Source organism: Arthrobacter sp. DNA4 (assembly GCF_024362385.1).
In the GTDB taxonomy this organism is placed as follows: Bacteria; Actinomycetota; Actinomycetes; order Actinomycetales; family Micrococcaceae; genus Arthrobacter.
Genome location: NZ_CP101466.1, coordinates 3,249,678 through 3,305,570 on the forward strand (window position 1 = coordinate 3,249,678; position 55,893 = coordinate 3,305,570).

Consider the following 55,893-nt stretch of genomic DNA (forward strand, 5'->3'; position numbering starts at 1 on the left):
CGGAAGCAGCCCGCTGATGAAGCTCGCCGGGATCTTCGTCCTGTTCCTGGGCTACTTCATCCCGGACCTGCTCCTCTACAGCAAGGGGCAGGAGCGGCAGAAGGCGATGCAGCTCGAACTGGCCAACACGCTGGACCAGATGTTGATCTCCGTGGAGGCCGGGCTTGGCTTCGAAGGCGCCATGGCCCGGGCCGGTGAGAACGGCAAGGGCCCGCTGGCCGAGGAACTGGTCCGCACCCTGCAGGACATGCAGGTGGGACGCAGCCGCCGCGAGTCCTACATCGCGCTGGCGGAACGGACCAGCATCCCTGAACTGCGCAGCTTCGTGCAGGCCGTGGTCCAGGCCGACACGTACGGCATCGCGATCAGCCGGGTCCTTCGCGTCCAGGCCAAGGTTATGCGGGTAAAGCGCCGCCAGCGGGCCGAGGAAAAGGCCATGAAGCTGCCGGTCATGATCCTTTTCCCACTGTTGTTCTTTATCTTCCCGGTCCTCTTCATCGCCATCCTGGGACCGGCCGTGATCAACACCGTGATGACGTTCAGCGCACAATAAACGATACGCAGGGCGACGGCAAGGTTGCCTCAAGGTTTACACAGAATGATAAGAAATTGGACGCCGAAGGATTTCCAGGAAGTAGCCTTGAACAATGCAGAGTCAGGATCCCGGTTCCAGCGGAAAGAGCCCCGCTGTGGACTCCCCGCCGGTCGGGGTCTCGTCGCCTGCAGCCCCCGGCCCGGCCGCAGGGGCGTTCCCTTCACTGGAAGCGGCTGCGCTCTTGCCGCTCATTGATGCAGCGGTGCTGGAGGAGCTTGAGGACGAACTGGCCGGATCAGGGCTGGCCCAACGCTTTGCCCGTGACTACGCCGCCATGTGGGACCTGCGCCTGGCCCGGCTGGGAACAGCCGTGGAGAGCCAGGACGAGGCCTCTGCACTGGATGCCGTCATCAGCCTGAAGATCAGCTCCGCCATGGTGGGCGGACTCCGGTTGGCCAGGCTGGCGGAACTCCTCGAAGGCCTGATCCGGAAGGGCGACTTTGTCCGAGGCCAGGCCATGATGGCCGGCGTGGCCCAGGACGGGGCGCGGACGGTGTCCGAGCTGCAGTCGACCTACATCCTGGGAAAGGGCTGACCCTTAGGCGTCATCGGGGCGGCGGGGAGCCAACCGGTACCCCACCCCTCGGACCGTCTGCAGCCAGCGCGGTGACAGCTGGTCCTCCTTGAGCTTGCGCCGCAGGTTTCCCACGTGGACCTCCACCGCCCGTTCGTCAGCCTCGCTGATGTACGTGTCCCGGTCATAGAAATCGCCCCGCACCGCCCTCACCAGGTCAGCCCTGGTGCACACGGCCCCGCCGCCTTTCAGCAGCACATGCAGCAGGTCGAATTCACTGCGGGTCAGTCCCAGCGGCTCGCCCTTGACCTCCACGGTGCGTGTCCGGTGGTTCAGCAGGAGGCCGTTGTGCCGCAATACGCTGGAGTCACCGTGCATGGCAGGAACGGGTGCCTGTCCCAAGCTGGCCGGCGCCTCCCCGGTTATCTCATGCCGGGGCCTGCGCATCATTGCCGCGACCCGCGCCCGGAGTTCCCTTGGCCTGAAGGGCTTGGCGATGTAATCGTCCGCGCCTGTGTTCAGTGCAGAGAGCAGGTCCGGTTCCTCCGTCCGTCCCGTCAGCATCACCACATAGGCATTACTGAAATTCCGGATTCGCCGTAAAACCTCGAAACCGTCAATATCCGGCAGGCCGATATCCAGCGTTACAACGTTGGCCTGCTTGCTACGGACCACCTCAACCCCGGCCCGCCCATCTACAGCTGTATGCACTTCGAAGCCCGCCTGGGTCAGTACGCCTTCAAGGAGGTTGCGTACATCCGCATCATCTTCGATTACTACAGCTACACCAAGATCGTCCATTGCTATCCCTGCGCCAGGCGGAGATGGCCCCCCATTGGCCCAGCGCCAATGCCATTCCCGCTCCAACCATTTATACGCTACTAGTAAGCCCTGCTGATCACACCCGTATTCGTCGCAAAAATTGAAAAGTCAATTATTATGACAAGACGTGTGCACTATGGATGGGAAAGGGTAAGTACCGGGGTAAGGAAAGCAATTCAAAGACCCGGGCGGGGCCTGAAATCCAGTTGCGAAAGGGTATGAGTCAGAAACATGGCTGAGCCATTGTTCCACCGGGGGCCCGGCCGGATCTTCCGCCGGCTGGGGCCCCGCGCCCAGGTGGCGTTGTGCCAGCTCCCCCTGACCCTCGTAGTGCTGGTCCTTGCGGGGATCACCCCGTTCGCGTGGCCCTCCCTCCTGCACAGTCCGTTATACGGCGCAGGCCTGGCCCTCCACGGCATCCTGTTCCTTGCCTGCTTCCTGTTGCCCTGGGAGCGGTTGCCGCACAGGCCGTACCTGCTGATCCCGGTGCTGGACTTTGTGGCGATCGCCTTCCTGCGCAATGGCGCGGCACCCCTCCTGCCGGGCCTGGCCGTCCTGGTGGTCTTTCCGGTCATCTGGCTCTCCGCGTCCGGAATGCTGGCACGGAGCAGCCTGGTGCTCAGCTTCCTGGGACCGTTCTTCATCATGGCCCCCTCAGCCGTAGGCCACCTGCCCTCCGTCAACGCATCGGATCTCACCACGGTGGTCCTCTTCCCCGTGATGATGCTTGCTGTTTCGCTGGCCATCCGCTTCGCGAGCGTCAACCTGCGGCTGCAGCAGCGTGAACTGGCGGAGAAGGACCGCGAACTCCGGGACCTGCTGGCGGCAAGCCGGGAACGGGAAAAGCTGCTCGAAACCGTCCTGGACGCCACCGACGTCGGTATTGCCGCCGTCGACCGTTCCGGCCACTTCCTGGTGTCCAACAGCCGCCAGCGCAACTTCCGCCGCGCCACAGGCGCTGACGAGGCCGTCCCCGGCCAGGGGCACCAGCTCATCTTCGGCCAGGACCGTCGCACCTTGCTTCCACAGGACCGCAGGCCCATCAACCGGGCCATGGCCGGGGAATCCTTCGCCGACTACCTGGTCTGGGCCGGTGAAGGGCCGGAGCAGCGCGCCGTCTCCACGGCAGCACGTCCGCTTGTCAGCGAGGATGGCCGGTTCACCGGGGCGGTGGTGGTCTACACCGATGTGACCGGCTGGGTGGAGTCCGTGGCCGCGAACCAGGAACTGATCTCCAACGTCTCGCACGAGTTCAAGAACCCGCTGAACTCGATCATTGGCAACGTGGACCTGGTCCTGGATGAAGCGGACCTGCTGCCGCCGCCCCTGGCACAGCGGCTCCTGGTGGTCCAGCGGAACGCGGAGCGGCTGATGGATCTGGTGGCCGACCTGACGGCCTCCGCCACCACCACTTTGAATGTCCACCCCAAACGGACCGACCTGGCCAGCCTGGTGGAGACCAGCCTGAGTTCGGCTCTCGCCTCGGCACAGCGGTCCCACGTGGAGATCGCCGCCGATGTCCCCTCGCCCCTCTGGGCCTACGCCGACCCGCTCAGGATCGGGCAGGTCCTGGACAACCTGGTGTCCAACGCCATCAAGTACTCCCCCGGCGGCGGCAGGATCAGCATCAGCGCCACCGCGGACAGGCAGTGGGTGCGGCTGAGCGTCACGGACACCGGGATGGGCATGTCGCACGAAGATGCGGCAAAGGTTTTCAACCGCTTCTTCCGGACGGAAGCCGCCCAACAGGCGGCCATCCCCGGGGCGGGGCTCGGCCTGTCCATCACGCGGATGATCGTGGAGCGGCACGGCGGCAGCATCATGTGCGAGAGCGGCGAGGGCCAGGGCAGCACTTTTACGGTGACGCTCCCCGCGGAGGGCCCGCCTCCGGCGTTCTAGTGGGCCCACGCCCGCAGGGTTCCCTGGCCGAGCTTGCGAGGTTAGGGGGCGGGTGGGGATCAGGGTGCGGCCGGGGTCAGTGCTCGCGGACGGCCCTGGTTTGTTCGGCGCGGGTCAGCAGCTCGCTGTCGGAAGGGTATGCCACTTCCTCCAGCACCAGGGGATGCGGGGCTGCGAGGACAGACTTGGCATCCCGCTTCTGCAGCAGCAGCCGTTCGTACAGCCAGCCGGGTTCCTCCACGCCCTCCCCCACGTACAGGGCGGATCCGATCAGCGCGCGCACCATGTTGTGGCAGAACGCGTCGGCCTGGACGGTTGCCACGATGACGCCGTCCTCGCCGCGCCGGAACTCAAAGCGCTGCAGCTCCCGGATGGTGGTGGCCCCTTCGCGCGGCTTGCAGAAGGACAGGAAGTTCTGCAGGCCCAGCAGCCGGGAGGCGCCCTCGTTGAGCAGGTCCACGTCCAGCGGGTTCTTGTGCCACAGGGTGAAGTACCGCTCCAGCGGATCCCAGAGGGCGGGCCCGTCCGCGATCCGGTAGCTGTACCGCCGCCACAGCGCCGAGAAGCGGGCGTCAAAGCCGGCGGGTGCCGGCGAGATGTCGTGGACTTCCACCGCCCCGTGCAGGTCGCCGAGGGCGCGGTTCAGGGCGCCGCGGAGGCGGCGCAACATGGCGACGGCGGGATCGAGTTCGTGCCCGCGCGGCAGCCCCAGCCACTCGGCTTCGGTGAGGTCAAGGTGGACCACCTGGCCGCGGGCGTGCACGCCGGCGTCGGTGCGCCCCGCGACGGTGACCCGTACCTGGCGCCGGACCAGGAGCTCGATCGCTTCCTCCAGGACGCCCTGGACGGTCCGCAGCCCCGGCTGCAGCGCCCACCCGCTGAACGGGCCGCCGTCGTACGAAAGATCAAGCCGGATACGCAAAAACCCGCCGCCCCCTGGAACGGGGGCCGCGGGTTTTTGGTGGTTCACAGACCTAAGTCTATGCGAAGAGAATCAGCGAATTACTTCGCGTCCTTCTCCTCGGCAGCCGGAGCTTCAGCAGCCTCAGCGGCCGGAGCCTCTTCGGTTGCAGCTTCTTCAGCGGCGGGTGCCTCTTCGGTTGCAGCAGCTTCCTCAGCGGCCGGAGCCTCTTCAGCGGGAGCTTCCTCGGCAGCCGGAGCAGCCTTGGCAGCAGCCTGGGTAGCCTCGGCTACGACGGCCTGCTTGGCGGAAACCGGCTCGAGGACCAGTTCGATGACAGCCATGGGAGCGTTGTCGCCCTTGCGGTTGCCGATCTTGGTGATGCGGGTGTAGCCGCCGTCGCGGTTCTCCACAGCCTGCGCAATGTCGGTGAACAGCTCGTGGACGACGCCCTTGTTGCTGATCAGGCCGAGGACGCGGCGGCGGGAAGCCAGGTCGCCACGCTTGGCGAAGGTCACCAGGCGCTCTGCGTACGGCTTCAGGCGCTTGGCCTTGGTGACCGTGGTGGTGATCCGCTTGTGCTCGAACAGGGATGAGGCCAGGTTCGCGAGCATCAGACGCTCGTGAGCCGGGCCGCCGCCGAGGCGCGGACCCTTAGTGGGGGTAGGCATAATTGTTTCTCCTCATGTGGAAGCCGTGGGCGGCACACCATGGTGCTGCCCGCCGGCCAAGGTCTGGTTTAGAGTTCGTCGTCGCCGAAGGCGGCGTCGTCCTCTTCGATTGCTGCGGCGCGTGCTGCGAGGTCAAAACCGGGAGGCGAGTCCTTGAGGGACAGGCCCAGTTCAACCAGCTTTGCCTTGACCTCGTCAATGGACTTGGCACCGAAGTTGCGGATGTCCATCAGGTCAGCCTCGGAGCGGGCAACGAGTTCACCCACGGTGTGGATGCCCTCACGCTTGAGGCAGTTGTAGGAACGGACGGTGAGGTCCAGATCCTCGATCGGCAGTGCCATGTCGGCTGCCAGGGCAGCGTCGGTGGGCGACGGGCCGATCTCGATACCTTCAGCTGCGGTGTTCAGCTCACGGGCCAGACCGAACAGTTCCACCAGGGTGGTGCCTGCGGAAGCAACGGCATCGCGCGGGGCGATGGCCTGCTTGGTCTCGACGTCGACAATCAGCTTGTCGAAGTCGGTGCGCTGCTCAACACGGGTTGCTTCCACGCGGAAAGTAACCTTAAGCACCGGCGAGTAGATGGAGTCAACCGGGATACGGCCGATCTCTGCATCGCCGGACTTGTTCTGAGCTGCCGAAACGTAGCCGCGGCCGCGCTCGATGGTCAGTTCGAGTTCGAACTTGCCCTTCGAGTTCAGCGTGGCAATGTGCAGATCCGGGTTGTGGAATTCGACGCCGGCCGGCGGAGCGATGTCCGCGGCGGTGACGACTCCGGGGCCCTGCTTGCGCAGGTAAGCCACGACGGGCTCGTCGTGCTCGGAGGAAACCGACAGGCTCTTGATGTTAAGGATGATCTCGGTGACATCTTCCTTGACACCCGGAACCGTGGTGAACTCGTGCAGCACACCATCGATCCGGATGCTGGTTACGGCAGCACCGGGGATGGAGGAGAGCAGGGTACGGCGGAGGGAGTTTCCGAGGGTGTAGCCGAAGCCCGGTTCCAGCGGTTCAATGATGAAACGCGAACGGTTTTCGGAGACTACCTCTTCGGAGAGGGTGGGGCGCTGTGCAATGAGCACTTAGGTTTCCTTTCGGCGAGCATCCGCTATATGACGCAACACAGGTGGTGGAAATTCGGTCTGAAGACTTAACGCGCTGGGCTTGCCCGGACCATCGCTGGTCCGGGCAAGCTCCTGCTGCGGAAAGAATTAGACGCGGCGGCGCTTCGGCGGGCGGCAGCCGTTGTGCGCTGCGGGGGTGACGTCCTGGATGGAGCCAACCTCGAGGCCTGCAGCCTGCAGCGAACGGATGGCGGTTTCGCGTCCGGAACCCGGTCCCTTGACGAAAACGTCTACCTTGCGCATGCCGTGCTCCTGCGCACGCTTGGCAGCGGCTTCGGCAGCCATCTGCGCAGCGAACGGGGTGGACTTGCGCGAGCCCTTGAAGCCAACCTCACCGGAGGAAGCCCAGGAAATAACAGCGCCGGTCGGATCCGTGATGGAAACGATGGTGTTGTTAAAGGTGCTCTTGATGTGCGCCTGGCCAAGCGCGATATTCTTCTTGTCCTTCTTACGCGGCTTGCGAACCGCGCCACGAGTCTTCGGGGGCATTTTTTCTCCTACAGAAAGTTATTGGGGAAAGTCCGTAAATCCCGAGCGGGGATTTTAACGGGCCTTCTTCTTGCTTACGACGGTACGCTTCGGGCCCTTGCGGGTACGTGCGTTGGTCTTCGTACGCTGACCGCGTACGGGCAGGCCCTTGCGGTGGCGCAGGCCTTCGTAGCTGCCGATTTCAACCTTGCGGCGGATATCTGCTGCTACTTCGCGGCGAAGGTCACCCTCAACCTTGTAGTTGCCTTCAATGTAGTCACGCAGCTCAACCAGCTGGGCGTCAGTCAGGTCCTTGACGCGGACGTCAGCGCTGATGCCAGTGGCGGCCAGGGTTTCGTGTGCACGGGTCTTGCCCACGCCGTAGATGTAAGTAAGCGCAATTTCCAGCCGCTTTTCGCGGGGAATGTCTACGCCAGCGAGACGAGCCATAGTGGCAGTACTCCTTGATAAACCGGAGGTCGTAGGCAGTACACCCGCACGTTCCGTGCGGCCCCAGCCTCCGACCGGGGGTTAGCTGTCCGGACTCTTTCGAGCTCAATGTTCCAGATCAGCTTGTGCTGCCTTTATTTACTTGCGTGGGTTAGCAACCCAGGATTTCCTTCAGGGAAGGAAATTAGCCCTGGCGCTGCTTGTGGCGCGGGTTCTCGCAGATCACCATGACCCGGCCATTACGGCGGATCACTTTGCACTTTTCGCAGATCTGCTTGACGCTCGGCTTGACCTTCATGGCGTTCCTTTGCGTGTAGCAGTTTGGTCAACTGGAGCAGCAGTCAGTTTGCACTGCCGCCGCCCAGCAATTTACTTGTAGCGGTAGACGATACGACCACGGGTGAGGTCGTACGGGCTCAGCTCCACCACTACGCGGTCCTCAGGGAGGATTCGGATGTAGTGCTGACGCATCTTTCCAGAGATGTGTGCCAGAACGATGTGCTTGTTGGTGAGCTCAACGCGAAACATCGCGTTAGGCAGCGCCTCGGTCACAACGCCTTCGATCTCAATGACCCCGTCCTTCTTGGCCATACCCTCCGCTAACTGTTGTTGCCGCAGCCCCGCCGGATAGCACCGGGCATGACCACGAACGTTTTTGTTGGATCGATTGCCGTCTCCAGGCCCAAAAGGGCGTGGCAGTCCAGACAACCAACAAGCAACACTACCCTGTTGGCCGGTAAAAGTTAAATCGGCCATAGTAGCCTACGCGGTGCGGTACGCACCATATTCGCCGGCCGGAGTGCTCACGGCACCAGCCGCGGCCACACCGTCCAGGATGGCCAAGCGGACGACGTCGGCTGCCGCGCTTTGGAGCGTGATGAGGCTGACCTGGCGGGCAGCGTCGTCGGAGCGGTCGAGTGCCACAGCACCGGTTGCCAGGCAGAAGACTGTGTCCCCGTCGGCCAGGGTATGGCTCGGGTTGAGCGCCCGGGCAATCCCGGCATGGGAAGCAGAGGCAGTTCTTTTACATTCGGCCACATCCAGAACGGCATTGGTGGCCACAACGACAAGGGTGGTGTTAAGAGGCGGCGCATCAGTGGTCTCCACGGAGAACTGCACCGCTGGTTCAAACGGGAGTCCGAGTGCGTTGACTATGGCCAGGGCTCCGACCACAACCCCGTTCCCGAGCGTGGCCGACGCTGTGCCAACTCCCCCTTTATATTGCCCCCGGCCGATCAGTGCCCCGGTGCCGGCACCCACGTTGCCCCGTCCGGTGTCGTGGCCCTCCTTTTGTGCTGCCGCGGCGGCCGTTGCCGCGTAGCCCATGTCCGGCGTCGGCCGTGCGGCGAAGTTCCCGCCCCTGCCGAGGTCAAAGATGGCCGCGGCGGGGACTATGGGCACCACTCCCCCGGGAACGGCAAAGCCGCGGCCGTTTTCCTCGCACCAGCGCTGCGCGCCCGCAGCGGACGCCAGCCCATAGGCGCTGCCGCCCGTGAGGACCAGGGCGTCCACGGTGCCGACCAGGGTGGTGGGGTCAAGGGCGTCCGTTTCGTGCGTCGCCGGGCCGCCGCCCTGGACATCCACCGAGCCGACCGTGCCCGGCGGCGGCAGCACAACCGTAACGCCCGTCAGCCAGCCGTCCGTGTCCTTCTGGACGTGGCCCACGCGGATGCCCGGGACATCGGTAATGGTTCCCATGCCCCTATTGTCCCCTCCGCTGGCGCGCCCCTGCCGCAACGGCGAACTTTATGCGAGACTGCAATCAACACAGCGTTAACGGGCGACGAAGCCTTGGATAACAGTTCCCTGACAAGGGCATATGCGGGTTTCAGCCCCCTGACGGTCTGGTGTAGTAGTCCCTAGATCAAGCCAGGGCTTACCACGAGCAGGCTCCCAACCCGGGAGAGACACGCATGACCCGTCAACTCGCCCAGCACCCCGCCACCCAACCCAAGAGGCCCCCGGGGCGTTCGGCAAAAGTTCCACGACGGCGGTGGACCGCAAGGACCCGCCGCGACTTCTTTGTTTTCCTTGCCATGGCGCTGCCCAACCTGGTGCTGATCGCCGTCTTCACCTACCGGCCGCTGTTCAGCAACATGTACTACTCCACGCTGGACTGGACCCTCGGTTCCCCCACCGCCAGCGTGGTGGGCTTCGCCAACTACGTCACCTTCTTCACCAGCAACGATGCCCCGAAAGTCCTGGGCACCACCGCAGTGTTCACGCTGGTGACGGTGGGCGGCTCCATGATCCTGGGCCTGCTGGTTGCGCTGGCCTTGAACGCGAAGGTCCGCGGCACCACGTTCGCGCGCTCCGCCGTCTTTGCCCCCTACGTCCTCTCCGGCGTCGGCGTGGGCCTGGTGTGGCTGTTCATTTTTGATCCGGGCTACGGCGTCCTGGCCTGGCTGCTCCGGGGCATCGGGCAGCAGAGCCCGCAGTGGATCAACGATCCCCAGCTGTCGCTGGTCATGGTGATCCTGGTTTATGTGTGGAAGAACCTGGGCTACTGCGCGGTGGTGTACCTCGCCGGGCTCCAGTCGCTTCCGCAGGAGGTCATGGAGGCGGCGTCCCTCGACGGTGCCAACGGGTTCCGCCGCTTCGTTAGCATCTCGCTGCCGCTGCTGTCCCCCACCACGTTCTTCCTCCTGATCACCACCATGCTCAGCTCGCTGCAGGCCTTCGACCTCATCCGGATCATGACACCCCTGGGCACCGGCACCAGCACCCTGATTTACGAGGCCTACCTCCAGGCCTTCGGGGCCTACAACAGGGCCGGCTACTCAGCGGCCATCTCGGTGGTCCTGTTTGCCATCCTCCTGGTGATCACCGTGCTCCAGCTGCGGTTCGTGGAACGAAAGGTTCATTACTCGTGACATCCCTATCACCGGTGAGCCCGGACCCCGCCGCCCCGGCCATCGCCGCACCGGATCCCGGCCTTCGCCGCGACCGGCCGTTTTCCCGCCGGAACCTTGTCCAGACCGTGGTGGGCGGCTACCTGCCGCTGCTGATCGCCACGCTGGTGGTGTTCCTTCCCCTGCTGTGGATGGTGCTCAGCTCCTTCAAGCAATCGGGCGAAATCGTCACCACCGACCTGAAGATCCTTCCGGAAAGCCTGAACCTGGAAAACTACCGGACCGCCATGACTACGGTCCCCTTCGGGCAGTTCTTCCTGAACAGCACCATCGTCACCCTGTCAGGGGCCACCATCAAGGTGCTCCTGGCCATCCTGACCGCGTACGCCCTGGTCTTTGTCCGCTTCCCGTTCCGGAACTTCATCTTCCTGCTGATCCTGGTGGCCCTCATGGTGCCGCCGCAGGTATCCATCCTGCCCAACTTCATCCTGATCGCGGGGATCGGCGGGAAGAACACCCTGTGGGGCATCATCCTGCCCGGCCTTGGCACCGCGTTCGGCACGTTCCTGCTGCGGCAGCACTTCCGTACCCTGCCCGCCTCCATTCTCGAGTCAGCCGAGATGGACGGCGCCGGCCACTGGCGCCGTCTGTGGCAGATCGTGGTCCCCGTCTCCGTTCCTTCCATTGCCACGGTGGCCCTGGTGACCATCGTGACCGAGTGGAACGACTACATCTGGCCGCTGATCATCACGGACCGGCCGGAAACCATGACCTTGCCGGTGGGCCTCACCCTCCTGCAGAACAACGAGAGCAACGCCGCCGGCTGGGGTGTCCTCATGGCCGGGGCAGTCCTGGTCATCGTTCCCATCCTGATCATCTTCGCGGCCCTGCAGCGCTACATCGTGGCGGGCCTCACCCAAGGCAGCGTGACCGGCTAAGCCGCCGGCCGCCGTCGTACTACCCAACCTCCAAGTACTCCCCCTTCCGCAGGCAACAACCGAAAGGAACTGTCATGACACTTCATCTGGACCGGAGGCACTTCCTGGGCCTGGCAGGGCTCACCGCCTCTGCCGCAGCCCTGGCCGCATGCGGCGGACCTTCTACAAGCGGCGGTGGACAGACCACGTCCCAGGCGGCCGATATCGACTTCAGCGGCGTGAAGCCTGCTGCCAAGATCGACTTCTGGTCCAGCCACCCCGGACAGTCGCAGGATGTGGAAAAGAGCCTGATCGAGAAATTCCAGGCCAAGAACCCGGGCATCGCCGTCAACCTGGTGACCGCCGGGGCCAACTACGAGGAGATCGCCCAGAAGTTCCAGACCGCACAGGCGGCCAAGTCCGGCCTCCCGGGTGTCGTTGTCCTCTCCGACGTGTGGTGGTTCCGGTACTACACCAACGGCAGCATCATTCCGGTTGACAGCCTGACCAAGCAGCTGAACATGAAAATGGACGACTTCCAGCAGTCACTGGTCAATGACTACAAGTACGACGGCAAGCAGTGGGCGCTGCCCTACGGCCGGTCAACGCCGCTGTTCTACTACAACAAAGACCACTTCGCGGCAGCCGGGATCCCCGACCGTGCTCCCAAGACCTGGCAGGAATTCGGCGAGTGGGCACCCAAGCTGAAGGCAAGCTCCGGTGCCCAGTACGCCTACATCTACCCCGCACTGGTAAGCTATGCGGGCTGGACACTGCAGAACATGCTGTGGGGCTGGGGCGGTGGCTGGTCCAAGGAATGGGACATCACCTGCGACTCCGCCGAATCCGTCGCGGCGCTGCAGTGGGCCCAGGACTCGATCTACAAGGACAAGTGGGCGGGTGTCTCGTCCAAGGAAGCGGCCGACGATTTCTCCGCAGGCCTGACCTCGGCCACCATCGCCTCCACGGGCTCGCTGCTGGGCATCCTGAAGTCGGCCAAGTTCAACGTTGGTGTTGGTTTCCTGCCCGGCGGCCCCAAGGCGACGTCCAACGTCTGCCCCACGGGCGGCGCAGGCCTGGGCATCCCCAGCGGCATTTCCAAGGAGGAACAGCTGGCCGCCGGAATGTTCCTGGACTTCGTCACCCAGCCGGAGAGCACCGCGGAGTTCTCTGCCGCCACCGGCTACATGCCCACCCGCAAGTCGGCCGATATGAAGGCGGTCCTGGCCAAGACGCCGCAGATCCAGACCGCAGTGGACCAGCTCGCGGTGACCAAGGTCCAGGACAACGCCCGCGTGTTCCTGCCGGGTGCTGACCAGGAGATGGCGAAGGCCGCCGCGAAGATCCTCACCCAGCAGGGCGACGTCAAGTCCACCATGACGGACCTGAAGACCACGCTGCAGGGTATTTACGAGCGGGACGTGAAGCCGAAGCTGAAGTCCTAACCGCTGTCGACGCGCAAAAGCCCTGGCGGGACCCGGATCCGGGTCGCGCCAGGGCTTTTGTGCGTCACGCAGGAAAATGCGCGTCGAAGAGGGGGAAGTGCGTCCCTTAGGGGATCGGCACCGGGGTGACGCCAAGGGGCACCAGGTGCTCCGCACCGCCGTCGGGCGCCGAAAGAACCCAAATGCCCTTCTCGTGCACTGCCACGGAGTGCTCCCACTGGCAGGAGCGCTTGCCGTCGGTGGTCACCACGGTCCAGTCATCCGCCAGGACTGCGGTCTCGATGCCGCCCCGGACCAGCATGGGTTCGATGGCGAGGCACAGGCCCGGCTTGATCTTGGGGCCGCGGTGGTTGGTGCGGTAGTTCAGGACGTCCGGGGCCATGTGCATCTCGGAGCCGATGCCGTGGCCCACGTAGTCCTCCAGGATGCCCAGCGGCTTGCCGGGGACGGAGGAGACGTAGTCGTCAATGGCGGCGCCAATGTCCCCCACATGCGAGCCGCCGGTCAGGGCAGCGATCCCCCGCCACATGGCAGCCTGGGTAACGTCCGAGAGGCGCTGGTCCTCGGGGTCCGCTGTTCCCACGATCACCGTGCGCGCGGAATCCGAGTGCCAGCCGTTGACGATCGCGCCGCCATCGATGGAGATGATGTCGCCGTCGTGCAGGACGCGGCTGCCCGGAATGCCGTGCACCACCTCTTCATTGACGGACGTGCAGATGGTCGCCGGGAAGCCGTGGTAGCCCAGGAAGTTGGACTTGGCGCCTGCCTCGTTGAGCACGTCGGCGAAGACATCGTCCAGGTGCTTGGTGGTGACCCCCGGCACCGCGGCGGCAACGGCGGCATCCAGTGCACGGCTAAGGACCAGGCCGGCCTCGTGCATGGTGCGCATCTGGGCGTTGTTCTTGTATTCGATGCGGGGCTGGCCGAAGGCCATGATGATTCCTTTCAAATGGCTGAGGCTCCTCCCGGATGCCGGGAGGAGCCTCGATAAAACCGGGCGCCTTGGGTCAGGCGGCCTGTGCGGCCTTGATGGCCTGCATCACGCGGTTGGTAACTTCGTCGATCGGACCGATCCCGTCAACCTTGGTGAGGATGCCGCGGTCGGCGTACTTCGCCACCACAGCTTCGGTCTGCTCGTGGTAGAGGTCCAGACGGTGGCGGATGACGGCTTCGTTGTCGTCGCTCCGGCCTGTTTCCTTGGCCCGGCCCAGGAGGCGGTGTACCAGCTCCTCGTCGTCGGCAGTCAGCTGCAGGACCACGTCGAGCTTCTCGTCGCCGTCGGCGAGGATCTCGTCCAGGTAGTCCACCTGCGCGGTGGTGCGCGGGTAGCCGTCCAGCAGGAAGCCGTTCTCGACATCGGACTCGTTAAGGCGGTCACGGACCATCTTGTTGGTCACACTGTCCGGGACGAAGTCACCGTTGTCCATGTACTTCTTGGCCTCAACGCCGAGCGGGGTTTCGCCCTTCACGTTGGCACGGAAGATGTCGCCGGTGGAGATGGCCACAACGCCGAGGCGTTCTGAAATCCGCTCCGCCTGCGTTCCTTTTCCGGAACCGGGAGGTCCAATAATCAGCATTCTCGTCATCGCAAAAGCCCTTCGTAGTGACGTTGTTGTAGCTGCGCATCAATCTGCTTTACGGTCTCCAACCCAACGCCCACCATGATCAGGATCGAGGTGCCACCGAACGGGAAGTTCTGGTTTGCGTTGATCAGCACGAGTGCCACCAGCGGGATCAGTGCCACGAAGCCCAGGTAGAGGGCGCCGGGCAGGGTGATCCGTGAGAGCACGTACTGCAGGTAATCAGCGGTCGGTGCGCGGATACCTGGGATGAAGCCGCCGTACTTCTTCATGTTGTCTGAGACTTCTTCAGGGTTGAAGGTAATCGCGACGTAGAAGTAGGTGAAGAACACGATCAGGACGAAATAAACCGCCATGTAGATCGGGTGGTCACCGCGGGTCAGGTTGTTGTTGATCCACTCAACCCACGGTTGCATTGGCTCGCCGTTCCGGGGCTGGTTGAACTGCGCGATCAGCCCGGGAATGTAGAGCATGGAGGAAGCGAAGATCACCGGAATGACACCGGCCATGTTCACCTTGATGGGAATGTAGGTACTGGTGCCGCCCACGGTGCGGCGGCCGATCATCCGCTTGGCGTACTGCACCGGGATGCGGCGCTGTGACTGCTCGACGAAGACCACCAGGGCCACGGTGAGGAGACCCACCACCAGGACGAGGAAGAAGGTTCCCGGCCCCTGCGAGGTCCAGATGGCACCGAGGGAGGTGGGGAACTGGGCGGCGATGGACGTGAAAATGAGCAGCGACATGCCGTTGCCCACGCCCTTTTCCGTGACGAGCTCGCCCATCCACATGATCAGGCCGGTGCTTACCGTGAGCGTGATGATGATCAGGATGGTGGTGATGATGCTGCTGTCAGGAATCACCGGTAACTGGCACCCGGGAAGCAGCTGCCCTGAGCGGGCCAGGGACACCAGGGTGGTGGCGTTGAGCAGGCCCAGCGCGATGGTGAGGTAACGGGTGTACTGGGTCAGCTTCGACTGCCCCGACGCGCCCTCTTCGTAAAGCTGCTGGAACCGGGGAATGACCACCCGAAGCAGCTGGACGATGATGCTGGCCGTGATGTAGGGCATGATGCCCAGGGCGAAGATGGACACCTGGAGCAACGCGCCGCCGCTGAAGAGGTTGACGAGCTGGTACAGCCCGCCGGCGGTCTGACCGTTATGCAAGCATTGCTGGACATTCTGGTAGTTCACACCGGGCGAGGGAATGAAAGCACCCAAGCGGAAGATGGTGATGATTCCCAGCGTGAACAACAACTTGCGTCGCAGATCAGGCGTGCGAAAGGCCCGGCCAAATGCGCTAAGCAAGCGTCCTCCTGTGGTGTCAATAAGGGGTGGGTGACGGAATTTGATAAATCCCGACATCCGAGTCTAACGGGTCTATGCGCCGAGCGAACAATCCGGGCCAGCCGTCATGCGCCGGATGGCGGGAATTGTTCGCCCGGCGGATACGAAAAACTCCCGGTATCCGGGGCCGAAGCCCGCGGATACCGGGAGTTTTACAGCTGGCGCCGTCCCTTACAGGGCGGTGGTGCTTCCGCCTGCTGCAGCAATCTTTTCAGCGGCGCTGGCCGAGAATGCGTGGGCGGTGACGTCAACCTTGACGGTGATGTCGCCGGTGCCCAGCACCTTGACGGGCTGGTTCTTGCGAACGGCACCCTTTTCGACCAGGTTCTCCACGGTGACTGCGCCACCTTCCGGGAACAGCTCGTTGAGCTTGTCCAGGTTTACAACCTGGAACTCAACCCGGAACGGGTTCTTGAAGCCACGCAGCTTCGGAAGGCGCATGTGCAGCGGCAGCTGGCCGCCGGCAAAGCCAGCCTTCACCTGGTAGCGGGCAGCCGTACCCTTGGTACCACGGTAAGCGGTCTTACCCTTGGATGCCTCACCACGACCAACACGGGTCTTGGCGGTCTTGGCACCCGGTGCGGGACGCAGGTGGTGAACCTTCAGGGCGTTCTGCTTCTCAGCAGCCTGCGCCTTATCAGCAGTGTTCTCTGCCATTTACTTCGCCTCCTCTACCTTTACCAGGTGCGGAACCGTGTTGAGCATTCCAACGGTCACGGCGTCGGCGGTGCGGACAACGGTGTGTCCAATCCGCTTCAGGCCGAGGGACCGCAGGGTGTCGCGCTGGTTCTGCTTGCCGCCAATGGCGGACTTGATCTGAGTGATTTCCAACTGAGCGTCGGAGGGGACCAGGTTCTTAGCCAAGACTAAACACCTGCCTTCGGAGCCAGGAGGGCCTTCACCAGCGCTGCCGGAGCGATCTCGTCCAGCGGCAGGCCGCGGCGTGCTGCCACAGCTGCCGGCTCTTCGAGGCGCTTCAGGGCATCAACGGTCGCGTGAACGATGTTGATGGCGTTGGAGGAACCGAGCGACTTGGAGAGGATGTCGTGGATGCCCACGCACTCCAGTACTGCACGGACCGGACCACCGGCGATAACACCGGTACCGGCGGAAGCCGGACGCAGCATTACGACGCCGGCAGCGGCTTCACCCTGAACGCGGTGCGGGATGGTGTTGCCAACGCGGGGAACGCGGAAGAAGGACTTCTTAGCCTCTTCAACGCCCTTGGCGATAGCAGCGGGAACTTCCTTGGCCTTGCCATAGCCCACGCCGACCATGCCGTTACCGTCACCAACGACGACCAGAGCGGTGAAGCTGAAGCGACGACCACCCTTGACCACCTTGGAAACGCGGTTGATGGTGACAACGCGCTCTACGAACTGGTTCTTTTCGGCTTCACGGCCACCGTCGCGGCCGCCACGGCCACCGCGGTCGCCGCGGCCCTGGCCACGGTCGCCACGCTCGCCGCGACGGGCGCCACCACGGCGGTCGTCGGCAGCGGGGGCAGTGGTCTCAGCAGCTGCCGCTTCGGGCGCCTTCTGATCTGCAGACACAGTGTCCTTTTCCTTGTTTGCTTCGGTCACAGTGACAGCCCACCTTCGCGTGCACCGTCAGCGACGGCGGCAATCCGGCCGTGGTACTTGTTACCACCACGGTCGAAGACAACAGCCTCGACGCCGGCAGCCTTGGCACGTTCGGCAACGAGCTCGCCGACGCGCTTGGCCTTGGCAGTCTTGTCACCGTCGAATGCACGAAGGTCGGCTTCCAGAGTGGACGCGCTTGCTACGGTCTGGCCAATGGTGTCATCGACAACCTGGACAAATACGTGGCGTGCGGAGCGGTTGACCACCAGGCGGGGGCGGACAGCCGTACCGGAAATGCGCTTGCGGATACGAAGCTGGCGGCGGCTGCGACCAGCAGCCTTGCTCTTGTTCGTACGCTTCTTGTTAATGGAGATGGCCATGGTTACTTACCAGCCTTTCCGACCTTGCGGCGGATGACTTCGCCGGCGTAACGGATGCCCTTGCCCTTGTACGGGTCAGGCTTCCGCAGCTTGCGAATGTTGGCAGCAACCTCGCCGACCTGCTGCTTGTTGATACCTGAGACAGAGAGCTTGGTCGGTCCCTCTACTGCAAAGGTGATGCCGGTCGGAGCCGAAACGTTGACCGGGTGGCTGTAGCCAAGAGCGAACTCAAGGTCAGATCCCTTGGCCTGAACGCGGTAACCGGTACCGACGATTTCAAGCTTCTTCTCGTAGCCTGCGGTGACGCCCTGGATCATGTTGGCGATCAGGGTGCGGGTCAGGCCGTGGAGTGAACGGGAGGCGCGCTCGTCGTTCGGGCGGCTGACGGTCAGGGTGTTCTCGTCCAGGGCAACCTCGATGGGGCTGGCCACAGTGTGGGTCAGCTCCCCCTTGGAACCCTTGACGCTGACGACAGAGCCGTCAACCTTGACCTCAACGCCGGCAGGAACGGTGATGGGGAGACGTCCAATACGTGACATTATTCTCTTCCTTTCCCGTTACCAGACGTACGCGAGGACTTCGCCGCCCACGCCCTTCTTGCCGGCCTGCTTGTCAGTCAGGAGGCCGGAAGAGGTGGACAGGATAGCGATACCCAGGCCACCGAGCACGTGCGGGAGGTTGGTGGACTTCGCGTAAACGCGGAGGCCCGGCTTGGAGATGCGGCGTACACCGGCGATGGAACGCTCGCGGTTCGGACCGAACTTGAGGTCCAGGGTCAGCTTCTTGCCGACCTCGGCGTCCTCTTCCTTCCAGCCGGCGATGAAACCTTCGGCCTTGAGGATGTCGGCAACGCGTGCCTTGAGCTTGCTGTAAGGCATAGACACGGAGTCGTGGTATGCCGAGTTTGCATTACGCAGGCGCGTAAGCATATCTGCGACAGGATCTGTCATTGTCATGTGGGCTCATGCCCTTCCTCGTAACGGTTTCCGCCGTTCCGTCCTTGACGGAGCGGAGCGGCCGGACCTTTTACGTAGTTAATTAAGCTTCGGTTTTGAACGGGAAACCAAGCGCCTTGAGCAGCGCGCGGCCTTCGTCATCGGTCTTGGCAGTGGTGACAACCGTGATGTCCATACCGCGGACGCGGTCGATCTTGTCCTGGTCGATTTCGTGGAACATAACCTGCTCGGTCAGACCGAAGGTGTAGTTGCCGTTGCCATCGAACTGCTTGCCGCTGAGGCCGCGGAAGTCGCGGATACGGGGCAGTGCCAGGGTGACCAGGCGGTCCACGAATTCCCACATGCGGTCGCCACGCAGGGTTGCGTGTGCACCGATGGGCATGCCTTCGCGCAGCTTGAACTGTGCGATCGACTTGCGGGCCTTGGTAACCTGCGGCTTCTGGCCGGTGATCTGGGTGAGGTCGCGGACAGCGCCGTCGATCAGCTTGGAGTCCTTGGCGGCATCTCCAACACCCATGTTCACAACAACCTTCACCAGACGGGGTACCTGGTTCACGTTCTCGTACTTGAATTCATCCTGGAGCGTTGCCTTGATGGATTCGGCGTACTTGGTCTTCAGACGAGGAACGATCTTCGTTGCCGGAGTCTCGAGAGTCTCAGTCATTAGATGTCCTTCCCGGAGCTCTTGGACACGCGGATACGGACAGTCTTCTGGACGCCGTTCTTCTCCACGGTGTCGAGGCGGAAGCCCACGCGGGTCGGCTTCTTGGTCGACGGGTCAACCAGCGCCACGTTGGAGATGTGGATCGGGGCCTCTACAACCTCGATGCCGCCGGTCTTGGTGCCGCGCTGCGACTGTCCAACCCGGGTGTGCTTGGTGACGCGGTTGATACCCTCGACCAGCACGCGGTTGGTGTCGGTGAATACGCGCAGAACCTTGCCCTGCTTGCCGCGGTCACCGCCGCGCTCAGCCTTGGCGCCAGTGATGACCTGAACCAGGTCACCCTTCTTGATCTTTGCAGCCATGGACTAGAGCACCTCCGGAGCCAGAGAAACGATCTTCATGAACTTCTTGTCACGCAGTTCACGACCAACCGGTCCGAAGATACGGGTACCGCGGGGGTCACCGTCGTTCTTCAGGATCACAGCTGCGTTCTCGTCAAACTTGATGTAGGAACCATCCGCACGGCGGCGTTCCTTCTTGGTACGGACGATGACGGCCTTGACCACATCGCCCTTCTTTACGTTGCCGCCCGGGATTGCATCCTTGACGGTGGCGACAATGACGTCACCGATGCCTGCGTAGCGACGGCCGGATCCACCGAGAACGCGAATGGTAAGGATTTCCTTAGCACCCGTGTTGTCGGCGACCTTGAGTCGCGACTCCTGCTGAATCACTATTTACTCCTTGCGTCGCGCCGGTTCTCAGGCCGTGATGTTGCTACGGAATGAGCCTTGCGGAACGGTTGATCGGGGTGTCTCTTGACCTGCCTGGATTTTGCCAGACCAGGCCTAAACGCCCGTGCCAGAAGCAGTTGCTCCCACCCGGTCCGGGACGGATCCCGGGCGCACAGGGGCACTATGCTGTGGCACGCTTGTTTACGAGGTTGATGATGGCACGCGAAAGGCGCCATACAAACTCAATATCCTAGCATGTTTTCCGCCGGTCCCCATATCACCACCGTCCCCTGCCCGGCAAGACGGACGACGGCGGCAGGCAGGACAGCCTTTCCGCCCGCCCAGGGCGCCGCTCCCCCGCCAGGCCACGCGCCGCCGTCGTCCGCTGCCGCCAATAGCTGTCCGTCGTGACGCCCCGGTTAGACGAGGAAGCCCCCGCTCCCGGAAGGGAGCAGGGGCTTCCAGCGAAGCAGCAGGTGCTACTTGGCCTTTTCGAGGATTTCCACGAGCCGCCAGTTCTTGGTGGCGGACAGCGGACGGGTCTCGGCGATGACAACGAGGTCGCCGATGCCGGCGGTGTTCTCTTCGTCGTGTGCCTTGACCTTGGAGGTACGGCGGATGACCTTGCCGTACAGTGCGTGCTTCACGCGGTCCTCAACCTCGACAACGATGGTCTTTTCCATCTTGTCGGAGACCACGTAACCGCGACGGGTCTTGCGGTAACCGCGCTGCCCAGCCTTGGCTTCGGTAGCAGTTTCGGTCACGTTCTGGTCCTTTTCACTCACTTGGCGTCCTCCTCGGTCTCAGCCTTTTCAGCCTTTTCGGCCTTCTTGGTTGAAGCCTTCTTGGACTTCTTCTCTTCCTTGGCTTCCACAACCGGTGCGGCAACCTCGGCACGAATGCCCAGCTCGCGTTCGCGGAGAACGGTGTAGATGCGTGCGATGTCCTTCTTTACCGCGCGCAGGCGACCGTGGTTCTCCAGCTGTCCGGTGGCGGACTGGAAACGCAGGTTGAACAGCTCTTCCTTGGCCTTGCGGAGTTCTTCAACGAGACGCTCGTTGTCGAAACCGTCCAGCTGTGCGGGAGCCAGATCCTTGGATCCTACTGCCATTTCTATTCACCACCCTCGCGACGCACAATGCGTGCCTTCAACGGCAGCTTGTGGATTGCCAGGCGCAGGGCCTCGCGAGCTACCTCTTCATTGACACCGGAGAGTTCGAACAGAACCCGGCCCGGCTTGACGTTGGCGACCCACCATTCCGGTGAACCCTTACCGGAACCCATGCGGGTTTCGGCAGGCTTCTTGGTCAGCGGACGGTCCGGGTAGATGTTGATCCAGACCTTACCGCCACGCTTGATGTGGCGGGTCATTGCGATACGAGCGGACTCGATCTGACGGTTGGTGACGTATGCCGGGCTCAGGGCCTGGATGCCGTACTCACCGAAGGAGACCTGGGTGCCGCCCGTAGCAGCGCCGGAACGACCCGGGTGGTGCTGCTTACGGTGCTTTACTCGACGTGGGATAAGCATTTAAGCCTGTCCTCCTTCTGCAGCAGCAGGTGCTGCTTCAACTGCCGGTGCTTCGGCAGCAGGAGCTGCTTCAGCGGCCGGACGGTCGTTGCGACGGCGGCGGTCACCGCGGTCAGCGCCACCCGGGCGGCCGGGACGCTCGCCACGGCCACCGCGGGACGGTGCGGCAGCAGCCTGTGCGGCCAGTTCCTTGGCGGTGACGTCACCCTTGTAGATCCAGACCTTCACACCGATGCGGCCGAAGGTGGTCTTGGCTTCGTAGAAGCCGTAGTCGATGTTCGCGCGGAGGGTGTGCAGGGGCACACGGCCTTCGCGGTAGAACTCCGAGCGGGACATTTCAGCGCCACCCAGGCGGCCCGAGCAGGCGATACGGATGCCCTTGGCACCTGCACGCTGTGCGGACTGCATGGCCTTCTTCATCGCACGGCGGAATGCCACGCGGGAAGTCAGCTGCTCTGCAACGCCCTGGGCCACAAGCTGTGCTTCCATCTCGGGGTTTTTGACCTCGAGGATGTTCAGCTGGACCTGCTTGCCGGTGAGCTTTTCGAGCTCGCCGCGGATGCGGTCTGCTTCTGCTCCACGGCGGCCGATGACGATGCCGGGACGTGCCGTGTGGATGTCCACGCGGACGCGGTCACGGGTGCGCTCGATCTCGACCTTGGCGATGCCTGCGCGCTCCATGCCCGTGGACATGAGCTGGCGGATGCGGATGTCTTCGCGAACGAAGTCCTTGTACCGCTGGCCGGCCTTGGTGCTGTCAGCGAACCAGTGCGATACGTGATCGGTGGTGATGCCGAGTCGGAACCCGTGCGGGTTTACTTTCTGTCCCACTTAGCGAGCCTCCTCTTTCTCCGGGGTAGCGACTACCACGGTGATGTGGCTGGTGCGCTTCTTGATCTGAAATGCACGACCCTGGGCACGCGGCTGGAACCGCTTCATGGTCGGGCCTTCATCAACAAACGCTTCGCTGATGATGAGGTCGCCTTCGTCAAACGCCACGCCGTCGCGGTCCGCGAGGACCCGGGCGTTGGAGATTGCTGACTGAACTACCTTGAATACCGGCTCCGAAGCTGCCTGCGGGGCAAACTTCAGAATTGCCAGAGCCTCATTCGCTTGCAATCCACGAACAAGGTTGACGACGCGCCGGGCCTTCATAGGCGTTACGCGGATGTGGCGCGCAATTGCCTTGGCTTCCATTGCTTTCCTTCTCTCGTCTTTGACGTAAACGCAGGCGCCTAGCGGCGCTTGCCCTTACGGTCGTCCTTGACATGGCCGCGGAATGTCCGCGTGGGAGCGAATTCGCCGAGCTTGTGCCCGACCATCGACTCAGTGACAAACACCGGGATGTGCTTGCGTCCGTCGTGTACGGCGATCGTGTGTCCGAGCATGTCGGGGATGATCATCGAACGGCGGGACCAGGTCTTGATGACGTTCTTGGTGCCCTTTTCGTTTTCCCTGGCTACCTTCACAAAGAGGTGCTGGTCAACGAAAGGACCTTTTTTCAGGCTGCGTGGCATGTGTCCAGGCTCCTATCGCTTGTTCTTGCCAGTACGACGGCGACGCACAATAAGCTTGTCGCTCTCTTTGTTGGGGCGGCGGGTGCGGCCTTCCCGCTTACCGTTCGGGTTGACGGGGTTACGTCCACCGGACGTCTTACCCTCACCACCACCGTGCGGGTGGTCAACCGGGTTCATGGCGACACCACGGACGGTCGGGCGGACGCCCTTCCACCGCATACGGCCGGCCTTGCCCCAGTTGATGTTCGACTGCTCGGCGTTGCCGACCTCGCCGACGGTTGCGCGGCAGCGCACGTCAACGTTGCGGATTTCGCCGGAAGGCAGGCGCAGCTGGGCGAAGCGGCCTTCCTTGGCAACAAGCTGGATCGATGCGCCGGCGGAGCGGCCCATCTTGGCGCCGCCACCGGGACGCAGTTCAACTGCGTGGATGACAGTACCCACCGGGATGTTGAGCAGCGGCAGGTTGTTACCGGGCTTGATGTCAGCACCGGCACCTGCTTCGACAACGTCACCCTGGGAGAGCTTGTTGGGAGCGATGATGTAACGCTTGGTGCCATCAACGTAGTGCAGGAGGGCGATGCGAGCCGTGCGGTTCGGATCGTACTCGATTTCGGCAACGCGGGCGTTGACGCCGTCCTTGTCGTGGCGACGGAAGTCGATCAGACGGTACTGGCGCTTGTGTCCGCCACCCTTGTGACGGGTGGTGATCTTACCGGAGTTGTTACGGCCGCCCTTTTTGGGCAGCGGACGTACCAACGACTTTTCCGGCGTCGACCGCGTAATTTCGGTGAAGTCCGCTACGCTCGAGCCACGACGGCCCGGGGTAGTCGGCTTGTACTTACGGATTCCCATAATTTATTTCCTCGTTAAAGTGGTCTCCGCTACGCGAGCGGACCGCCGAAGATGTCGATGGTGCCTTCTTTGAGGGTGACAATCGCACGCTTGGTGTTCTTGCGGGTACCCCATCCGAATTTGGTGCGCTTGCGCTTACCGGCACGGTTGATGGTGTTGATCGATTCGACCTTGACGGAGAAAATCTTCTCCACGGCCAGCTTGATCTCGGTCTTGTTCGAACGAGGGTCCACCAGGAAGGTGTACTTGCCCTCGTCGATCAGGCCGTAGCTCTTTTCCGACACGACGGGTGCAAGCACGACGTCGCGGGGATCCTTGATGGTGGCTGCACTCACTTGGCATCCTCCTCGTTCTTAGCTGCCTTAGCGGCAACGAATGCGTCGTAGGCAGCCTTGGTGAAGACAACGTCATCAGAGACGAGAACGTCGTAGGTGTTCAGCTGGTCTGCGTACAGAACGTGAACGCCGGCGAGGTTGCGCACGGACAGTGCAGCAACGTCGTTATCGCGCTCGATGACGACCAGCAGGTTCTTGCGGTCGGAAACACCGCGGAGCGTTGCCAGTGCGTTCTTGGCGGAGGGCTTGGTGCCTTCAACCAGGTCAGCGACAACGTGGATACGACCGTTGCGGGCCCGGTCAGACAGTGCGCCGCGCAGTGCAGCAGCAATCATCTTCTTGGGGGTGCGCTGGCTGTAGTCACGCGGGGTGGGACCGTGGACAACGCCACCGCCGGTCATGTGAGGAGCACGGATGGAACCCTGACGGGCGCGGCCGGTGCCCTTCTGCTTGAACGGCTTGCGTCCTGCACCGGAAACTTCAGCGCGGGTCTTGGTCTTGTGGGTTCCCTGGCGGGCAGCAGCGAGCTGGGCAACGACAACCTGGTGCAGCAGCGGCACGTTGGTCTGAACGTCGAAGATCTCTGCAGGCAGGTCAACCTGGACAGTGTTAGCCATTGAACTAGGCTCCCTTCACGGCGGTGCGTACGAAGACGACCTGGCCACGGGCACCGGGAACGGCACCCTTGATAAGGAGCAGCGACTTCTCGACGTCGACCGCGTGAACCGTGAGGTTCAGCGTGGTGTGACGAACGGCGCCCATGCGGCCGTCCATTTTCATGCCCTTGAAGACGCGGCTCGGGGTGGATGCGCCACCGATTGAACCGGGCTTACGGTGGTTCTTGTGGGCACCGTGGGAAGCGCCAACGCCGTGGAAGCCGTGACGCTTCATGACACCGGCGAAGCCCTTACCCTTGGTGGTCCCGACGACGTCGATCTTCTGGCCGGCTTCGAAGAGCTCTACAGAGAGCTCCTGGCCCAGCTCGTACTCGGCAGCATCTGCGGTACGAAGTTCGACGACGTGGCGGCGAGGCGTGACGCCTGCCTTTTCAAAGTGACCAGCCAGCGGCTTGGTGACCTTGCGGGGATCGATCTGGCCGTAGCCGATCTGAACGGCGACGTAGCCATCAACTTCTGCGTTGCGCAGCTGGGTGATGACGTTCGAGTCTGCCTGGACCACAGTGACGGGGATGAGCTTGTTGTTCTCGTCCCAGACCTGGGTCATGCCGAGCTTCGTGCCCAGCAGGCCCTTTACGTTACGGGTTGCGGTCATAGTCTCTCAGCACCTCCCTACAGCTTGATTTCGATGTTCACGTCAGTAAGCAGGTCGAGACGCATGAGCGAGTCAACAGCCTTCGGCGTGGGATCGATGATGTCGATAAGACGCTTGTGCGTGCGCATTTCAAAGTGCTCGCGGCTGTCCTTGTACTTGTGCGGAGAGCGGATAACGCAGTACACGTTCTTCTCCGTCGGCAGCGGCACGGGGCCAACTACCGTTGCGCCTGCGCGCGTGACCGTCTCAACGATCTTCCGTGCTGAAACGTCAATGACCTCGTGGTCGTATGACTTCAGCCGGATGCGGATTTTTTGTCCCGCCATGTCGCCTGACTCTCTTTCAGTCTGTGCTTCCCCGGTTTAGGGCTGCCCTGTTCACTTACTCGTTGTATGGCTGCCGAAGCATTTGAGGTCGTAACCACCATCCGCCGCACAAACTGAATCCGGATAAATCCGGGTTCCTCACCTTGCCGTCGCAACCGACCCCCGCGGTCGGGCGTGTCGCGCTGAACACGCATACAAATCCGCAATTCCATTGGGGTGGGTTATGTTTGGTCTTCAACTTGGACCCTGCACCCGGCATTATCCGGATCGGGACGCGAAGAAGCGCTTGAACAACTCATCTAGTATGCCGGAAAAGCCTGGCAGATGCGAATTGGCTTCGCTTCGTCCCCCTCACGCCCCATTGCCGTGGAAAGGAACGGGCTGGATGATAGGGGCATGACCCTGGAAGGCACTGAATCGGTGACGGAACTGGCCGGGCGCGTGCCGCCGTCGTTTACCCTGGGCGTCGCAGCTGCGGCGTTCCAAATAGAAGGCGCACTGAAGGCGGGCGGCCGCGGACCGTCCGGGTGGGATGCCTTCGCAGAGAAGCCCGGCGCCATCATGGACGGGCACTCCCCCGCCGTGGCGTGCGACCACTACAACCGCCTGCCCGAGGATGTTGCGCTGCTCAAGCAGCTGGGCGTTGACTCCTACCGGTTCTCGCTTTCCTGGCCACGCATCCAGCCCGACGGCCGCGGCACTTTCAATGCCGAAGGCCTGGACTTCTACGACCGCCTGATCGACCAGCTCCTCGATGCCGGCATTTCCCCCATGGCCACCCTGTACCACTGGGACACCCCCTTGCCGCTGGAACACCGCGGCGGCTGGCTGAACCGGGACACTGCCGATAGGTTCGGTGACTACGCCCGGGCCGCCGGTGAGCGGTTCGGCGACCGAGTGGACCAATGGGTTACCCTCAACGAACCCGTCTCGGTCACCCTCAACGGCTATGCCCTGGGGGTGCACGCGCCGGGACGCAAATTGATGTTCGATGCCCTTCCCGCCATCCACCACCAGCTTCTGGCGCACGGGCTCGGCGTGCAGGCGCTGCGGGCGGCCGGAGTGGCCGGTGGCGTTGGCCTGACCAACCTGCACTCCCCCGTCAGGCCCGCCACACGGAAGATCGGCGACCGGCTCGTCGCACACCTGTACGACCTCCTCATGAACAGGATCTACGCTGATCCCGTCCTGCTGGGCCGCTACCCCTCACTGCCCTTGTACGCCAAGCCGTGGCTGCGCTCCATCGGCAGGATCTCCGACGCCGACCTCAAGACCATCCACCAGCCCCTGGACTTCTACGGGCTCAACTACTACTTCCCGGTGAAGGTGGCCCTGGGACCGGGCATCACACCCATGCCCGCGGACATGCACAAGGAAGTGGCCAAGCTGCCCTTCCACGAAGTGGGGTATCCGGAATACGGCAGCACCGGCTTCGGGTGGCCGGTTGCCCCGGAGCACCTGGGGGTTCTGCTGCGGGAAATGCGGGACCGGTACGGGGAGGCCCTCCCGCCGCTGTACATCACCGAGGGCGGGGCCAGCTTTCCTGAACCCGACAGGGTTTCAGAGACGCTGGAGGACACGGACCGCGTGGAGTATCTGGCTGCGCATCTGGGGACGGCGCTTGAGGCCACGGCTCCCGGCGGCATGGCAGAGGGCGTTGACCTGCGCGGCTATTACGTGTGGACACTGATGGACAATTTCGAGTGGGCCGCCGGCTACTCGCAGCGTTTTGGCCTGGTGCACGTGGACTTCGATTCACTGGAGCGGACCCCGAAACGTTCCTTCTACTGGTACCAGGCGCTGTCCCGCGCCCGGGGCCACCGGCAGGACTAGCCGGCGGGTGGCTGGCCGGTCACGTCAATGGACGCCCAGCACTGTGAGGAAAATCAGCACGCAGTTCAGGCCCACGATGAGCGTGGCGCTCGTCCAACCCGCGATCCGAAGCAGTTTCGAGTCCGCGTGGATGCCCATCACCTTGCGGCTGCCGGTGAGGCGGATCAGCGGAATCAGCGCGAACGGAATGCCGAAGCTCAGGAGGACCTGGCTGAGGACCAGGGCCAGCGTAGGTTCAACGCCGGCGCCCAGGACCAGCAGAGCCGGGATCAGGGTGAGCGTGCGGCGGATCAGCAGCGGAATCCTGACCTTGAGCAGGCCGCCCATGATGGTGGCCCCCGCGTAGCACCCCACCGACGTGGATGCCAGGCCCGAGGCCAGGAGGCCTATGGCGAATGCGACGCCGATGACGGGCCCCAGTGCCGACGTCACGGCTGCGTGCGCACCGGCGATGGTGTCCGTCCCCTCAACTCCGCGAAGGCTGGTAGCGGCCAGCAGGAGCATGGCGATATTGACGATTCCGGCAAGCAGCAGGGCACCGGCGACATCCACGCGGGTGGCGCGGATCAACCGTGTCCTGACCGCCGGATCCTCTGAGAAGCCGTGGCGGTCCCTGGCCAGGGCCGAGTGCAGGTAGATCGCGTGAGGCATGACAGTCGCCCCGAGCATGCTGGCGGCGAGCAGGACGGTGTCGGTTCCCTCGAAGCGTGGCACAAGGCCGGCGAGGGCACCACCGGCATCCGGCGGCGCGACGAACAGGCCTGAAACAAACCCGACGGCGATGACGCCAAGCAGGGTCAGGATGGCAAGCTCAAAGGACTTCTGGCTCCGGTTTGACTGCAGTGCCAGCAGCAGCATGGACGCCAGGCCGATGATGAACCCGCCCGTCAGCAGGGGCAGGCCGAACAGAAGGTTGAGCGCGACGGCGCCGCCAATGACTTCCGCCATATCCGTTGCCCCGGCAACGATCTCAGCCTGCACCCAGTAGGCGCGGCGCCGGTCGGTTCCCAGGCGTTTGCCGAGGATTTCCGGCAGGCTCATTCCGGTGGCCAGACCCAGCTTGGCTGACTGGTACTGGATCAGCACCGCCATGGCATTCGCTGCCACCAGAACCCACACGAGCAGGTACCCGAAGTTAGCGCCGGCGGTCAGGTTGGCCGCCACGTTCCCCGGGTCCACGTACGCGATGGCGGCCACGAACGCGGGCCCGAGCAGCAGGAGGCGGGACCACACTCTGGTGGTGGCGGATTCCGCGGCCAATGTTAAAACAGCCATCACGTGTCCTCGTCGTTGCGGGCGTCAATAAGACGAGGATACCGCGAATTTAGGTATACCGAAAAGTAGGAATAAGGGGCACCAGCGAAGGAGCCTGCAACTCCTCCTACTGGTTCTTGTTTGCCCTGTTGATCCGCTTGGCCCGGTCAATCTCGTGCCGGAAATTCCTTTTGACCCAGAACACCCCGCCCACGACGGCCACCGCGACGATCAGGAAAATAAGCCAGCCCATGATGATCTCCTTTCAGTGCTGCAACAGTATCAGTGGCCACTCCCCCAGCACCCGCAGGGTCCTGCCGAAAGGGCAAAAGAAAGCCCCGCTGCTTGGAGCAGCGGGGCTTTCTTTGTGGATTCAGCGCGGGCCGGTGCCCGGCGGATCCTTGATCAGCAAGTACTACTTGATGATCTTGGTGACGCGTCCCGAACCAACGGTGCGGCCGCCTTCGCGGATAGCGAAGCCGAGGCCCTCTTCCATAGCGATGGGCTGGATGAGCGCAACGGTCATCTCAGTGTTGTCGCCAGGCATAACCATTTCCGTGCCCTCGGGCAGGGTGATAACGCCGGTTACGTCCGTGGTACGGAAGTAGAACTGCGGGCGGTAGTTGGAGTAGAACGGGTTGTGACGTCCGCCTTCGTCCTTGGAGAGGATGTAGACGTTAGCCTCGAAGTCGGTGTGCGGGGTGATGGAACCCGGCTTGACGACAACCTGGCCACGCTCGACATCGTCGCGCTTCAGACCGCGGAGCAGCAGGCCACAGTTCTCGCCGGCCCATGCTTCGTCGAGCTGCTTGTGGAACATCTCGATACCGGTAACCGTGGTCTTCTGGACCGGGCGGATGCCGACGATCTCGACCTCGGAGTTGATGGCGAGGGTTCCACGCTCGGCGCGGCCCGTAACAACGGTGCCACGGCCGGTGATGGTGAAGACGTCTTCGATCGGCATCAGGAACGGCTTGTCACGGTCACGTACGGGGTCCGGAACGGACTCGTCGACAGCAGCCATCAGGTCCTCAACGGACTTGACCCACTCGGGGTCGCCTTCCAGGGCCTTCAGGCCTGAAACGCGGACAACCGGAGCGTTGTCGCCATCGAAGCCCTGCGAGCTGAGGAGCTCACGAACTTCCATTTCGACGAGGTCGAGGAGTTCCTCGTCATCGACCATGTCAGCCTTGTTCAGTGCGACCAGCAGGTAGGGAACACCAACCTGGCGGGCCAGCAGAACGTGCTCGCGGGTCTGAGCCATCGGGCCGTCGGTAGCGGCAACCACGAGGATTGCGCCGTCCATCTGGGCAGCACCGGTGATCATGTTCTTGATGTAGTCAGCGTGGCCGGGGGCGTCAACGTGTGCGTAGTGACGCTTCTCGGTCTGGTACTCCACGTGGGAGATGTTGATGGTAATACCGCGCTGACGCTCTTCGGGTGCAGAGTCGATCGACGCGAAGTCACGCTTCTCGTTGAGATCCGGGTACTTGTCGTACAGCACCTTGGAAATGGCGGCCGTCAGCGTCGTCTTACCGTGGTCAACGTGACCAATGGTGCCGATGTTGACGTGCGGCTTAGTCCGCTCGAACTTTGCCTTTGCCACAGGTTCCTCCTAGAACGTTTTCAAATAGCTTGCCCTCCAGCCGCGCTTATCGCGGTAGAACTCAGGCAAGTCTACTTGGGGGGCTTTGGATTGGTGAAATTGCAGATTCAGGAACTAATACTAATCCCCTGAGCCTGTTCGTGCAGGGGCCGGAATCCGGCCGGATCACTCCGGCCGGCCCGGCCACCTGCACCGGCCACGCTGTCCGCTGGCAGACAGCGCCACCGAGGTGTTCGCTTCGAAAGTCCGGAAGGACTACTCGCCGCGGGACTTCTGGATGATCTCGTCGGCAACTGCCTTCGGGACCTCGGCGTAGCTGTTGAACGTCATGGAGTACACAGCGCGGCCCTGGGTCTTCGAGCGCAGGTCGCCGATGTAGCCGAACATGCCGGACAGCGGAACGTGCGCACGGATGACCTTGACGCCCTGTGCATCTTCCATGGACTGCATCTGGCCACGGCGGGAGTTGAGGTCACCGATAACTTCACCCATGTATTCCTCAGGGGTGCGGACCTCGACATCCATCAGCGGTTCGAGCAGAACCGGGTTCGCCTTGCGTGCAGCTTCCTTGAAAGCCATACGGCCGTCGATCTTGAACGCCATTTCCGAGGAGTCAACATCGTGGTACGCGCCGTCGATCAGCGTGGCCTTGATGCCAACAACCGGGTAGCCGGTCAGGACGCCGTCGTTCAGTGCATCCTGGATGCCCGCGTCAACAGACGGGATGTACTCGCGGGGAACGCGGCCACCAGTGACCTTGTTCTCGAACTCGTACAGCTCGCCCTCGGCGGTGTCCAGCGGCTCGATGGCAATCTGGATCTTTGCGAACTGACCCGAACCACCGGTCTGCTTCTTGTGCGTGTAGTCGTGGCGTTCGACGGCGCGCTTGATGGTTTCGCGGTAAGCAACCTGGGGCTTGCCCACGTTGGCCTCAACCTTGAACTCGCGGCGCATGCGGTCCACCAGGATGTCCAGGTGGAGCTCGCCCATGCCGGCGATGATGGTCTGGCCGGTGTCTTCGTTGAGGGACACCTGGAAGGTGGGGTCCTCAGCGGAGAGCTTCTGGATGGCCGTAGAGAGCTTCTCCTGGTCACCCTTGGTGTTCGGCTCGATGGCAACCGAGATCACGGGCTCCGGGAAGCTCATGGACTCGAGCACAATCTGGTTGCTGGCATCGCACAGGGTGTCACCGGTGGTGGTGTCCTTCAGGCCGATGGCTGCGTAGATGTGGCCGGCGGTAGCGCCCTCAACGGGCATTTCCTTGTTGGCGTGCATCTGGAACAGCTTGCCGATGCGCTCCTTCTTGCCCTTGGTGGAGTTGACCACCTGGGCGCCTGCTTCCACGTGACCGGAGTACACGCGGATGAAGGTGAGCTGGCCGAAGAAGGGGTGGGCCGCAATCTTGAACGCCAGGGCCGAGAACGGCTCTTCAGCGGAAGGCTTGCGGGTCAGTTCCTTCTCTTCGTCGCGAGGGTCGTGGCCGACCATCGGGGGGACGTCGAGCGGGTTCGGCAGGTAGTCCACAACCGCGTCGAGCATGGGCTGAACGCCGCGGTTCTTGAACGCGGAGCCGCAGAAGATCGGGTAGAGCTCGGAGTTGATGGTCATCTTGCGGATGCCGGCCTTGAGCTCGTCAATCGAGATCTCTTCACCCTCGAGGTACTTCTCCATGAGTTCCTCGGAGGACTCGGCGACGGTCTCAACGAGGTTCGCGCGGTACTCCTCGGCCTTTTCCTGGAGGTCAGCCGGGATCTCGCGGATCTCGTACTTGGCACCCATGGTCACGTCGCCCTTGGCGTCGCCGGGCCACACCAGTGCACGCATGTAGAGCAGGTCCACGACGCCGATGAAGTCGTTCTCAGCGCCGATGGGCAGCTGCATGACCAGCGGCTTGGCACCGAGGCGGCTGATGATGGTGTCTACGGTGAAGTAGAAGTCAGCACCGAGCTTGTCCATTTTGTTGACGAAGCAGATACGCGGAACGTTGTACTTGTCAGCCTGGCGCCAAACAGTCTCGGACTGCGGCTCAACGCCTTCCTTGCCATCGAAGACGGCAACTGCACCGTCGAGGACGCGCAGGGAGCGCTCCACCTCAACCGTGAAGTCCACGTGGCCGGGAGTGTCGATGATGTTGATCTGGTTGTTTTCCCAGAAGCAGGTCACGGCGGCAGACGTGATGGTGATGCCGCGTTCCTTTTCCTGTTCCATCCAGTCGGTGGTCGAAGCGCCGTCGTGCGTTTCGCCGATCTTGTGGTTCACACCCGTGTAGAACAGGATGCGCTCGGTGGTGGTGGTCTTGCCGGCATCGATGTGGGCCATGATGCCGATGTTGCGGACCTTACTAAGGTCGGTAAGCACGTCCTGTGCCACGGGGTCTCCTTTTGGGATGGACTACACGTTCGCCGCCGCTCGGTTGGTAAGCGGCGCCCGGGGAGTATTACCAGCGGTAGTGTGCGAAGGCCTTGTTGGACTCGGCCATCTTGTGGGTGTCTTCGCGACGCTTCACAGCGGCACCGAGACCGTTCGACGCGTCCAGGATTTCGTTCTGGAGGCGCTCGGTCATCGTCTTCTCGCGGCGGGCCTTGGAGTAGCCAACCAGCCACCGCAGGGCGAGTGCGGTGGAGCGGCCCGGCTTGACCTCAACCGGAACCTGGTAGGTGGCGCCACCGACACGGCGGGAGCGGACCTCGAGGGAAGGCTTGACGTTGTCCATGGCCTTCTTCAGGGCTGCAACGGGGTCGCCGCCGGACTTGGCGCGTGCGCCTTCGAGTGCACCGTAGACGATGCGCTCCGCCGTGGACTTCTTGCCGTCAACGAGTACCTTGTTGATGAGCTGGGTTACCAGCGGGGAACCGTATACCGGATCCGAAACGAGCGGCCGCTTGGGGGCCGGACCCTTGCGAGGCATATTACTTCTTCTCCATCTTTGCGCCGTAGCGGCTGCGGGCCTGCTTACGGTTCTTCACACCCTGGGTATCGAGGGCGCCACGGACGATCTTGTAGCGGACACCCGGGAGGTCCTTAACACGACCACCGCGAACGAGCACAATGGAGTGCTCCTGCAGGTTGTGGCCAACACCGGGGATGTAGGCGGTAACTTCCACGCCGCCGTTGAGGCGCACACGTGCCACCTTACGGAGAGCCGAGTTCGGCTTCTTCGGGGTGGTGGTGTAGACGCGGGTGCAAACACCGCGGCGCATGGGGCTGCCCTTAAGCGCGGGAGCCTTGGTCTTTGAGACCTTAGGCGTGCGGCCCTTACGGACCAGCTGGTTAATCGTAGGCACTCTCGTGTTCTCCGTTTTATCCGGAGTGGCTGTTTCCGGCCACTCTCCTGTTGCGTTGCCCCGCCGCCCGGGCCCTGAAGGGAATCTCCATGGCGGCGAAGGCGAAGCCTTAATAGTCGGATCGCACACCGGCACGAAACGTACATTCCTGCAGTTCCCTAGGCATGCAAAAATGTGGCATACGTTGCACAAGAACCCTGCAAACCGGAAACGTCGCTCTGGTCCAGCTTCTCAGCTGATACCGGCGCACTCATCCACTGCCACAATAACAATTGGTAACAAGTCTAGCATGGACGGGCTCCATGCCTTAATCGGCGGGTTAAACGGGGATGGTCCCCCACCTTTCGGTGCGGGACCATCCGTCGTCAAGCTTCCGGATCAGCGGAAGTCGTTGCCCAGGTCGTAGTCATCCAGCGGGATGGCGTGGAACTCGGGAGCTCCGTCACCGCCCAGGGTGTCGTACGAGAAGTCACTGAATGCGCTGGGGCCGGTGAACAGGTTGGCCTTTGCTTCCTCAGTGGGCTCCACGGTGACCTCGGTGTAGCGCGGGAGGCCCGTGCCGGCCGGGATCAGCTTACCGATGATGACGTTCTCCTTCAGGCCGAGCAGCGGATCGCTCTTGCCTTCCATGGCCGCCTGCGTCAGGACGCGGGTGGTCTCCTGGAAGGAAGCTGCCGACAGCCAGGACTCGGTGGCCAGCGACGCCTTGGTGATGCCCATGAGTTCAGGACGTCCGGAAGCCGGAGTCTTGCCCTCGGACACAACGCGGCGGTTGGCGTCCTCGAAGCGGCTGCGCTCGGCGAGCTCGCCGGGCAGCAGGTCCGATTCGCCGGACTCGATGACCGTGACGCGGCGCAGCATCTGGCGGACGATAACCTCGACGTGCTTGTCGTGGATACCAATGCCCTGGCTGCGGTACACGCCCTGCACTTCGTCCACGAGGAACTTCTGTGCCGCACGCGGGCCCATGATGCGCAGGACCTGCTTGGGGTCGACCGGGCCGTTGATCAGCTTCTGGCCAACGGAGACGTGGTCGCCGTCTTCGATCAGCAGGCGTGAACGGCGGAGGACCGGGTAGGCGATCTCTTCCGTTCCGTCATCCGGGGTGATGACCAGGCGCATCTGGCGCTCGGACTCTTCGATGGTGATGCGGCCGGCTGCTTCAGCAATCGGGGCAACACCCTTCGGAGTACGGGCTTCGAAGAGCTCCTGGATACGGGGCAGACCCTGGGTGATGTCGTCGCCACCACCGGCGGAAACAGCACCACCGGTGTGGAACGTACGCATGGTCAGCTGGGTACCGGGCTCACCGATGGACTGTGCGGCAATAATGCCCACGGCCTCGCCGATGTCCACGGTCTTGCCGGTGGCCAGCGAGCGGCCGTAGCACAGGGCGCAGGTGCCGACGCTGGACTCACAGGTGAGTACGGAGCGGACCTTGACCTCGGTGATGCCTGCCTTGAAGAGCTCGTCGATCACAACGTCGCCGCAGTCGGTGCCGGCGGCTGCGAGGACGTTGCCCTCGGAGTCCACGACGTCGACAGCCAGCGTACGTGCGTAGGCGCTGTTCTCGACGTTCTCGTCCAGGACCAGCTCACCGTTGGAATCGGCGACGGCGATGGGCGTGACCAGGCCACGCTCGGTGCCGCAGTCCTCTTCGCGGACGATGACGTCCTGCGAGACGTCCACCAGTCGACGGGTCAGGTAACCCGAGTTGGCGGTACGCAGTGCGGTATCGGCCAGGCCCTTACGGGCACCGTGCGTGGCGATGAAGTATTCCAGCACCGACAGGCCCTCGCGGTAGGAGGACTTGATGGGGCGCGGGATGATCTCACCCTTCGGGTTGGCCACCAGGCCACGGATACCCGCGATCTGGCGGACCTGCATCCAGTTACCACGGGCACCGGAGGACACCATGCGGTTGATGGTGTTCATCGGGGACAGGCTCTCACGCATCACCGAGGCGATGTCGTTGGTTGCCTTGTTCCAGATCTCGATCAGTTCCTGGCGGCGCTCGTCGTCGTCGATCAGGCCCTTGTCGTACTGGCCCTGGATCTTGGCGGCGCGCTCCTCGTACCCTGCAAGGATTTCCGGCTTGGCAGCGGGAACCTCGATGTCGGAGATGGCGACGGTGACGCCCGAGCGGGTGGCCCAGTAGAAACCGGCATCCTTCAGGTTGTCCAGCGTTGCCGCGGTGACGACCTTGGGGTAGCGCTCGGCGAGGTCGTTGACGATCCGGGACAGTTCGCCCTTGTCGGCAACGGCTTCAACCCACGGGTAGTCCTCGGGCAGGGTCTGGTTGAACACAACCTGGCCCAGGGAGGTCTGGACGAGCGCCGGCTGACCGGGCTCCCAGCCTTCCGGGGCTTCCCAGCCGGCGTAGGGAACGAATCCTTCGAGCCGGATCTTGACCTGCGAGTTCAGGTGCAGCTCGCGTGCATCGAAGGCCATGATGGCTTCCGATACGGAGGAGAAGATCCTGCCTTCGCCGGCCGAGCCCTTGCGCTTGGTGGTCAGGTGGTACAGGCCGATGATCATATCCTGCGAAGGCAGGGTGACCGGGCGGCCGTCAGAGGGCTTCAGGATGTTGTTCGAGGACAGCATCAGGATGCGGGCCTCAGCCTGCGCCTCGGGGCTCAGCGGCAGGTGGACTGCCATCTGGTCGCCGTCGAAGTCGGCGTTGAACGCGCCACAAACCAGCGGGTGCAGCTGGATTGCCTTGCCTTCAACAAGCTGCGGCTCGAACGCCTGGATGCCCAGGCGGTGCAGGGTAGGTGCACGGTTGAGCAGCACCGGGTGTTCGGTGATGATCTCTTCGAGCACGTCCCAGACCTGCGGGCGGTAGCGCTCCACCATCCGCTTTGCCGACTTGATGTTCTGGGCGTGGTTGAGGTCAACCAGGCGCTTCATTACGAACGGCTTGAAGAGCTCCAGGGCCATCTGCTTGGGCAGGCCGCACTGGTGCAGCTTCAGCTGCGGACCGACGACGATGACCGAACGGCCCGAGTAGTCGACGCGCTTGCCGAGGAGGTTCTGGCGGAAACGGCCTTGCTTGCCCTTGAGCATGTCGCTCAGGGACTTGAGCGGACGGTTGCCAGGTCCGGTGACCGGGCGGCCGCGGCGGCCGTTGTCGAAGAGGCTGTCAACAGCTTCCTGAAGCATGCGCTTCTCGTTGTTGACGATGATCTCCGGAGCACCCAGGTCAAGCAGGCGCTTGAGGCGGTTGTTGCGGTTGATCACGCGGCGGTACAGGTCGTTGAGGTCGGAGGTCGCGAAGCGGCCACCGTCCAGCTGGACCATGGGGCGCAGTTCCGGCGGGATCACCGGGACGGCGTCGAGGACCATGCCGAGCGGGCTGTTGTTGGTGGTCAGGAATGCGTTGACCACCTTGAGCCGCTTGAGGGCGCGGGTCTTGCGCTGGCCCTTGCCGTTGGCGATAACGTCGCGCAGCAGGTCGGACTCGGCCTGCATGTCGAAGTTCTCGAGGCGCTTCTTGATCGCCTCGGCACCCATGGAGCCTTCGAAGTACATGCCGTAGCGGTCGCGCAGTTCGCGGTACAGGCCTTCGTCACCTTCGAGGTCGGCGACCTTCAGGTTCTTGAAGCGGTCCCAGACCTGCTCGAGGCGCTCGATGTCGGCGTCGGCACGCTTGCGCACGTTGGCCATCTGGCGGTCGGCGGAGTCGCGGGCCTTCTTCTTGTCGGCAGCCTTGGCGCCTTCGCCCTCAAGGCGTGCAATTTCGCCTTCAAGGTCGCGGGCGATCGCGGCGATGTCGGCGTCGCGGTTGTCGATCAGCTGCTTCTTCTCGATGTCGTGCTCAACCTGCAGGTTGGGCAGTTCCTCGTGGCGGGCAGCCTCGTCGACGCTGGTGATCATGTAGGCAGCGAAGTAGATGACCTTTTCGAGGTCCTTCGGCGCCAGGTCAAGGAGGTAGCCCAGGCGGGACGGAACACCCTTGAAGTACCAGATGTGGGTAACGGGGGCGGCCAGTTCGATGTGGCCCATGCGCTCACGGCGGACCTTGGCGCGGGTGACTTCAACGCCACAGCGCTCACAGATGATGCCCTTGAAGCGCACGCGCTTGTACTTGCCGCAGTAGCATTCCCAGTCCCGGGACGGGCCGAAGATCTTCTCGCAGAAGAGGCCGTCCTTCTCGGGCTTGAGCGTGCGGTAGTTGATGGTTTCCGGCTTCTTAACCTCGCCGTACGACCAGCCGCGGATGTCTTCCGCGGTGGCGAGGCCGATCTGCATGAGGCCGAAGGAGGATTCGCTGGACATATGGTCCCTGTTCTCTCTTGTTCTCTAAATTCTGAAGTCTTGGTGCGGGATGAGGGAGGTGGGGTTCGACGGCGGGTACGCACCCGCCGTCGAACGCCCGCCTGCTAAACCTCTTCTACGGAGCTGGGCTCTGCGCGAGACAGATCGATGCCCAGTTCTTCCGCAGCCGTGAAGACTGCGTCATCAGAGTCACGCATTTCAATTGTGGTTCCGTCCGTGGAAAGAACTTCCACGTTCAGGCACAGCGACTGCATTTCCTTGATCAAGACCTTGAAGGATTCGGGAACGCCCGGCTCGGGGATGTTCTCGCCCTTGACGATCGCTTCGTAGACCTTCACACGACCGTGGATGTCATCGGACTTGATCGTGAGGAGTTCCTGGAGGGTGTAGGCGGCGCCATAAGCTTCGAGCGCCCACACTTCCATTTCACCGAAGCGCTGGCCACCGAACTGTGCCTTACCACCCAGCGGCTGCTGCGTGATCATGGAGTACGGGCCGGTGGAGCGTGCGTGGATCTTGTCGTCCACCAGGTGGTGGAGCTTCAGGATGTACATGTAGCCGACCGAGATCGGATCCGGGAACGGCTCGCCGGAGCGGCCGTCAAACAGGCGGGTCTTGCCCGAGGAGTTGATCAGGCGGTCACCGTCGCGGGTCACGTTGGTGGAATCCAGCAGGCCCGTGATTTCCTCTTCGCGGGCACCGTCGAACACCGGCGTGGCAACAGTGGTGGGACCACTCTCGCGCGGCAGGTTCGGCAGCTGCTTGACCCACTCGGGCTCGCCTTCGATCTTCCAACCGGTCTTGGCAACCCAGCCGAGGTGCGTTTCGAGCACCTGGCCCACGTTCATACGGCCCGGAACACCCAGCGGGTTCAGGACGATGTCAACGGGGGTGCCGTCGGCGAGGAAGGGCATGTCCTCGATCGGGAGGATCTTGGAGATAACACCCTTGTTGCCATGGCGGCCGGCGAGCTTGTCGCCGTCGGTGATCTTGCGCTTGGCGGCCACGTAGACGCGGACCAGCTGGTTCACGCCCGGGGGCAGCTCGTCGTCGTTGTCGCGGTCGAAGACGCGCACGCCGATGACGGTTCCGGACTCGCCGTGGGGAACCTTCAGGGAGGTGTCGCGGACTTCGCGGGACTTCTCACCGAAGATGGCGCGCAGCAGGCGCTCTTCCGGAGTCAGCTCGGTTTCACCCTTCGGGGTGACCTTTCCGACCAGGATGTCCCCTGCTTCAACCTCGGCACCGATGTGGATGATGCCGCGCTCGTCCAGGCCTGCCAGGACTTCCTCGGACACGTTGGGGATGTCACGGGTGATTTCCTCGGCACCAAGCTTGGTGTCGCGCGCATCGATCTCGTGCTCCTCGATGTGGATGGAGGAAAGGACGTCCTCGGCAACGATGCGCTGCGAGAGGATGATGGCGTCCTCGAAGTTGTGGCCTTCCCATGACATGAATGCCACGAGCAGGTTCTTGCCCAGTGCGAGTTCACCCTGGTCCGTTGCCGGGCCGTCGGCGATGATGCCGCCAACTTCCAGGCGCTGGCCTTCGTTGACCAGGACGCGGTGGTTGTAGCAGTTGCCCTGGTTGGAGCGGGCGAACTTGTTGATGCGGTAGTTGGTCTCGGTGCCGTCGTCGTTGAGCATGATGACGAGCTCGGCGGAAACCTCGGTGACCACACCGGCCTTCTTGGCGATGACCACGTCACCGGCGTCGACGGCGGCGGCGCGCTCCATGCCGGTGCCCACGAAGGGGGCCTCGGAACGGACCAGCGGCACAGCCTGGCGCTGCATGTTGGCACCCATGAGTGCGCGGTTGGCGTCGTCGTGCTCCAGGAACGGGATCAGGGCCGTAGCCACGGACACCATCTGGCGCGGGGAAACGTCCATGAACTCGACGTCTGCGGCCGGAACCAGGACGGGCTCGCCTCCACCACCGCGGGCACGGACCAGGACGGTCTCTTCGGCGAACTTCTTGTTCTCGTCGAGCGGGGCGTTGGCCTGGGCGATCAGGACCTCGGCCTCGTCGTCGGCCGTCAGGTACTGGACGTCGTCGGAAACGACGCCGTCCTTGACCAGGCGGTACGGGGTCTCGATGAAACCGAACGGGTTGATGCGGCCGTAGGAAGCCAGCGAACCGATCAGACCAATGTTCGGGCCTTCAGGGGTTTCGATGGGGCACATACGTCCGTAGTGGGACGGGTGCACGTCACGGACTTCCATGCCGGCGCGGTCACGGGACAGACCACCGGGGCCAAGGGCCGACAGGCGGCGCTTGTGGGTCAGGCCCGAGAGCGGGTTGTTCTGGTCCATGAACTGCGACAGCTGGGAAGTTCCGAAGAACTCCTTGATGGCTGCAACCACGGGGCGGATGTTGATCAGGGTCTGCGGCGTGATGGCCTCGACGTCCTGGGTGGTCATACGCTCGCGGACAACGCGCTCCATGCGGGACAGGCCGGTGCGGACCTGGTTCTCGATGAGCTCGCCAACGGCGCGGATGCGGCGGTTGCCGAAGTGGTCGATGTCGTCGATCTCGACGCGCAGGTCCACTTCCTGGCCATCGCGGGTGCCCTTGATGGTCTTCTCGCCGGCGTGCAGCGCGACGAGAAACTTGATCATGGCGACGATGTCTTCAACGTGCAGGACAGAGGCTTCCTTGTCGCCAAGGGAGCGGTCGATGCCAAGCTTGCGGTTGATCTTGTAGCGGCCAACCTTGGCCAGATCGTAGCGCTTGGAGTTGAAGTACAGGTTGTCCAGCAGGGACTGGGCAGCCTCGACGGTGGGCGGCTCGCCCGGACGCAGCTTGCGGTAGATGTCCAGCAGGGCGTCTTCGCGGGTTTCGGTGGCGTCCTTCTCCAGGGTTGCCCGCATGGAGTCGTACTGGCCGAACTCTTCGAGGATCTGGCCTTCGGTCCAGCCCAGGGCCTTCAGCAGGACCGTGACGGACTGCTTGCGCTTGCGGTCGAGGCGGACACCGACCTGGTCGCGCTTGTCGATCTCAAGCTCGAACCATGCACCGCGGGACGGGATGATCTTCGCGGTGAAGATGTCCTTGTCGCTGGTCTTGTCGGCGGCGCGCTCGAAGTAGGCGCCCGGCGAACGGACCAGCTGGGAGACGACGACACGCTCGGTGCCGTTGACGACGAAGGTGCCCTTCTCGGTCATCAGGGGGAAGTCACCCATGAACACGGTCTGCTGCTTGATTTCGCCCGTGTTGTTGTTCATGAACTCGGCCTTGACGTACAGCGGAGCCGAGTACGTTGCGTCCCGGTCCTTGCACTCAGCCATGGTGTACTTGGGGTCAGCGAACTCCGGATCGGAGAAGCTCAGGGACATGGTGCCCTGGAAGTCCTCGATCGGGGAGATCTCTTCGAAGATGTCCGACAGGCCGGACGTGGTGGCGACGCTGAGATCGTTTTCTTCGACAGCCTTTGCCACGCGCGCCTGCCAGCGCTCATTGCCGACCAGCCAGTCAAAGCTGTCCGTCTGCAGGGCAAGCAGATTCGGAACGTCAAGGGGTTCGTGAATCTTTGCGAATGAGAGCTTACGAGTGGCACCATCAGTGCTGTCGGCAGTGTTAGCGGTTTCGTTATTAGAGGTGCTCGAGGCGACCAAGAGGGATCCTTCCACAGACCTTCAGGCGTTTTCAGATCTCCCCCGCTGTGCACCCTGCGAAGTGACTCCGCAGCGCTACCATCCGGTTCCGCTATATGACCCGGGGCCTGAACTGACTATGCTGTGACCGTGGTTACGGCACGTTGATTGCCAGCTGCCAGGCAAAGCCCACCGCTATATGAAGGCTGAAGGTAAACAGGGAAGACGCAAATATCTACGATACGGCAAAATAACCTACGTGTCTACCCCACATCCCGCCGGATTGCAAGCACCCAGTTTCCGGCGGCCCGAGCCGGGGGTGCGGACCGCCTAGAGGCGCAGCGTAACGCCCTCGGCCGTGCAGGTGCCCGCGTTCGCGAAGACGGCCTCCCTTACGGCGTCCTTGGATTCCTGGGACGGCTTGCCCCCGGTTTCCGCCGACGACGAGTGGTCGATCGCCAGCAGGCTCAGCGAGGTGAACAGCCCCCTCAGGTCCCCGGAAACAGTGTCCTTGGCGCCCTGGGCCCGTGAGTAGACGTCCTCGTAGCCCTGTGAATCGGTGGGGGAAACGGCAGCGTAGTCCGCCACCAGTTTGTTGAAGAGTTCGCAGGCTGCCCTGGTTCCCCCTGCCCGGGCCGCACCGGTACTTCCCGGCCCGGTTGACTCGGCAGGGCCGGTGCCTGCCGCACCGTTGTCCGAGGGCGCCGGCGTGGACTGGGTGGTTTCCGCCGGCGCCGGCGTGGACATCGAGCAACCCGCCAGCGCACTGCCCGTCAATATGGCCATGGCGGCGATGGCAGCCGCATTACGTGTCTTCTTCACGATGTCGCTCCGTCCGTCCCGGCTCCGGACCTGGTGTCCCCTGCAAAGCGCGTCCCCTGCACAGCCTCGCCGTCCACCCTACGCAAGCGGCCGCCGTCGTACACAACCCAGCAGATGGGTACCTCTCCCCTGCCGTGCCGTGCTGCAAAACCCGCCAGCAGGATGCAGCCTAAGGAATGCACATGGCGCTCCCGGCGTTTGAATAGTTGGGTGACCAGGCTCACGATAGCCTTGGTGGCTTAGACCGAAACCGGACTGAAAGTGGTAACCATGGACAACACTCCTCTCAGCAATGACGTTGTCATCCTCGGGGCCGCACGGACCCCGCAGGGCCGGATCAACGGCCAACTGTCCAGCCTCACGGCCGTGGATCTTGGCGCGCACGCCATCAAGGCCGCACTGGGCTCCAGCGGCGTCGATGCAGCGGACGTGGAGGCCGTCATCATGGGCCAGGTCCTGCAGGCAGGCGCCGGGCAGAACCCTGCGCGGCAAAGCGCAATCGGCGCCGGCATCGGGTGGAACGTGCCTGCCGTGACCGTCAACAAGGTGTGCCTTTCCGGGCTGACCGCGGTGATCGACGCCGCCCGGATGATCCGCGCGGGCGAGGCTGCCGTGGTGGTGGCCGGCGGCCAGGAGTCGATGAGCCGGGCACCGCACCTGCTTCCGGGATCGCGGCAGGGGTGGACCTACGGCTCCATCCAGGCGCTGGACGCTGCCGCACACGACGGGCTGACCGATGCCTTTGACGGGGAGTCGATGGGCCTGTCCACCGAGACGCGGAACCTCTCGCTGGGTATCGACCGCACCTCCCAGGACAACGTCGCCGCCCAATCGCACCAGCGCGCGGCGCTTGCGGCGAAAAACGGAACGTTCGACGGCGAGATCGCACCTATCAGCGTCAAGCAGCGCAAAGGCGAGCCCCTGGTGGTGGACACCGATGAAGGGGTCCGCCCCAATACCTCGATCGAATCGCTGGCCGGACTGCGCGCTGCATTCGTCACTGACGGCACCATTACCGCGGGCAACTCCTCTCCCCTGTCCGACGGCGCCGCAGCCCTGGTGCTCGCCTCCCGCGGCTATGCGGAGGAGCACGGGCTCGAATACCTGGCGGTGGTCGGGAAGCCGGGACAGGTGGCCGGGCCTGACAATTCCCTGCATTCCCAGCCCTCCAACGCCATCATGAACGCCCTTGGCAAAGCGGGGTGGAGCACCGCCGACCTTGACTTCATCGAGATTAATGAAGCCTTCGGCTCGGTGGCCGTGCAGTCCCTCAAGGACCTGGACTACCCGCTGGAGAAGTGCAACCTCCACGGCGGCGCCATTGCGTTGGGTCATCCGATCGGCGCCTCGGGTGCCCGGCTGGCCGCCCACGCCGCCCATGAGCTGAAGCGGCGCGGGACCGGCAAGGCTGCAGTGTCCCTCTGCGGCGGGGGCGGGCAGGGCGAGGCCCTCCTGCTGTACCGCGACTGATGGCGGGCTCATCCGGAAACGGAGCGGACGGCGTCGGACGGGAACGGTTCCTGGCCGACGCCGCTGCCCGCGGCCTGGCAGTTGACGTGGTGGAACGGCCCGCAGCGAAGAGCCTCGAAGAGGCTGCGGACATCATGGGAATCACGCCGGCGGACATCGTCAAATCCCTGGTGGTCAAGCACAAGGACGGGACGTTCCTTTTCGCGCTCATCCCGGGCAACCGGCAAATCTCGTGGCCCAAGCTCCGCGCCCTGGTGGGCGTGAACAAGCTGTCGCTGCCACCCGCAGGAACCGCACTGGAGGCCACCGGCTACGAGCGCGGCACCATCACGCCTCTGGGCAGCACCACCGCCTGGCCCGTCTATGCGGACGCCACGATCACCGGGCGGCGCATCTCCATGGGCGCCGGCGCACACGGCTACAGCGCCTTCGTGGATGCCGATGAGCTGACCGCCGCCTTGGGCGCCGTGGTGGCGGACATCAGCGAGCCTTCCTGAAACGGAAGGCCTTTGTTAAAGCAGGAAACCCCGCCCACCGGAGTGGACGGGGTTTCCGAAGGAAAAGGCGGTGTTACTTGAGGGTAACGGTGGCGCCTGCAGCCTCGAGCTGCTCCTTGGCCTTCTCGGCAGCTTCCTTGTTGGCGCCTTCGAGAACAGCCTTGGGGGCGCTGTCAACCAGGTCCTTGGCTTCCTTGAGGCCGAGGGAGGTGATGGCGCGAACTTCCTTGATGACTGCGATCTTCTTGTCACCGGCAGATTCGAGGATGACGTCGAAGTCGGTCTTCTCTTCAACCTCTTCAGCAGCGCCGCCACCGGCGGGGCCGGCAACTGCAACAGCAGCGGCGGTAACTTCGAAGGTCTCTTCGAAGAGCTTAACGAACTCGGAGAGCTCGATGATGGTCAGTTCCTTGAAAGCTTCAATGAGCTCTTCGTTGCTGAGCTTCGCCATGGTAGGCGTCCTTCCTGTTGTGGTGTCCCGCCGGCGTTCGGCCGGGATGACACCGGAGTCTGGTGGGGTAAAGAGAACTAGTTCTCTTCGGCAGCAGGAGCTTCAGCGGGAGCTTCAGCTTCAGCGGCAGGGGCTTCTTCAGCGGCAGGCGCTTCGGCAGCTGCCGGTGCACCGTTCTCTTCTTCAAGCTTGAGGCGCAGTGCGTCGATGATGCGTGCAGCTGCGGCGGCAGGTGCCTTGAGGACGCCTGCAACCTTGGCGAGCTGCAGCTCACGGGACTCGAGGGCAGCCAGTGCGGCGACCTCGCTGGCGTCCAGCGCCTTGCCCTCGAAGTAACCGGTCTTGATGACCAGCTGCTTGTTGGCCTTGGCAAAATCCGTCAGGCTCTTGGCAGCGGCAACTGCGTCACCCTTGATGAACGCGATTGCAGTGGGGCCGGCAAGCTGGCCGTCGAATGCTTCGACGCCGGCTTCCTTGGCTGCAATGGCGGTCAGGGTGTTCTTGACGACCGCGAACTTGGTGTCCTGGCCGAGAGAAACACGCAGCTGCTTGAGCTGTGCAACGGTGAGCCCGCGGTATTCGGTCAGGACAGCGGCGTTCGATTCCTTGAAATCGTTAGTGATCTCAGCTACTGCTGAAACCTTGGTAGGCGTTGCCATAACCCTCCTTCCGGGGATAGTGCCGGTATTCGACGGTCCCCGCTCAAGAGAGCTAAAACTAAAAACGCCCCGCGCAGATGCACGGGGCTTGGCTCAACACGTTTATGCCGTGGAGCTTTGCTTCGTTCACCTGCGCCGGTCGCCCTGCGTTGAGGGTCCTTCGTCCGGAAAGCCACTGTGGTCCCCAGCGCACAACTGCAGAGTTGAGCCATGTTCAGGAGAGTGGATTTCCAACAACCGACGGTCTTTGGTACCCCCAGCCTACGCGAGGCATTGCCGGTCCGCCAAATCGGCGCTCAGCTGGTGCTGGTGCGCAGCGTGGGGAGCTCCTTCTGCCAGATACCCGTCACACCGGCCGTCTGGAATCCGAGCTGCTTGTTGACCGTCAGGAGGTACCGGTTCTCCGGCGCATTCCAGGTGTAAATGATGCGCGCGTCCGGGAACTGCTCGCTGAGCCGCTCCATGTTGGCCACCTTGATCAGCAGTCCGAGCTTGTTGCCCCGGTGTTCCTGCAGGACCAAGGTATCGTCCTGGAACACCACGTCAGCCCGGTGGGCCAGGACGGTGATGGTGGTCAGGCCCACCAGCGCCCCGGTGGCGATGTACTCGACGGCGGTGACCACCGTTCTCCTGCCCTGCGCGATGGCGACGTCCTCCGCCTCACGCAGGATGCCGCCGTCGAACACCATGTCCTGTTCAATCGGCGCATCCAGGGAAGGGTCGACGTCGGCGCCGGCCTGGTTTTCCAGCACGGCCACGGCCTCCAGCCAGCGGTCCGGGCAACGGTCCGTCCAATGGTGCAGCCGGTACCGGCCGTTGTTGGCTTCTTCGGCTTCAGCCTGGAGGTCGGCAACCAGCTTGGTGTCCAGGGGCAGGAGGCAGGAACTGAACTGCTCGATGTGCTGCAGCGTGTATCCGGTCCTCTGCGCGAACTCCACTTCGCGGCTCTCCAGGGGCACAAATCCCTGCCCGGTACCGGGCACCAGCTGGGCCCGTTCAAACTCGTGCAGTGACGCGCCCGGATGGTTGGTGTCCACCAGGATCATGGTGCGGCCTTCACCCCTGGCCAGCTGTTCGGCAGCCTCAAGCAGGCGGCGCCCCACCCCCTGCCGCTGGAACTCGGGCAGGATGTCCAGGGTGAGCTCGGCCAGGTCCAGGTGGTCGGTCAGGGGCAGCGCAATATCAACTGTGCCCACAATGGCGCCGTCCACCTTGGCCACGAGGATCAGCTGGCGCTCGTAGGGGTCCGCGAACTCAAGCAACTTCTCCTGTGGACCGTACGCAAGATCGTCGCTGCCCCACGTCTGCATCCGGACCTTGCGGCCCACCTCCACGGCGGCGAGGAAGTCCGCTGCGTCCGGGGTGTCCAATGAGTCGGGTACATACAGCTGCTCGATCTTCACGTCTATTGCCATGCGGGCATCATCCCAGCCGTTTCTGCCACTCACCTTCATAGTAAGCGGGCCTGAATCCAAGGGCGGTATTTATCGCCAGCATATGCTGGTTTTCGCTGGCATTCCATGTCAGGACCGAGCGCGCCGGGGGCCATTTCTCCTGGGCACGCCGCAGGTTGGCCGCCTTGATCAGCATCCCCAGGCGGTGGCCGCGGTGCCCCGCCGCCACGAGGGTGTCCTGCTGGAGCAAGGACTCCCGGACCTGGGGGCGCCAGGCCAGGACGGAGTAGGCAACCAGTTCACCGGTGGGGCGGTACACCGCCGCGGCCACAGAGATCTGCACACCGCTGCGGACCAGGGCCTGTTCATCGTCACGCACGCGGCGGACGTCCCAGTCCTCCCGTTCCCAGTCCATGCCGGCTGTTGGGGCGTCCGTACTCATCCGCGCCCGCAACCCGGCATAGCCGGCTACGAGCGTCTCCGGGCAGTGGCCGTCCCAGGCCGTCAGGATGTAGTCGCCGCTGCGGGCCAGGGCTTGAGCCTCCAGTTGCGCCAGCAGGGTACCCGGTACGGGCAACATGAGCCGGCTGGAACGCTCCACCTGCTCGAGCTCATACCCGGCGGACAGGGCAAAGGCGGTTGCAGGGTCATCCCCCGGCAGTTGGCCAACCCCGGATCTCGCGGGGATCATGGGCGCATCACGCCGTACGGCGTCCAGGGGCACCTCATGGAAGGAATCCAAGGATGACCTGCCGCGTGTCCGTGCCACGGTTTCGGCATGCTCCAGCAGGACGCGTCCCAGTCCCCTGCGGCGCCGCTCAGGAACGACCAGGACGTCGATGCCTGCGGTGGCCATGTTCTCGCGCAGGGGCAGCGTCACGGAGCACAGCCCCACCGGCTCCCCGCCGGCCCGGGCAAGGAACAGGTGCCGTTCCTCGTACTCGTTGCCGCGCCAGAACTCCAGCGCTTCGGCCGGGGTAAGGCAGCGGTCCAGGCTCCCCCAGACGGTCAGCGACTCTGCCTCCTTCATGGCCTGGCAGGCCAGAAGGTCCGGGGACGGCTCGGTGCCAGGGAGGTCCTGGCCGCGCGGAGGAATGACGACGGCGGCAACCGCCAGGGCAGCGGACGGCGGCGAAGACGCGGGCTGGGTTCGCTTGGGCTGGTCCATGCCGCCAGCTTAGGCACTGCCCGCCGGTATGGAGGCAAAAAGAAGACCGCCCCGGCGCATGAGCGCCGGAACGGTCTCCGATTGCTCCGGAATCACTCCGGAAGCAGGAACTTCAGTGAGGGACTATGCCTCGGTGAGCACCTTGGTGACGTTGGGGTCCACGGAGATGCCGGGGCCGAACGTGGTGGCAACGGTAGCCTTCTGGATGTAGCGGCCCTTAGCAGCGGACGGCTTGAGGCGAAGAACCTCTTCCAGTGCTGCTGCGTAGTTCTCGGCCAGCTTGATGGCGTCGAAGGAAACCTTGCCGATGATGAAGTGCAGGTTGGAGTGCTTGTCAACGCGGAAGTCGATCTTTCCACCCTTGATGTCGTTGACGGCCTTGGTGACGTCGGGGGTCACGGTGCCCGTCTTCGGGTTCGGCATCAGGTTACGCGGGCCCAGGACCTTACCGAGGCGGCCAACCTTGCCCATGAGGTCAGGGGTGGCAACGGCGGCGTCGAAGTCGGTCCAGCCACCGGCGATCTTTTCGATCAGGTCGTCGGAACCAACGAAGTCGGCGCCGGCTGCGATTGCGGCCTCAGCCTTGTCACCCGTTGCGAAAACCAGGACGCGGGCGGTCTTACCGGTGCCGTGGGGCAGGTTGACGGTGCCGCGGACCATCTGGTCAGCCTTGCGGGGGTCGACGCCGAGGCGGAAAGCGACCTCAACAGTGGCGTCGAACTTGGACGGGTTGGTGTCCTTGGCCAGCGTTACTGCCTCGAACGGTGCGTAGTGCTTCTCCGCGTCGATCTTGGCGGCTGCTGCCTCATATGCTTTGCTGCGCTTTGCCATGCTGCTTATTTCTCCTTGTGCAGTTGTGGTCTGCGGACCGCGCTGGGCCCTGCCACAGTCGGTGATCCGGTTCGTTATCCGGCCCGGATGGCCAACATTTCAATTTTTTTTGGTGCCGGTGTCCCGGCGGTGCCGCCCGTCGTCGTCAATTACCCCGACGCTGGACAGCGGTAAGGGCTGTTAGCCCTCGACGGTGATGCCCATGGAGCGGGCGGTGCCGGCGATGATCTTCGCTGCGCCTTCGAGGCTGGTGGCGTTGAGGTCTTCCATCTTGGTGGAGGCGATCTCGTTGACCTGGGCCTGGGTCAGCTTGGCAACCTTGACGGTGTGCGGGGTGGATGAACCCTTGGCAACGCCTGCAGCCTTCTTGATGAGCTCTGCAGCCGGCGGGGTCTTGGTGATGAACGTGAAGGAACGGTCCTCGTAGACCGTGATTTCCACGGGGATGACGTTTCCGCGCTGGGCTTCCGTCGCAGCGTTGTACGCCTTGCAGAATTCCATGATGTTGACACCGTGCTGGCCAAGCGCAGGACCGATCGGCGGGGCCGGGTTGGCGGCACCTGCCTGGATCTGCAGCTTGATGAGGCCGGTGACCTTCTTCTTGGGAGCCAATGTAGGGTCCTTCTCTCAATAACGTCCTGGGGCACAGGAGCGTGCCTCAGGTTTTTGGCCGCCATGGCGAGGCGGCCGGCCGTTCCGGTGCCGCTAAGCGGGCGGCACCGGGACGAATTCTAGGATTCTCAGATCTTGGTGACCTGGTTGAACGCCAGGGTGACCGGCGTTTCGCGCTCGAAGATGGAGACCAGCACCACGAGGGTCTGGGACTCGGGCTTGATCTCCGAGATCGTGGCGGGGAGGGTCTCGAACGGACCTTCCTTGACGATGACGGACTCGCCGACCTCGAAGTCGACGGCCACGGGAACCTGGTTCTGCTTGTTGACCGGCTTGCCCTTCTCGGCCTGCTCTTCCTCGAAGACGGGAGCGAGCATGGAAAAGACCTCGTCCAGGCGCAGCGGGACCGGGTTGTGGGCGTTGCCCACGAAGCCGGTAACGCCGGGAGTGTGGCGGACGGCGCCCCAGGAGGCGTCGGTCAGGTCCATGCGGACCAGGACGTAGCCGGGGATACGGACGCGGTTGATCACCTTGCGCTGGGCGTTCTTGATCTCCACGACTTCTTCCATGGGCACCTGGATTTCGAAGATGTAATCTTCCATGTCCAGGGTCTGGATGCGGGTCTCGAGGTTGGCCTTCACGCGGTTCTCGTAACCGGCGTAGGAGTGGATGACGTACCAGTCACCCTCCTGGCGGCGCAGCTTGGCCTTGAACTCCTCGGCCGGATCAGCGGCTGCGGTGGCGGCAGCGGCGGCAAGAGCGTCTGCGGGCTCGTCTTCACCGTCGGCGTCGGAAGCGTCGGCTTCGTCGGCGTCAGCAACTGCTGCGTCGGAGGCTGCGTCATCGGATTCGGGCGCGGAGGACTCAACCTCGGACTCTTCACCGGCTTCCGCCGTGACGTCCGGGGATTCTTCCAGCCCAGTCTCGGTTACCTCGAGCTCCTGCTCAGACACTTGGTCTCCTGCTTCCTCATTGCCTAACATGCCTATTTAAATGGCTCAATTCCGCACGCCGGCGATTCCTTCCGGTTACCCGGGCGAAACACGCGGCCTGCGGACCGTGCAGCCTTAGCTGTCCTTGGAGCCGGTGCCGCCGAAGATCCAGCTGACAGCGGTTCCGAAACCAATGTCCAGCAGGCTGACGATGACCATCATGATGGCCACGAACACCAGCACCACGAGCGTGTAGTTGATCAGTTCCTTGCGGGTGGGGGCAACAACCTTCTTCAGTTCGCCGATGATCTGGCGGACAAAGAGTGCAATGCGGGCGAAGAAGTTTGCCTTGGCTTCCTTCTTAGCTGGGCGGCCCTTGGAGCTGCTGGCAGCTGTTTCGGTCACCTGGTCCTCGCTCATCTTTGCAATGGTGGATTACCCGGCCCTGATCAGAACCATGGTTGCTGCGCCTGCTCCGGGCTTTCGCCCGGAGCAGCTTGCGCAGGGCAGACAGGACTCGAACCTGCAACCTGCGGTTTTGGAGACCGCTGCGCTACCAATTGCGCCACTACCCTATGGAGTGAATTCCACTCTTTGATGGCCCAACACCAGTTTGGACTGGGGCGCACGCCATCATCTGTGTTTCAACACCGGTGAACCAGTCTACGCAAGAACTTCGCATAGGTAAAACCAGCCCGTTCCGGCCCATCCGCAGTCCGGCTTGAAACGTGCTGCGCGGGGCAGTCATAAATCAAAACCGGCACCCCGGAGGGTCCGGTGAACAGCATAGAGTAGAACTCGTCGAATCCCACATTCCAGCCTCCGGGCTGCAAGCGAAGAACGGACCTGCCAATGTCTTCCGCCCGCGTTTCCCAACGCATCTCCGCAATTGCCGAATCCGCAACCCTGGCCGTTGACGCCAAGGCCAAGGCGCTGAAGGCAGCTGGCCGGTCGGTTATTGGTTTCGGTGCGGGCGAACCCGATTTCCCCACCCCGGACTACATCGTCCAGGCGGCCATCGAGGCTGCTACCAGCCCAGGTTCCACCGCTACTCCCCGCGCGGCCTGCCCGAACTGAAGAAGGCAATCGCAGAGAAGACGCTGCGCGACTCCGGCTACACGGTGGATCCCTCACAGGTGCTGGTCACCAACGGCGGCAAGCAGGCCGTCTACAACACCTTCGCCACCCTGGTGGATCCGGGCGACGAGGTCATTGTGCCTGCCCCGTTCTGGACCACCTACCCTGAGGCCATCCGGCTGGCCGGCGGCGTCCCCGTAGAGGTCTTCGCCGGGCCCGAACAGGACTACCTGGTGACCGTTGAACAGCTCGAAGCGGCCGTGACGGACCGGACCAAGATCCTGCTGTTCGTCTCTCCGTCGAACCCCACTGGTGCCGTGTACTCCCCCGGGCAGGTGGCGGAGATCGGCAAGTGGGCCGCGGCCAAGGGCCTGTGGGTGGTCACGGACGAAATCTACGAGCACCTCACCTACGACGGTGTCCCGTTCACGTCCATCGCCACCGCTGCCCCGGAACTGGGCGACAAGGTGGTCATCCTCAACGGCGTCGCCAAGACGTACGCCATGACCGGCTGGCGGGTGGGCTGGATGATCGGCCCGGCAGACGTCATCAAGGCGGCCACCAACCTCCAGTCGCACGCCACGTCCAACGTGTCCAACATCATGCAGATTGCCGCCCTCGCTGCCGTGTCCGGCCCACTGATCGCCGTCGATGAGATGAAGGTGGCGTTCGACCGCCGCCGCAAGGCCATCGTCGCGGGGCTGAATGCCATTGACGGCGTGGAATGCCCGACGCCGAAGGGCGCCTTTTACGTATACGCGGACGTCCGTGCGCTGCTGGGTAAGGAATTCCCCACCGCGTCCGGCACCGCCACACCGCAGACCTCCGCAGAGCTGGCCTCGCTGATCCTCGACGAGGTTGAGGTGGCAGTGGTTCCGGGCGAGGCGTTCGGCCCCTCCGGCTTCCTGCGCCTCTCCTACGCCCTGGGGGACGAGGACCTCGCTACGGGTGTCCAGCGCCTGCAGGACTTCCTGGGCAAGGCCCAGTAACGCCCCCTCACCTTTCGCAGGAAAAACCGGAACGCCCCATCACCAAGTGATGGGGCGTTCCGGTTTAAGGCCCGAAAGGTGATGGGGCGTTGGAGATTGAACGGCAGGATCTGATGGGGCGTCTAGAGGAGGCGGCGCTCCGCGGCCCACTTGGTGAGTTCGTGGCGGCTGGAGAGCTGGAGCTTCCGCAGCACCGCCGAGACATGGGTCTCCACGGTCTTGATGCTGATGAAGAGTTCCTTGGCCACTTCCTTGTAGCTGTAGCCCCGGGCGATGAGCCGCATGACCTCCAGTTCGCGGGCTGAGAGCTTGTCCAGTTCATCATCGGCGATGTCCGCGGGGGCAGTGCCGAAGGCGTCCAGGACAAAACCGGCCAGGCGGGGCGAGAAGACGGCATCACCGCCGGCCACCCGGAACACGGCGTCGGTAATTTCGGTGCCGGAGATGGTCTTGGTGACATAGCCGCGGGCGCCGGCACGGATGACGGCGACCACGTCCTCCGCGGCGTCGGAGACGCTCAGTGCCAGGAAGCGGGTGCTGGACAGGAGCGCAGCGGAGCCTGCGATGACCTCCCGGCCGCCGCCGCCCAGTCCGCCGGGCAGGTGCACGTCCAGGAGGACGACGTCGGGCCGCTGCTGGGCTATCACGGCGATGGCCTGCTCAACGGTGGCGGCCTCCCCCACCACCTGGATGCCGGCGTCGAGGTCCGCCTTCAGACCGGACCGGAAGATGGCGTGGTCGTCTACGAGGACCACCCGCACGGGGTGGTACCGGGCACTTCCGGCACCTGTTCCCTGGGTTGTGTTCATGATTTTCCTTCCGCGTGTTCTGCTGCGGCCGGCAGCCGGAGGCGGACCTCGGTGCCGTCGCCGGTGCTGAGGATGGCGGCCGAGCCGCCGTGCCGTTTCATCCTGCCGATGATTGATTCCCGAATACCGAGCCGGTCCGCGGGCACGTCCCGCAGCTCAAAGCCCGATCCCCTGTCCTTGATGAAAATCTCGGCCTGCCCGTCCGACGCTTCAAGGTAGACCGAGACCGTCCCGCCACCGTGCCGTGAGGCGTTGAGCATGGCCTCCCGGCTTGCCTGGACCAGGGCCTCATGCGCCTCGGTCATGGCGGCGTCACCGACGGTGACCACCTCCACGGCGTTGCCGAGCAGGTCCTCCACCTCCCCGGCAACAGCCTTGATCCGGTCCGAGAGCTGACCGCTTTCGCGGCCTGGATCCTGGAACAGCCAGCCGCGCAGCTCGCGTTCCTGGGCACGGGCCAGGCGGACGACGTCGTGCTCGTTGCCTGCGCGCCGCTGGATCAAAGCGAGGGTCTGCAGTACCGAATCGTGGAGGTGGGCGGCGATCTCGGCACGTTCCGTTTCCCGGATCCGGCCGGCGCGCTCCGCTTCCAGGTCACGCCAGAACTTCAGGGCCCAGGGCAGCAGGACCAGCACCACGCCGCCGAGGACGGCCACCGACGCGAGCAAGGCGAGCCAGGTCTGTTCCCAGGAACCCGAGCCGGACACCATCACCAGGACCCCGGCCACCACCAGCGCCAGACCGGCAGCGAGCCGGCCCCAGCCTCCGGCCTGGTCCGCCTTGGTCTTGTCCACCAGGCCGGCGCGCCGGGTCTCGTCCAGCTGCATCCACGCGATCGAGGCACCGCCCAGCACAGCAGCAGCCGGGATCAGCGTTCCGAGGGACACATCCACGCCCAGCAACTGGGCAATCATGATGCCCGCCACCAGCAGGAGCCCGCAGCCCAACAGGATTTCCTTGCCATACCGCATTCCACGCGCCCGGAACCAGGGTGGCACCGGGAGCGCGCCCTCACCTTCAGTAAGGGGACCGGCTGCACCCGCCGGGGTTCCGGCGTCGGCCGCTTTTCCTTGGGGCTCGCTCACCGCCGGGGCAATGGGCGACGCCGGGCGGCGGGCGTTGCGGCGGGCGGCCTCGTCCGCCGTGGGCACCATGATCCAGAGCCAGGCATAGAAGACCAGGCCCGCCCCTCCAGCGAAAGACGCCAGGACCATGCCCAGGCGCACGTTCTTCACCGGCCAGCCCAGGTGCGCGGCGAGGCCGGAGCACACCCCCGCGATCACACGGTCGCTGCTCCGTGCCAGGGGCGGCCGCGCCGGAAGGGATGTCATGGGTCAATCCAAACACGGATCAGGGTTGCCCGGACCGCAATCGGCCGCTTCCCGGGGACAGCTCAGGGACGGTTCAGGGTTTCCCCCAATAGAGCGCCAACCGGTCTGAACGGGAGGATCGAGGTATGAACTCGCAGACCCCCTCCCCTGACGACGAACACCCTGCCGAGCCCCTCCCCGACGGGCAGCCCGGCGCGAACAGCGAGCAGCCCACCGAGCCCCTGCCGTCCTCCGCCCCAACGCCTCCGGACCCCGCCACGGTACCGCCTGCGGACGAATCCCAGCGCTACGCGTTCCAAGGCAGCCCCGCCCCGGCGCCGTCCACCGACTTCTTCGGCTGGATCCGCAGCAACGGTATCTACCGGGGAAACGACCGCTGGATCGGCGGCGTCTGCAGCGGCATCGCCCACCGGCTTGGCGTTGACCCGATTATCATCCGCGGCGCCTTTATCGTCCTGACCCTTCTGGCGGGCATCGGGGTACTGCTGTACGGCCTGGCCTGGGCCTTCCTTCCGGAACCGGACGGCAGGATTCACGTCCAGGAAGCAGGGGCCGTCCGCTGGTCCAGCGGCATGACGGGTTCCCTGATCGCCACGGTCCTGGGCCTCACCGGGCTGGGCGGAGGCTTCTGGGGCTGGAGCCACAACGGCCTGAGCGGCCTGCTGTGGACCCTCTTCTGGGTAGGCGGCGCCATCTACCTGATCTACTACCTCTCCCAGCGCAACAAGGCCCACCCCACCATGGCCGGGCACGGCACGGCCGCCTCCGGCGGGACCTACCCGATGGACGGCACGGCCCACACCTCAACGTTCACCGGCACCGTTCCCGGTCCTGGCCCAACTGCAGCACCCACCCACGGCAGCGGCCCCACCGGTTCAGCGCCCACCGGCTCCTACGGCCACGGCAGCTACAGTCCCGCAGGGAGCATCCCGGCCGGCCCCGGCGGCGTTGGCGGCGCCAGGGTGGGGGCGGGCAGAGTTGGTGCCGGAATTGGCGGCGCCGGCACCTCCCCGGGCGGCCCCGGCAACGGCAGACCCGGTGACGCCGGGTACCCCACCCCGTGGGTCCCGCCGCGGCCGCCAAAGCCCCGCCCATCCGGCCCCGGCGCCCCCGCAGTCGCCATCGCCACCGGATCTGCCCTGCTGGTGGGCGGCGGACTCAAGGCCCTGGACGCCGCGGACATCATCAACCTGGGCGGCTCGGGCAACGCCATCGTGTGGGCCAGCGCGGCGGCGGTCCTTGGCCTGGGCATCCTGATGGCGGGCTTCCGCGG

61 protein-coding genes, 1 tRNA gene and 1 pseudogene (2 of these 63 running past the window's edge) are annotated in these 55,893 nt (G+C 63.8%); 11 read left to right on the plus strand and 52 right to left on the minus strand.

The window, feature by feature from the left end:
- Positions 1-553, plus strand: the 3' portion of a protein-coding gene (locus tag NMQ03_RS14925; protein WP_255172830.1) for a type II secretion system F family protein. Its footprint begins 332 nt before the window's first position; only the last 553 of its 885 coding nucleotides appear in the window; its start codon lies off the left edge, out of view; it ends in the stop codon at positions 551-553.
- Positions 554-647: 94 nt separating this feature from the next.
- On the plus strand, positions 648-1,130 hold the full coding sequence (locus NMQ03_RS14930) for an Hpt domain-containing protein (protein WP_255172831.1): 483 nt from the start codon (positions 648-650) through the stop codon (positions 1,128-1,130).
- A gap of 3 nt (positions 1,131-1,133) precedes the next feature.
- Here NMQ03_RS14930 and NMQ03_RS14935 read toward each other — a convergent pair whose 3' ends face one another.
- Positions 1,134-1,910, minus strand: coding sequence for a response regulator transcription factor (locus NMQ03_RS14935; RefSeq protein WP_255172832.1), 777 nt, complete (start codon positions 1,908-1,910; stop codon positions 1,134-1,136).
- 252 nt (positions 1,911-2,162) lie between these two features.
- Between NMQ03_RS14935 and NMQ03_RS14940 the strand changes: the two genes are divergently transcribed.
- Positions 2,163-3,830 carry a cell wall metabolism sensor histidine kinase WalK gene (locus NMQ03_RS14940; RefSeq protein ID WP_255172833.1) on the plus strand — a complete coding sequence of 556 codons (1,668 nt, stop codon included), beginning with the start codon at positions 2,163-2,165 and terminating at the stop codon, positions 3,828-3,830.
- Positions 3,831-3,906: 76 nt separating this feature from the next.
- Here the strand turns inward: NMQ03_RS14940 and NMQ03_RS14945 are convergent, their stop codons facing one another.
- From NMQ03_RS14945 to NMQ03_RS14980, 8 genes are all read right to left on the minus strand, one after another.
- Complete coding sequence (locus tag NMQ03_RS14945) at positions 3,907-4,800, minus strand: tRNA pseudouridine(38-40) synthase TruA (RefSeq protein WP_255172834.1); 894 nt, start codon at positions 4,798-4,800, stop codon at positions 3,907-3,909.
- A 32-nt stretch (positions 4,801-4,832) separates the two neighbouring features.
- Positions 4,833-5,402, minus strand: coding sequence for a 50S ribosomal protein L17 (rplQ, locus tag NMQ03_RS14950; RefSeq protein ID WP_255172835.1), 570 nt, complete (start codon positions 5,400-5,402; stop codon positions 4,833-4,835).
- A 68-nt stretch (positions 5,403-5,470) separates the two neighbouring features.
- Positions 5,471-6,481, minus strand: a complete 1,011-nt coding sequence (locus NMQ03_RS14955) for a DNA-directed RNA polymerase subunit alpha (RefSeq protein WP_013601812.1) — start codon at positions 6,479-6,481, stop codon at positions 5,471-5,473.
- Positions 6,482-6,610: 129 nt separating this feature from the next.
- Positions 6,611-7,012, minus strand: a complete 402-nt coding sequence (gene rpsK / locus NMQ03_RS14960; protein ID WP_009358720.1) for a 30S ribosomal protein S11 — start codon at positions 7,010-7,012, stop codon at positions 6,611-6,613.
- A gap of 54 nt (positions 7,013-7,066) precedes the next feature.
- Entirely contained in the window at positions 7,067-7,441 is a 375-nt protein-coding gene (rpsM, locus tag NMQ03_RS14965) for a 30S ribosomal protein S13 (protein WP_255172836.1), read from the minus strand.
- 184 nt (positions 7,442-7,625) lie between these two features.
- Positions 7,626-7,739 (minus strand): 50S ribosomal protein L36, encoded by a 114-nt coding sequence (rpmJ, locus tag NMQ03_RS14970; RefSeq protein WP_009358722.1) that lies wholly within the window; start codon positions 7,737-7,739, stop codon positions 7,626-7,628.
- 71 nt (positions 7,740-7,810) lie between these two features.
- The gene (gene infA, locus NMQ03_RS14975) at positions 7,811-8,032 is read right to left on the minus strand and encodes a translation initiation factor IF-1 (protein ID WP_009358723.1); all 222 of its coding nucleotides are present in this window, start codon (positions 8,030-8,032) and stop codon (positions 7,811-7,813) included.
- A 171-nt stretch (positions 8,033-8,203) separates the two neighbouring features.
- Entirely contained in the window at positions 8,204-9,139 is a 936-nt protein-coding gene (locus tag NMQ03_RS14980; protein ID WP_255172837.1) for a P1 family peptidase, read from the minus strand.
- A gap of 215 nt (positions 9,140-9,354) precedes the next feature.
- On the opposite strand from NMQ03_RS14980, the gene NMQ03_RS14985 reads away from it, so the two are divergent.
- The 3 genes from NMQ03_RS14985 to NMQ03_RS14995 all read left to right on the plus strand — a co-directional run bounded on the left by NMQ03_RS14985 (position 9,355) and on the right by NMQ03_RS14995 (position 12,655).
- Positions 9,355-10,314, plus strand: a complete 960-nt coding sequence (locus tag NMQ03_RS14985) for a carbohydrate ABC transporter permease (protein ID WP_224026660.1) — start codon at positions 9,355-9,357, stop codon at positions 10,312-10,314.
- A 41-nt stretch (positions 10,315-10,355) separates the two neighbouring features.
- A complete protein-coding gene (locus tag NMQ03_RS14990) occupies positions 10,356-11,231 on the plus strand; it encodes a carbohydrate ABC transporter permease (protein WP_224027193.1) in 876 nt (291 codons plus the stop codon).
- Positions 11,232-11,305: 74 nt separating this feature from the next.
- On the plus strand, positions 11,306-12,655 hold the full coding sequence (locus NMQ03_RS14995) for an ABC transporter substrate-binding protein (RefSeq protein ID WP_255172838.1): 1,350 nt from the start codon (positions 11,306-11,308) through the stop codon (positions 12,653-12,655).
- Between the two features lie 106 nt (positions 12,656-12,761).
- Here NMQ03_RS14995 and map read toward each other — a convergent pair whose 3' ends face one another.
- The 23 genes from map to rpsJ all read right to left on the minus strand — a co-directional run bounded on the left by map (position 12,762) and on the right by rpsJ (position 25,730).
- The gene (gene map, locus NMQ03_RS15000) at positions 12,762-13,589 is read right to left on the minus strand and encodes a type I methionyl aminopeptidase (protein ID WP_255172839.1); all 828 of its coding nucleotides are present in this window, start codon (positions 13,587-13,589) and stop codon (positions 12,762-12,764) included.
- A gap of 73 nt (positions 13,590-13,662) precedes the next feature.
- Complete coding sequence (locus NMQ03_RS15005; RefSeq protein ID WP_201302397.1) at positions 13,663-14,232, minus strand: adenylate kinase; 570 nt, start codon at positions 14,230-14,232, stop codon at positions 13,663-13,665.
- A 5-nt stretch (positions 14,233-14,237) separates the two neighbouring features.
- The gene (gene secY / locus NMQ03_RS15010; protein WP_255172840.1) at positions 14,238-15,542 is read right to left on the minus strand and encodes a preprotein translocase subunit SecY; all 1,305 of its coding nucleotides are present in this window, start codon (positions 15,540-15,542) and stop codon (positions 14,238-14,240) included.
- Positions 15,543-15,752: 210 nt separating this feature from the next.
- Positions 15,753-16,238 carry a 50S ribosomal protein L15 gene (gene rplO / locus NMQ03_RS15015; protein ID WP_255172841.1) on the minus strand — a complete coding sequence of 162 codons (486 nt, stop codon included), beginning with the start codon at positions 16,236-16,238 and terminating at the stop codon, positions 15,753-15,755.
- Positions 16,239-16,445 carry a 50S ribosomal protein L30 gene (gene rpmD / locus NMQ03_RS15020; RefSeq protein ID WP_009358731.1) on the minus strand — a complete coding sequence of 69 codons (207 nt, stop codon included), beginning with the start codon at positions 16,443-16,445 and terminating at the stop codon, positions 16,239-16,241.
- A gap of 2 nt (positions 16,446-16,447) precedes the next feature.
- Positions 16,448-17,164, minus strand: a complete 717-nt coding sequence (rpsE, locus tag NMQ03_RS15025; protein WP_255172842.1) for a 30S ribosomal protein S5 — start codon at positions 17,162-17,164, stop codon at positions 16,448-16,450.
- Positions 17,161-17,544, minus strand: coding sequence for a 50S ribosomal protein L18 (gene rplR, locus NMQ03_RS15030; RefSeq protein WP_159631366.1), 384 nt, complete (start codon positions 17,542-17,544; stop codon positions 17,161-17,163). The genes rpsE and rplR overlap by 4 nt, the downstream gene beginning before the upstream one ends.
- A gap of 2 nt (positions 17,545-17,546) precedes the next feature.
- A complete protein-coding gene (gene rplF, locus NMQ03_RS15035) occupies positions 17,547-18,083 on the minus strand; it encodes a 50S ribosomal protein L6 (protein WP_255172843.1) in 537 nt (178 codons plus the stop codon).
- Between the two features lie 18 nt (positions 18,084-18,101).
- Entirely contained in the window at positions 18,102-18,500 is a 399-nt protein-coding gene (gene rpsH / locus NMQ03_RS15040; protein WP_015937843.1) for a 30S ribosomal protein S8, read from the minus strand.
- 82 nt (positions 18,501-18,582) lie between these two features.
- Entirely contained in the window at positions 18,583-19,164 is a 582-nt protein-coding gene (gene rplE, locus NMQ03_RS15045; protein WP_018769138.1) for a 50S ribosomal protein L5, read from the minus strand.
- Complete coding sequence (rplX, locus tag NMQ03_RS15050) at positions 19,164-19,526, minus strand: 50S ribosomal protein L24 (RefSeq protein ID WP_142032009.1); 363 nt, start codon at positions 19,524-19,526, stop codon at positions 19,164-19,166. Before rplX ends, rplE begins: the two co-directional genes overlap by 1 nt.
- A 3-nt stretch (positions 19,527-19,529) precedes the next feature.
- The gene (gene rplN / locus NMQ03_RS15055; RefSeq protein ID WP_003803789.1) at positions 19,530-19,898 is read right to left on the minus strand and encodes a 50S ribosomal protein L14; all 369 of its coding nucleotides are present in this window, start codon (positions 19,896-19,898) and stop codon (positions 19,530-19,532) included.
- 479 nt (positions 19,899-20,377) lie between these two features.
- A complete protein-coding gene (gene rpsQ / locus NMQ03_RS15060) occupies positions 20,378-20,683 on the minus strand; it encodes a 30S ribosomal protein S17 (RefSeq protein ID WP_043454607.1) in 306 nt (101 codons plus the stop codon).
- Complete coding sequence (rpmC, locus tag NMQ03_RS21060; RefSeq protein ID WP_159631364.1) at positions 20,680-21,009, minus strand: 50S ribosomal protein L29; 330 nt, start codon at positions 21,007-21,009, stop codon at positions 20,680-20,682. The genes rpsQ and rpmC overlap by 4 nt, the downstream gene beginning before the upstream one ends.
- A gap of 2 nt (positions 21,010-21,011) precedes the next feature.
- A complete protein-coding gene (rplP, locus tag NMQ03_RS15070) occupies positions 21,012-21,428 on the minus strand; it encodes a 50S ribosomal protein L16 (RefSeq protein ID WP_043454603.1) in 417 nt (138 codons plus the stop codon).
- Entirely contained in the window at positions 21,429-22,259 is an 831-nt protein-coding gene (gene rpsC, locus NMQ03_RS15075) for a 30S ribosomal protein S3 (protein WP_141942674.1), read from the minus strand.
- Positions 22,260-22,625 (minus strand): 50S ribosomal protein L22, encoded by a 366-nt coding sequence (rplV, locus tag NMQ03_RS15080; protein ID WP_009358304.1) that lies wholly within the window; start codon positions 22,623-22,625, stop codon positions 22,260-22,262.
- A 38-nt stretch (positions 22,626-22,663) separates the two neighbouring features.
- Positions 22,664-22,945 (minus strand): 30S ribosomal protein S19, encoded by a 282-nt coding sequence (gene rpsS / locus NMQ03_RS15085; protein WP_003803803.1) that lies wholly within the window; start codon positions 22,943-22,945, stop codon positions 22,664-22,666.
- Between the two features lie 12 nt (positions 22,946-22,957).
- A complete protein-coding gene (gene rplB / locus NMQ03_RS15090) occupies positions 22,958-23,797 on the minus strand; it encodes a 50S ribosomal protein L2 (protein ID WP_159631363.1) in 840 nt (279 codons plus the stop codon).
- Between the two features lie 29 nt (positions 23,798-23,826).
- Positions 23,827-24,132 (minus strand): 50S ribosomal protein L23, encoded by a 306-nt coding sequence (gene rplW, locus NMQ03_RS15095; RefSeq protein ID WP_011692807.1) that lies wholly within the window; start codon positions 24,130-24,132, stop codon positions 23,827-23,829.
- On the minus strand, positions 24,129-24,749 hold the full coding sequence (gene rplD / locus NMQ03_RS15100; RefSeq protein ID WP_175316316.1) for a 50S ribosomal protein L4: 621 nt from the start codon (positions 24,747-24,749) through the stop codon (positions 24,129-24,131). Before rplD ends, rplW begins: the two co-directional genes overlap by 4 nt.
- Before the next feature lie 4 nt (positions 24,750-24,753).
- Complete coding sequence (gene rplC / locus NMQ03_RS15105; RefSeq protein WP_255172844.1) at positions 24,754-25,404, minus strand: 50S ribosomal protein L3; 651 nt, start codon at positions 25,402-25,404, stop codon at positions 24,754-24,756.
- Positions 25,405-25,421: 17 nt separating this feature from the next.
- The gene (rpsJ, locus tag NMQ03_RS15110) at positions 25,422-25,730 is read right to left on the minus strand and encodes a 30S ribosomal protein S10 (RefSeq protein ID WP_255172845.1); all 309 of its coding nucleotides are present in this window, start codon (positions 25,728-25,730) and stop codon (positions 25,422-25,424) included.
- A gap of 396 nt (positions 25,731-26,126) precedes the next feature.
- Between rpsJ and NMQ03_RS15115 the strand changes: the two genes are divergently transcribed.
- On the plus strand, positions 26,127-27,563 hold the full coding sequence (locus NMQ03_RS15115; protein ID WP_255172846.1) for a GH1 family beta-glucosidase: 1,437 nt from the start codon (positions 26,127-26,129) through the stop codon (positions 27,561-27,563).
- A 24-nt stretch (positions 27,564-27,587) separates the two neighbouring features.
- Here the strand turns inward: NMQ03_RS15115 and NMQ03_RS15120 are convergent, their stop codons facing one another.
- The 9 genes from NMQ03_RS15120 to NMQ03_RS15160 form a co-directional block, all read right to left on the minus strand.
- Positions 27,588-28,838: an Nramp family divalent metal transporter gene (locus NMQ03_RS15120; RefSeq protein WP_255172847.1), complete on the minus strand. Its 1,251-nt coding sequence runs from the start codon at positions 28,836-28,838 to the stop codon at positions 27,588-27,590.
- Positions 28,839-28,944: 106 nt separating this feature from the next.
- Positions 28,945-29,070: a hypothetical protein gene (locus tag NMQ03_RS15125; RefSeq protein ID WP_255172848.1), complete on the minus strand. Its 126-nt coding sequence runs from the start codon at positions 29,068-29,070 to the stop codon at positions 28,945-28,947.
- A 162-nt stretch (positions 29,071-29,232) separates the two neighbouring features.
- Positions 29,233-30,423 carry an elongation factor Tu gene (gene tuf / locus NMQ03_RS15130; protein WP_141159762.1) on the minus strand — a complete coding sequence of 397 codons (1,191 nt, stop codon included), beginning with the start codon at positions 30,421-30,423 and terminating at the stop codon, positions 29,233-29,235.
- A 255-nt stretch (positions 30,424-30,678) separates the two neighbouring features.
- Positions 30,679-32,793 (minus strand): elongation factor G, encoded by a 2,115-nt coding sequence (fusA, locus tag NMQ03_RS15135; RefSeq protein ID WP_255172849.1) that lies wholly within the window; start codon positions 32,791-32,793, stop codon positions 30,679-30,681.
- A gap of 67 nt (positions 32,794-32,860) precedes the next feature.
- Positions 32,861-33,331 carry a 30S ribosomal protein S7 gene (gene rpsG / locus NMQ03_RS15140; protein WP_003803829.1) on the minus strand — a complete coding sequence of 157 codons (471 nt, stop codon included), beginning with the start codon at positions 33,329-33,331 and terminating at the stop codon, positions 32,861-32,863.
- A gap of 1 nt (position 33,332) precedes the next feature.
- On the minus strand, positions 33,333-33,707 hold the full coding sequence (gene rpsL / locus NMQ03_RS15145; protein ID WP_009358312.1) for a 30S ribosomal protein S12: 375 nt from the start codon (positions 33,705-33,707) through the stop codon (positions 33,333-33,335).
- 378 nt (positions 33,708-34,085) lie between these two features.
- A complete protein-coding gene (locus NMQ03_RS15150) occupies positions 34,086-37,985 on the minus strand; it encodes a DNA-directed RNA polymerase subunit beta' (RefSeq protein WP_159631358.1) in 3,900 nt (1,299 codons plus the stop codon).
- 104 nt (positions 37,986-38,089) lie between these two features.
- On the minus strand, positions 38,090-41,599 hold the full coding sequence (gene rpoB, locus NMQ03_RS15155; protein ID WP_255172850.1) for a DNA-directed RNA polymerase subunit beta: 3,510 nt from the start codon (positions 41,597-41,599) through the stop codon (positions 38,090-38,092).
- 309 nt (positions 41,600-41,908) lie between these two features.
- The gene (locus NMQ03_RS15160; RefSeq protein WP_255172851.1) at positions 41,909-42,400 is read right to left on the minus strand and encodes a hypothetical protein; all 492 of its coding nucleotides are present in this window, start codon (positions 42,398-42,400) and stop codon (positions 41,909-41,911) included.
- Between the two features lie 270 nt (positions 42,401-42,670).
- Here NMQ03_RS15160 and NMQ03_RS15165 point away from each other — a divergent pair, with 270 nt between their 5' ends.
- Both NMQ03_RS15165 and NMQ03_RS15170 read left to right on the plus strand, forming a co-directional pair.
- Positions 42,671-43,870, plus strand: a complete 1,200-nt coding sequence (locus NMQ03_RS15165; RefSeq protein ID WP_255172852.1) for an acetyl-CoA C-acetyltransferase — start codon at positions 42,671-42,673, stop codon at positions 43,868-43,870.
- Positions 43,870-44,367 (plus strand): aminoacyl-tRNA deacylase, encoded by a 498-nt coding sequence (locus NMQ03_RS15170; protein WP_255172853.1) that lies wholly within the window; start codon positions 43,870-43,872, stop codon positions 44,365-44,367. The genes NMQ03_RS15165 and NMQ03_RS15170 overlap by 1 nt, the downstream gene beginning before the upstream one ends.
- Before the next feature lie 73 nt (positions 44,368-44,440).
- Here NMQ03_RS15170 and rplL read toward each other — a convergent pair whose 3' ends face one another.
- From rplL to NMQ03_RS15215, 9 genes are all read right to left on the minus strand, one after another.
- Positions 44,441-44,818 carry a 50S ribosomal protein L7/L12 gene (gene rplL / locus NMQ03_RS15175; protein WP_018760467.1) on the minus strand — a complete coding sequence of 126 codons (378 nt, stop codon included), beginning with the start codon at positions 44,816-44,818 and terminating at the stop codon, positions 44,441-44,443.
- 77 nt (positions 44,819-44,895) lie between these two features.
- On the minus strand, positions 44,896-45,477 hold the full coding sequence (rplJ, locus tag NMQ03_RS15180) for a 50S ribosomal protein L10 (RefSeq protein ID WP_255172854.1): 582 nt from the start codon (positions 45,475-45,477) through the stop codon (positions 44,896-44,898).
- 296 nt (positions 45,478-45,773) lie between these two features.
- Positions 45,774-46,892 (minus strand): GNAT family N-acetyltransferase, encoded by a 1,119-nt coding sequence (locus NMQ03_RS15185; protein ID WP_255175629.1) that lies wholly within the window; start codon positions 46,890-46,892, stop codon positions 45,774-45,776.
- A 7-nt stretch (positions 46,893-46,899) separates the two neighbouring features.
- Positions 46,900-48,039: a GNAT family N-acetyltransferase gene (locus NMQ03_RS15190; RefSeq protein ID WP_255172855.1), complete on the minus strand. Its 1,140-nt coding sequence runs from the start codon at positions 48,037-48,039 to the stop codon at positions 46,900-46,902.
- Positions 48,040-48,162: 123 nt separating this feature from the next.
- On the minus strand, positions 48,163-48,870 hold the full coding sequence (gene rplA, locus NMQ03_RS15195; RefSeq protein WP_159631352.1) for a 50S ribosomal protein L1: 708 nt from the start codon (positions 48,868-48,870) through the stop codon (positions 48,163-48,165).
- A 180-nt stretch (positions 48,871-49,050) separates the two neighbouring features.
- The gene (gene rplK, locus NMQ03_RS15200) at positions 49,051-49,482 is read right to left on the minus strand and encodes a 50S ribosomal protein L11 (protein ID WP_018760472.1); all 432 of its coding nucleotides are present in this window, start codon (positions 49,480-49,482) and stop codon (positions 49,051-49,053) included.
- A 128-nt stretch (positions 49,483-49,610) separates the two neighbouring features.
- Positions 49,611-50,435: a transcription termination/antitermination protein NusG gene (nusG, locus tag NMQ03_RS15205; RefSeq protein ID WP_255172856.1), complete on the minus strand. Its 825-nt coding sequence runs from the start codon at positions 50,433-50,435 to the stop codon at positions 49,611-49,613.
- Between the two features lie 114 nt (positions 50,436-50,549).
- A complete protein-coding gene (gene secE / locus NMQ03_RS15210) occupies positions 50,550-50,834 on the minus strand; it encodes a preprotein translocase subunit SecE (protein WP_142133076.1) in 285 nt (94 codons plus the stop codon).
- An 82-nt stretch (positions 50,835-50,916) separates the two neighbouring features.
- Positions 50,917-50,989: transfer RNA gene (locus NMQ03_RS15215), tRNA-Trp, on the minus strand.
- A 277-nt stretch (positions 50,990-51,266) separates the two neighbouring features.
- Here NMQ03_RS15215 and NMQ03_RS15220 point away from each other — a divergent pair.
- Positions 51,267-52,480 (plus strand): annotated as a pseudogene (locus NMQ03_RS15220) (pyridoxal phosphate-dependent aminotransferase).
- A gap of 122 nt (positions 52,481-52,602) precedes the next feature.
- Here the strand turns inward: NMQ03_RS15220 and NMQ03_RS15225 are convergent.
- Entirely contained in the window at positions 52,603-53,289 is a 687-nt protein-coding gene (locus NMQ03_RS15225; protein WP_255172857.1) for a response regulator transcription factor, read from the minus strand.
- Positions 53,286-54,620, minus strand: a complete 1,335-nt coding sequence (locus NMQ03_RS15230; protein WP_255172858.1) for an ATP-binding protein — start codon at positions 54,618-54,620, stop codon at positions 53,286-53,288. Before NMQ03_RS15230 ends, NMQ03_RS15225 begins: the two co-directional genes overlap by 4 nt.
- A 125-nt stretch (positions 54,621-54,745) precedes the next feature.
- Between NMQ03_RS15230 and NMQ03_RS15235 the strand changes: the two genes are divergently transcribed.
- Positions 54,746-55,893: the 5' portion of a PspC domain-containing protein gene (locus NMQ03_RS15235; protein WP_255172859.1), read on the plus strand. It continues 442 nt past the right edge of the window; the window shows 1,148 of its 1,590 coding nt (coding positions 1-1,148); its start codon is at positions 54,746-54,748; its stop codon lies beyond the right edge, outside the window.

Bases quoted from the DNA above. Each gene is read 5' to 3' on its own strand.
- NMQ03_RS14930 (WP_255172831.1), top strand. From the start codon at position 648: ATGCAGAGTCAGGATCCCGGTTCCAGCGGAAAGAGCCCCGCTGTGGAC.
- NMQ03_RS14935 (WP_255172832.1), bottom strand. From the start codon at position 1,910: ATGGACGATCTTGGTGTAGCTGTAGTAATCGAAGATGATGCGGATGTA.
- NMQ03_RS14940 (WP_255172833.1), top strand. From the start codon at position 2,163: ATGGCTGAGCCATTGTTCCACCGGGGGCCCGGCCGGATCTTCCGCCGG.
- rplQ (WP_255172835.1), bottom strand. From the start codon at position 5,402: ATGCCTACCCCCACTAAGGGTCCGCGCCTCGGCGGCGGCCCGGCTCAC.
- rpsK (WP_009358720.1), bottom strand. From the start codon at position 7,012: ATGCCCCCGAAGACTCGTGGCGCGGTTCGCAAGCCGCGTAAGAAGGAC.
- rpsM (WP_255172836.1), bottom strand. From the start codon at position 7,441: ATGGCTCGTCTCGCTGGCGTAGACATTCCCCGCGAAAAGCGGCTGGAA.
- rpmJ (WP_009358722.1), bottom strand. From the start codon at position 7,739: ATGAAGGTCAAGCCGAGCGTCAAGCAGATCTGCGAAAAGTGCAAAGTG.
- infA (WP_009358723.1), bottom strand. From the start codon at position 8,032: ATGGCCAAGAAGGACGGGGTCATTGAGATCGAAGGCGTTGTGACCGAG.
- NMQ03_RS14980 (WP_255172837.1), bottom strand. From the start codon at position 9,139: ATGGGAACCATTACCGATGTCCCGGGCATCCGCGTGGGCCACGTCCAG.
- NMQ03_RS14985 (WP_224026660.1), top strand. From the start codon at position 9,355: ATGACCCGTCAACTCGCCCAGCACCCCGCCACCCAACCCAAGAGGCCC.
- NMQ03_RS14995 (WP_255172838.1), top strand. From the start codon at position 11,306: ATGACACTTCATCTGGACCGGAGGCACTTCCTGGGCCTGGCAGGGCTC.
- map (WP_255172839.1), bottom strand. From the start codon at position 13,589: ATGGCCTTCGGCCAGCCCCGCATCGAATACAAGAACAACGCCCAGATG.
- NMQ03_RS15005 (WP_201302397.1), bottom strand. From the start codon at position 14,232: ATGCTGATTATTGGACCTCCCGGTTCCGGAAAAGGAACGCAGGCGGAG.
- rplO (WP_255172841.1), bottom strand. From the start codon at position 16,238: ATGGCAGAGAACACTGCTGATAAGGCGCAGGCTGCTGAGAAGCAGAAC.
- rplR (WP_159631366.1), bottom strand. From the start codon at position 17,544: ATGGCCATCTCCATTAACAAGAAGCGTACGAACAAGAGCAAGGCTGCT.
- rplF (WP_255172843.1), bottom strand. From the start codon at position 18,083: ATGTCACGTATTGGACGTCTCCCCATCACCGTTCCTGCCGGCGTTGAG.
- rpsH (WP_015937843.1), bottom strand. From the start codon at position 18,500: ATGACAATGACAGATCCTGTCGCAGATATGCTTACGCGCCTGCGTAAT.
- rplE (WP_018769138.1), bottom strand. From the start codon at position 19,164: ATGACTGAGACTCTCGAGACTCCGGCAACGAAGATCGTTCCTCGTCTG.
- rplX (WP_142032009.1), bottom strand. From the start codon at position 19,526: ATGGCTGCAAAGATCAAGAAGGGTGACCTGGTTCAGGTCATCACTGGC.
- rpmC (WP_159631364.1), bottom strand. From the start codon at position 21,009: ATGGCAGTAGGATCCAAGGATCTGGCTCCCGCACAGCTGGACGGTTTC.
- rplP (WP_043454603.1), bottom strand. From the start codon at position 21,428: ATGCTTATCCCACGTCGAGTAAAGCACCGTAAGCAGCACCACCCGGGT.
- rplV (WP_009358304.1), bottom strand. From the start codon at position 22,625: ATGGAAGCCAAGGCAATTGCGCGCCACATCCGCGTAACGCCTATGAAG.
- rpsS (WP_003803803.1), bottom strand. From the start codon at position 22,945: ATGCCACGCAGCCTGAAAAAAGGTCCTTTCGTTGACCAGCACCTCTTT.
- rplB (WP_159631363.1), bottom strand. From the start codon at position 23,797: ATGGGAATCCGTAAGTACAAGCCGACTACCCCGGGCCGTCGTGGCTCG.
- rplD (WP_175316316.1), bottom strand. From the start codon at position 24,749: ATGGCTAACACTGTCCAGGTTGACCTGCCTGCAGAGATCTTCGACGTT.
- rplC (WP_255172844.1), bottom strand. From the start codon at position 25,404: ATGACCGCAACCCGTAACGTAAAGGGCCTGCTGGGCACGAAGCTCGGC.
- rpsJ (WP_255172845.1), bottom strand. From the start codon at position 25,730: ATGGCGGGACAAAAAATCCGCATCCGGCTGAAGTCATACGACCACGAG.
- NMQ03_RS15115 (WP_255172846.1), top strand. From the start codon at position 26,127: ATGACCCTGGAAGGCACTGAATCGGTGACGGAACTGGCCGGGCGCGTG.
- NMQ03_RS15120 (WP_255172847.1), bottom strand. From the start codon at position 28,838: ATGGCTGTTTTAACATTGGCCGCGGAATCCGCCACCACCAGAGTGTGG.
- NMQ03_RS15125 (WP_255172848.1), bottom strand. From the start codon at position 29,070: ATGGGCTGGCTTATTTTCCTGATCGTCGCGGTGGCCGTCGTGGGCGGG.
- rpsG (WP_003803829.1), bottom strand. From the start codon at position 33,331: ATGCCTCGCAAGGGTCCGGCCCCCAAGCGGCCGCTCGTTTCGGATCCG.
- NMQ03_RS15150 (WP_159631358.1), bottom strand. From the start codon at position 37,985: ATGTCCAGCGAATCCTCCTTCGGCCTCATGCAGATCGGCCTCGCCACC.
- NMQ03_RS15165 (WP_255172852.1), top strand. From the start codon at position 42,671: ATGGACAACACTCCTCTCAGCAATGACGTTGTCATCCTCGGGGCCGCA.
- NMQ03_RS15170 (WP_255172853.1), top strand. From the start codon at position 43,870: ATGGCGGGCTCATCCGGAAACGGAGCGGACGGCGTCGGACGGGAACGG.
- rplL (WP_018760467.1), bottom strand. From the start codon at position 44,818: ATGGCGAAGCTCAGCAACGAAGAGCTCATTGAAGCTTTCAAGGAACTG.
- rplJ (WP_255172854.1), bottom strand. From the start codon at position 45,477: ATGGCAACGCCTACCAAGGTTTCAGCAGTAGCTGAGATCACTAACGAT.
- NMQ03_RS15185 (WP_255175629.1), bottom strand. From the start codon at position 46,892: ATGGCAATAGACGTGAAGATCGAGCAGCTGTATGTACCCGACTCATTG.
- NMQ03_RS15190 (WP_255172855.1), bottom strand. From the start codon at position 48,039: ATGGACCAGCCCAAGCGAACCCAGCCCGCGTCTTCGCCGCCGTCCGCT.
- rplA (WP_159631352.1), bottom strand. From the start codon at position 48,870: ATGGCAAAGCGCAGCAAAGCATATGAGGCAGCAGCCGCCAAGATCGAC.
- secE (WP_142133076.1), bottom strand. From the start codon at position 50,834: ATGAGCGAGGACCAGGTGACCGAAACAGCTGCCAGCAGCTCCAAGGGC.
- NMQ03_RS15225 (WP_255172857.1), bottom strand. From the start codon at position 53,289: ATGAACACAACCCAGGGAACAGGTGCCGGAAGTGCCCGGTACCACCCC.
- NMQ03_RS15230 (WP_255172858.1), bottom strand. From the start codon at position 54,620: ATGACATCCCTTCCGGCGCGGCCGCCCCTGGCACGGAGCAGCGACCGT.